The sequence below is a fragment of the Phaeobacter sp. CAU 1743 genome (assembly GCF_039839315.1).
GTDB lineage: Bacteria > Pseudomonadota > Alphaproteobacteria > Rhodobacterales > Rhodobacteraceae > Phycobacter > Phycobacter gallaeciensis_A.
This window is the reverse complement of sequence record NZ_JBDOQR010000029.1, coordinates 1-56,764: the sequence shown is the minus strand read 5'-3', so window position 1 is coordinate 56,764 and position 56,764 is coordinate 1. Positions and strand designations below refer to the sequence as shown.

Genomic DNA, 56,764 nt, shown 5'->3' with positions numbered 1-56,764 from the left:
GCAGCTCGGTGATGGTATCCGAGAGGTTGCGCATCCGCAGATAGGGCTGACGTTCCAGCGCGCCGCTGGCGGTTTTCGCCAGAGCGCCGGTTTCGGGCGCCGAGTGATGGCGGGTGCCGATCACGGCGCTGGCGCCCAACACCTCGGCCGAACGTAGAATCGCGCCAACGTTATGCGGGTCAGTCACCCGGTCCAGCAGCAGAACCCGCGGCACTTCGGCGCCGATGCAGTTTTCCGCAAGACTGCCCCAGTTGAGCGGTTTCACCTCCAGCGCCGCGCCCTGGTGCACCGAATTGGGATCCAGCGGCGCGTTGAACTTGCGCGGATCAACCACCTCGGGTTCGATCCCGGCAGCCGCGATGGCCTCTTCCAGCTTGTTCTGGGCATTCAGCGTCACGATCAGCCGCAGTTTCTCCCGGCGCGGGTTCATCAGCGCATCGCGCACCGCGTGCAGGCCAAACAACCAGACGGTTTCGCTCGCGCCTGCCTTCTTGGCCTGTTCCTTTTCGATGACCCACTGGGGTTTCTTGGTGGGTTTCTTCGACATTGCTCTCTCCGATAAAAGGAATTTCAGGCCAGCGCAGAAAACTTGGTATTTTCCTGTTGACGCCCGTTGGTGCCGCTAGTAATCACGCCTCCACGTTAGGTGCAACACTCACCTGACAGTGGGCGACAGGCCGCAAGGTGTGGCAGGGGACTGTAACTCCCTCGCGGAGACGCACGCCTGGTTCGATTCCAGGGTCGCCCACCACCTTCCTCCTTGAAATGATTGAGATTTTCATCGGGAACGATGGTGGCAACCGCCCGTGTGGGGTCCAGGCCTCCCAATACAGTACTCCCCACCGCTTCAGCTCTGGCAGCCGGTTTTGCCCCGTTTCCAGCCTCACTTTATCCTCTCCCTTACCGCACACCGACCATCTGTTTCGGGGCGAATTCCCTCAAGTCCGCACTCTAGTGCCAGCTGAAAAAAGACCCGGCGCGGGACTGGGTCAATCTTCGGAAATCACTGATATCCGGCAGCGGGGACCGCGCCCCCGCGGCATCACTCTGCCGGGGTCTTGACCGCCTGCATCACCCAGGCCTCCAGCGCATCAAGATCGGCCTCAGCCGCCTCTGCCATACCGCCGGAGAAATCCTTGAAAGCCTCCACGTTCATCCGGTTGACGCCAGAAACGACCGGGATACCCATGGCGAGCGCCTCGCCGATGACCGGGCGCATGCCGCGGCCGTCGGCTTCGTGCTTGCCGAACTTGTTGACCAGCAGCACCTGCGGTGCGGGCGTCTGAGCAAGGCTCTCGGTGACCTGCCCTACCGCCTGCTCCAGCGCGCCGGGGTTCAAGCGGCAGCCGCGGGCCTCTGGCCCCAGAGACTGGGAAATGCGGATCACCTCATCCCCCGGCAGCACCCGTACATCCATGTCGCACAGCTTGTCGTCATAGCATTCGGTGTTGGTCTGAACGATTCCCGCCAGACGCAGCCCGCGCGCCTGCAAACGCTCGGCCAGCGCAGTCAGCAGCCGGTCAGTGGCGCCGCGTTCAGTGGTCATGACATAGGCCAGGCTCATCGGGAGACCTCACTTGGTTGTGGTTCTGTTCAGCGAAACAGATCCTAGCGCGGTTTCAGGGAGCGGACCAGAGGGGCATTTGCCGCGCCACCAGAAGGGCAGCGCGGCAGAAGAGGTGGCTTAGAGACCCAGCGCGTGGCGCCGTTCCTCGGCAAAGCCCTGCACGATGCGATCCGCGATCAGCGCCAGAATCGCCATCGCCGCGCCAGCAGAGATGCCCAGCCCCACATCCGCCTGCCCCAGCGCGAGGTAGATCGACTGGCCAAGACCGGTGGTGCCGATCAGCGCTGCGATCACCAGCATGGCAAAGGCATAAAGGATGGTCTGATTGAGCCCCAAAAGGATGGTCGGCGCCGCGTAGGGCGCGCGAACGTCACGCATCATCTGCCAGCGGGTCGCGCCCGAAGCGGTCGCGGCTTCGATCATATCCGCCGGTGTCTCGGTCAGCCCGTGGCGCGTGTAGCGGATCATCGGCACGATGGCATAGGCCATGATGGCGAGGAAGGCGGAGAACTCACCGATCTGGAACACCATCAGCACCGGGATCAGGAAGACAAACAGCGGGATCGTCTGCAGCATATCGCAGATCGGGCGCACCACGCGCCAGACCATGGGCGAGACTGCCGAAGCAAGGCCGATGGCACCGCCAAGCACCGCGCAGGCAAAGACCGAGGCCCCTGAAAGGTAAAGCGACAGAAGCGCCCGCTCCCACAGCCCCGACAGCAGGATCGTTGTCAGCAGCACGACAGACAGCGCCGCCAGACGCGCGCCGCCCGCGACAAAGGACAGCGCCCCCACCCCGACCAGCACAAAGGGCCAGGGCAGCTGCGAAATCCCCGTCTCCAGCATGCCCGCCGCGATCAGGATCACCACGCCCAGCGTCAGGTTCCCGCGATAGGCACAGTACAATCCCGCCACGGCCCCGGCAGCAAAGAGCGCAAGGCTCATCCCCGTGGTCCAGACAAAGCCCCAGGTGAAGGGCAGCACCGCCTGATCAAGCCCGATCCTGAGCGGCAGCAGCACGTAGAACATCACGCCGTTCTTGACGCTGGTCAGCAGCTCGGCATTGGCGCTGGTAAAGGCCGACAGGCCCGCGTCGACTCGAACCGCGGTGCTGTCGAACAGCGCATAGTCGCCCGGATGCTGCAGCTGGCCGTAAAAGGCCAGACTGGCAATCGCGCCCAGCGCAAGGATCGCCAGCGATACGCGCCCGTCATAGCTGCGGCGCTGCTCATTGGCGAGCGTGCCGCTCATCCGGTCGATCAGGATGGCGAAGATCACGATCACAAAGCCCGCCATCAGGCTGGCGCCGAACTGCGCCTTGCGCATGGTCAGCAGCACTTCCCAGCCAATATCGTCAAAACCGCCAATGACGGCAGCGATGATCACCATCGACAGGGCCGCCATCAGGCATTGATTGACGCCCACCATGATCTGCGTCGCCGCGGCGGGGATCTCGACTTGGAACAGCTGTTGCATGCGGGTGCCGCCTGCCATGACAGCGGCTTCCTTGATCTCCGGTTCGATCCGCTCCAGCCCCAGCATCACGTTGCGAGCCATCGGCGGTGCCGCATAGATGGCCGAGGCGATCAGCCCTACCACCGGGCCAAAGCCGAAAAGCACCAAGAGGGGCGTCAGATAGGCAAAAGTCGGCACCGTCTGCATCACATCGAGCAGTGCCTGCACCGGCGCCCGCACCCGGGGATATTCATTGGCCAGCACACCAATGGCACCGCCAACCAGCAGCGCCAGCGGCACCGAGACCGAAACCAGCGCCAGCGTGTTCATGCTTTCGGGCCAGTAGCCCGAGGCCAGCACCGCGCCGAGGCCCACGGCCGCCATCAGCGCCATCGCCAGCCCACCAAGGCGCCAGCCCAGCGCCACCGTGGCCGCGATCAGCAATGGCCAGGGCGTTTCGCTCAGGATCCAGCCTGCGGCCTCCATCGGATAGGCCATCAGCGCAGAGAACATCCGCGCCGCCGGTTTGATCAGGGCAAGGAAGCTCTCCATTATGCTGCCGACCCAATCGGTCGCGGGCAGCACCCAGCCTTTGGGAAAAGAGACAAGCCAGGGTGCGACGCCTTCCAGCGCCAGACACAGAATGCCCACCGCCAGCGCGATCAGCGCCGCGCGGCTGCCTTTGCTGAGCGTCATCATGCCGCCGGATCCACCTGCAGGGCCGCCGCCAGATCTGCCGGGTTCACAACACCCAGAAGCGCGCCGTTTTCGTCACGCACCGGCACGGGTTCATAAAGTTCCATACAGCGCGCCAGCGCCGCATCCAGCGTCATGTCGCGGCGCAAGCCCGGATCGTCGGGACCATGGGACAGATCCCCGCCGGTCTGCATGACCGAGGCCACATGAGCGTGCTGCCCCTTCGCGACGTCCTTGGAGAATTCGCGCACGTAATCATCCACCGGGTTCAGCACGATGTCCGAAGGCGTGCCGATCTGCACGATCTTGCCATCGCGCATGATGGCGATGCGGTCGGCCAGCTTCAGCGCCTCATTGATGTCATGGGTGATAAAGACGATGGTGGTTTTCAGCTTGGCCTGAATGTCGAGGAATTCATCCTGCAGCTGGCGGCGGATCAGCGGATCCAGCGCCGAAAACGGCTCATCCAGGAACCAGACGGAGCAATCCGCCACGAGGGAGCGCGCGATGCCGACCCGCTGGCGCTGCCCGCCGGACAGTTCACGCGGGAAATTCTTTTCGCGCCCGCCAAGGCCGACCAGTTCGATCACCTGCTGCGCCTTGGCCAGACGCTCCTTCTTGCGCATCCCCTGCACCCGCAGCGGATAGGCGACGTTTTCGGCCACGCTCATATGCGGGAACAGGCCGAAGTGCTGGAACACCATGCCCAGCTTGTTGCGGCGCAACTCGATCAGCCGTTTCGGGCTGGCGGTGCGGATGTTTTCGCCGTCGATCAGGATGTCGCCACCAGTTCCCGGCAACAGCTGCGAGATACAGCGGATCAGCGTCGATTTCCCCGAGCCGCTGAGCCCCATGATGACGAACAACTCGCCCTCTTTCACCTCGAATGTGGCGTCCTGCACCGCAGGCGTCAGCCCCTTGGCGCGCAGCGCCGCGGCAGCCTCTTCGGCAGATTGGGTTTCAGACAGCGCCTGTTTCAGGGCGCTGTCCGCATGGGCGCCGAACACCTGCCAGACATTCTGGCAGGTGATGGCTGGTGTCGACGTGTCACTCACGGCGCTTTGGCTCACTTCAGCGCGGCGTCCACGACCGGACGCCACTTGTCCTCATTGGCCGCCATCCAGTCGGCAACCACTTCCTCGACGCTGCCACCATCAACGTCGATGGCGCCCATCATCGGCTGCTGGTCTTCAACGGCCAAAGTGTAGGACGACAGGATTTCATGCGCTGCGGGCCAGGTTTCGGCCAGACCGGACCAACCCGCCTTGAAGATGCGCGAGGGGGCAAAATCGCAATCGTTGACCGCGTTGGGGTTCGGGCCCCATGCCGGATCGGTAAAGCAGGCCTCTTCGCCCTCGGGCAGGTCGACGAATTTCACGTCATAGGCGGACATCGCCCAATGGGGTTGCCAGAAGGTGATCAGCAGCGGCGTCTTGCGCTCGGTCGCGGCGCGCAACTCGACGATCAGCGCGGCCTCGGAACCCGCGGGAACCGCCTTGAAGGGCAGGTCAAGACCGGCCATGCGGTCGGCGCCGGGGGTGCCCCAGTCGGCCGGATAATCCACCAGACGGCCCTGCGGCAGGGTTTCGGCGGTGGCGAACTGCGGCGCGCAGGCCTTCAGCGCCTCCCATGCGGGCAGACCCGGGCACAGCTCAGCCACGTGGGCGGGGTAAGCAATGCCTTCCTTGGCGTCGAGTTCCAGATCACCCAGTTCCTCGACGGTGCCTTCGGCGACCTTCTTGGCGTATTCGTCCGATACGTTGGAGGACCAGATTTCCAGCGTCGCGTGGATGTCACCATCCGCGATCGCCTGGAACTGGTTCATCATGCCGGCCGAGACATATTCGACCTTGTAGCCCGCAGCCTTCAGCATCTCACCAGCGATATGAGTGGTGACGTGCTGGCCAGTCCATTCGTTGACGGCCAGTTTGATCGGCGTGTCCACCGCACCCAGATCAGCCGCTGCCGCGGCACCGGAAAGCATGGCAGAAGCGCCCAGCGCCAGTGCAAAAGAAGTTGATTTCATGGATGTCATCCCCGTTCTGTGGGCGCAACAGGCGGACCCGAAGCCCCGCGCCCTTATGTGATTTTGGTCGTCTGGTGTCGCGGGCTGCGCGGCCCATCGGGCCGCCATCTGCCGTTTCGCCACCGCCGGTCCAAGCCGTTCATCTCAGCGTATTGATGATCCAGTGTGACCGGCTACAGGACAAGGTTTTGCCTTTAATACGACCATTTGTCGAGCATTCACGGCGCTGCTGACGCATTTTCTTGATTTTCTATTTAAATTTTTGGATGGAAATTCAATTTTGAGACCGGATAACCCGTACCTCCGCCTGGCGATGCACGCCTCAGAAAGAATCAGGGGCGGCACAGATGATCGGTCGCCCCTTTCTAGTTTCAGGTTGTTACAGCACCCGCGCAAGCCGCAGCATCGCTGCAGTCACCGCGCTCAGCTGTTCTGGCGTGCTGATAAAGGGCGGCATCGTATAGATGTTATGTCCAAAGGGACGCAGGAATACGCCGGTGTCCGGCGCCAGCGCATGGGCTTCATCGGCGGACACCGGATGATCCATCTCGATCACGCCGATCGCCCCCAGAACCCGCACATCCCGCACCCCTGGCAGGTCGCGCGCCGGGGCCAGCTCTGCCTGCATCTGCGCCGCGATATCTGCAATGCGCCCCCGCCAATCCTGCCCGGTCAGCACATCGATCGCAGCGCAGGCAGCAGCGCAGGCCAGTGGATTGGCCATATAGGTCGGTCCATGCATGAAGATACCGGGATTGCCGCCACCGATGCCTTCCGCCACCCGGTCATTGGACAACGTCACCGCAAAGGAAATATGCCCCCCGGTCAGCCCCTTGCCGAGGCACAGGATATCCGGCTCAACCGAACAAAAATCGGTGGCGAACATCTGTCCGGTGCGGGCAAAGCCAGTGGCGATCTCATCAAAGATCAGCAGGACGCCGAATTCATCGCAGAGCGCCCGCGCTTGATTGAGGTACTCGGGGTGGTAGAAGTACATGCCGCCCGTGCCCTGCACCACCGGCTCCAGGATAAACCCGGCGATGCGGTCCTGCCCGGCCTCCAGCACCCGGCGCAATTCGCCGAGGCCGTTTTGCTCGGGGTCCTCGCACCACTCCTGCCCCATCGCCACCGGCGGGCGGGAGACGAAATGCTGAACGCTGAGCGCGCCCTGAAACAGGTGATGCATGCCGGTGTCGGGATCGCAGACGCTCATCGCCTTCCAGGTATCCCCGTGATAGCCCGAGCGCACGGTGGCAAATTCGCTGCGCCCCGGTTGCCCCATGGCGTGCTGGTATTGCACCGCCATCTTCATCGCCACCTCGACCGAGACCGAGCCACTGTCGCAGTAGAAGATTCGCTGCAGGCTGTCCGGCGTGATTTCCAGCAGCCGCCGTCCCAGCTCCACCGCCGACTCATGGGTCAACCCGCCGAACATCACATGCGGCAGGGTGTCGATCTGTGCCTTCATGGCCGCCGTGATCACCGGATGCCGGTGCCCGTGCATCATGCACCACCACGAGGACATGGCGTCGATCAGACGGGTACCGTCCTCCAAAGTGATATGGACGCCTTCCGCTTCCTTTACCAGAAAGGTCCGGCCGGGTTTGGTGACATTGGTATAGGGGTGCCAGAGGTGTTTCTTGTCAAACTCCAGCGGGGTCATCGGCGGGGTCATCGGGATGTCCTTCCTTCAGGTCAGCGCCATGCGGATGGTGGCAAGGTCGACATGCGCGGCGCAGGCCTCTGCGAGCGTCACCGGGGTCAGCGGATCCAGATGCGGCAGCCGTCCCAGATGCGGCACCTGCCCGAACTGGCAGATGGTGTCCTCCACCTCGGGTTCGGGATCGCCACTGAACAGCACGCCGACGACAGGGCATCCCAGATCCTTGAGCGCCATCAGCGAGAGCAGCGAATGGTTGATCGTGCCGAGCCGTGTCGCCGCGCAAAGCACCACAGGCGCACGCCAATGGGCAAAGAGATCGAGAAACAGCTCACGTCGGTTCAGCGGCACCATGACGCCGCCGGCGCCCTCGACGACCAGGGTGCCCGCGCCTTCGGGCAAGGCCAACTCCGCCAGCGAGATCTCGCCCCCCTCAGCCTCGGCCGACAGATGCGGCGAAACAGGCAGCTGCAGCCGGTATGCTTCGGGCAGAACCTGGCGCCCGGTCATGCGCGCCACGAACGCGCTGTCGGTTTCCTCCTCAAGGCCGGACTGGACTGGCTTCCAGTAACTAGCGCCCAGCGCCTGCACCAGTGCAGCGGAAATCACCGTCTTGCCGATGCCGGTGTCGGTCCCCGTGACCACCAATGTGCGGCTCATGGGCGCCGCTCCAGCACCTGTGCCAGATCGGTGAACATTTCCGTCACCACCGATTTTGAGGTGTTGAGCGTAATGGACACCCGCAGCCGCGAGGTGCCCGCAGGCACCGTCGGCGGGCGAATGCCGCGAATGTCATAGCCAAGCGCCTGCAGATCCGAGGCCAGCTGCATCGTGCGCCCGTCCCCGCCTGTGATCACTGGTAGGATCTGACAGGCAAAGCCGGTCAGACCGCACAGGCGCGCAGCCTCGGCGTGGGCATGATCAATCACCTCCCAGGCACGGTCGATGCGCGACGCATCCTGCTGCAGCAAGGCCAGCGATGCCCGCACCAGCGCGGCATTGAGCGGTGATGGCGCGGTGGCAAATATGAAAATGCGGCCCTTGTTGATCAGCATGTCGATCAGCACCTTCGGCGCGCAGATCAGCGCGCCCGAGGCGCCCAGCGCCTTGCCGCAGGTGTGCAGGCTGATGACGTTGGGCCGATGCGCGATGTCATGCGCCAGCCCGCGGCCCTGCGGTCCGAACAGGCCGGTGGCATGAGCCTCGTCCACCACCAGAACTCCGCCAGACGCGTCGGCCAGCGCCATCAGCTCGGTCAGTGGCGCCAGATCGCCATCCATGGAATAGACCGCCTCGACCGCGATCCAGACCTGCCCAATGCCGCCCGCCGCACGCCAGTCAGAGATCACCCGCGCCGCATCAGCCAAATCGTTATGGGCAAAGTTTTGCGTTTCGGCCCGGCCCAGCCGCATCCCTTCTCGGACGCTGGCGTGAATCAGATCGTCATATAGCACCAGATCGCCGCGCTGTGGCAGGGTCGCGAAGATCGCCACATTGGCGTTGAAACCGCCGCCCATGAACAACGCCGCCTCACTTCCGAAAAAGGCCGCGGCCTCTTCCTCAAGCTGATGATGTTCGCTGTCATTGCCGCGCAGCAGGCGGGAACCGCCGGCACCAACGGGCACACCCCGCTGCAACGCCGCCATCGCGGCGGCGCGCATTTCATCGCTGGCCGCAAGCCCCAGATAATCGTTCGATGAAAAATCATGCCCCGCCCGCGGGATCAGGCGGCGATAGCGGTCCTGATCCGCAAGAGATGTGAGCAGCGCCTGTTGACGCGGAAACAGAGCCGCGGCGGGATCGGCGGTGGGGTCGGCTGCCGCGATATTCATTCGCCCGCCTCGCCAATCCGCCCTTCGCAATGGGCAGCCATGGCCACCAGACCCAGCCGGTCGAACAACTGCTGATCCTTGTCTTCCTCGGGGTTGTCCGCTGTCAGCAACGTTTCCCCGACAAAGATCGAATTGGCCCCAGCAAAGAAACACATCGCCTGCAGCTCATCGCTCATGTCGGTGCGGCCTGCCGACAGGCGCACATGGCTGTTCGGCATCAGGATCCGCGCCAGCGCGATGGTGCGCACGAATTCGATGGGGTCGAGTTTCCGGACGTCTGCCAGTGGCGTGTCGGCAATCGGGATCAGCATGTTCACCGGCACCGAATCCGGGTGTTCATCCAGCGTTGCCAGCGCCAGCAGCATGTCGATCCGGTCCATCTGCTCTTCGCCCATGCCGACGATGCCGCCCGCGCAGACCTTGATCCCCGCCTCGCGCACCCGATTCAGGGTCTCGATCCGGTCGGCGAATGTGCGGGTTGTGATGATCTCGGAATAGTAACGTTCAGAGGTGTCGATATTGTGGTTGTAGTAATCCAGCCCCGCATCGCGCAGGCGGAACACCTGATCCTCCTCCAGCATGCCCAGGGTCATGCAGGTCTCCATCCCCAGCTCCCGGACCCCGTGGATCATCGCCTCCAGCGCCGCCATGTCACGCTCTTTCGGGCTGCGCCAGGCTGCCCCCATGCAATAGCGTGTGGCGCCTGCATCGCGGGCCTTTTTCGCCTCGGCGATCACCCGCTCCACCTCGATGAGCTTGCTGGCAGAGAGTTTTGCACCATTGCGCGCGGACTGGCTGCAATAGGCGCAATCCTCGGGGCAGCCGCCCGTCTTGATGCTCAGCAGCTTGGATTTCTGCACTTGATTGGGGTCAAAGGCCTGCCGGTGCACGGACTGCGCCTGAAACAGCAAATCCATGAAGGGCTGATTATAGATTTTCTCAGCCTCAGCACGTGTCCAGTCGGTTCTGATCGGCGCAGCATCGAGCATTCGGGGTCTCCCAATTTGCATTATAGATTTTTGCTCAGGAGAAACCTCCCGGACCTAGGTTTTTATAGATAATTTTGAAACACGAACGCAAGCACCGTGTGCGTGCCGCTCAAAGTTTAATTTTTTCATTTTATTTACGCCACTTACCAGCCACCTCCCACAACACCCCCCGATCGCAGAAACCCTCTTGACGGCGCGGGGGCGCCTCCCCTAGGTGTGAAAGCACGCAGGGGAGTCCCGCCACGGGGACTGAGAGGCTGACAGGACGGGAACACTCCCGGCCGGTGACGCGACCCTTAGAACCTGACCCAGTTGACACTGGCGTAGGAAGCTAGGATGCGCGTCGTTGCGGCCCCGTACAGGTCCAATTCCGCGCTGCCCGAACCGATCGGTAGGTACGACCGTTCCGCGTTTCCCCGTCCAAACCTCATCTGGTGTCTTTTCCGAGTTTTGGCTTCGAGGAGCACCGCATGACCCATCAGAATTCCACGATCGCGCCCAGCGTGACCACCGGCCCGCTGCCCGCATCGCGCAAGATCTACGTCTCCGGCGACATCCACCCTGAGATCCGCGTGCCAATGCGCGAAATCGCAACCCACCCCACCGCAGGCGAGGCGCCGCTGCCGGTCTACGACAGCTCCGGCCCCTATACCGATCCCGATCACACCACCGACATCCGCCAAGGCCTGCCCGCCCTGCGCCGGGACTGGATCCTGACGCGCGCCGATGTGGAGGAATACCAGGGCCGCGATGTAAAGCCCGAGGACAACGGATTTGTCGAAGGCGACCGGCTGACACCGGAATTCCCTCAGCGCCCGGCCCCGCTGCGCGCCACGGGCGACAGGGCGGTGACGCAGCTGGCTTATGCCCGCGCCGGGATCATCACGCCCGAGATGGAATATATCGCCATCCGCGAGAACCAGTTGCGCGAGACCTCGCCCTGTCATCGCGATGGCAATGATTTCGGCGCCATTATTCCCGATTACGTAACGCCCGAGTTCGTCCGTCAGGAGGTCGCCGAAGGTCGTGCGATCATCCCCGCCAACATCAACCACCCGGAACTGGAGCCGATGATCATCGGCCGCAATTTCAAGGTGAAGATCAACGCCAATATGGGCACCTCGGCGGTGACCTCCTCGATGGAGGAGGAAGTGGACAAGCTGGTCTGGGCGATCCGCTGGGGCGCCGATACGGTGATGGATTTGTCGACCGGGCGCAACATCCACAACACCCGCGAATGGATCATCCGCAACTCCCCCGTGCCCATCGGCACCGTACCGATCTATCAGGCGCTGGAAAAGGTGAACGGCATTGCCGAGGACCTGACCTGGGAGGTGTTCCGAGACACGCTGATCGAACAGGCCGAACAGGGCGTCGATTACTTCACCATCCACGCAGGCGTGCGTCTGCACATGGTGCCGATGACCGTCAACCGCGTGACCGGGATCGTGTCGCGCGGCGGCTCGATCATGGCGAAATGGTGCCTGCATCATCACAAAGAAAGCTTCCTTTATGAGCATTTTGAGGAGATCTGCGACATCTGCCGCCGGTATGACGTCTCCTTCTCCCTGGGCGACGGGCTGCGCCCCGGATCGATTGCCGATGCCAATGACGAGGCGCAATTTGCCGAGCTGGAAACCCTGGGCGAGCTGACCAAAATCGCCTGGGCCAAGGATTGCCAGGTGATGATCGAGGGGCCGGGCCATGTGGCCATGCACAAGATCAAGGAGAACATGGACAAGCAGCTGGAGTGCTGCCACGAGGCACCGTTTTATACGCTCGGCCCGCTCACCACAGATATCGCACCGGGCTATGACCACATCACCTCTGGCATTGGCGCCGCGATGATCGGCTGGTTCGGCTGCGCCATGCTCTGCTATGTGACACCCAAGGAACACCTGGGCCTGCCGGACCGCGATGATGTGAAAACCGGCGTGATCACTTACAAGATCGCCGCCCATGCCGCCGATCTGGCAAAGGGCCTTCCCGGCGCCCAGCGGCGCGATGATGCGCTGTCCCGCGCCCGGTTCGAATTCCGCTGGGAGGATCAGTTCAACCTCTCGCTCGACCCGGAAACCGCGCGCGATTTCCACGATGCGACCCTGCCGAAACAGGCGCATAAGGTGGCGCATTTCTGCTCCATGTGCGGGCCGAAGTTCTGCTCCATGCGGATCAGCCACGACATCCGTGCCGAGGCGCAGAAGGAAGGCATGGAGGCGATGGCCGCCAAATTCCGCGAAGGCGGCGACCTATACGTGCCCGTAAAAGACACTGAGGACGCGGGGGCATGATCACCATCGCAGGCGCGGGCCTTGCCGGGCTCGCCGCCGCGCATGAGCTGGCCCGGCGCGGGGCCGAGGTGACGCTTTATGAACGCAGCGCCCACATCGGTGACAAAAGCGCCTCCCGCTATGCCGGCGGCATGTTGGCGCCCTGGTGCGAGGGCGAAAGCGCCGAGGAGGAAGTGATCACCCTCGGCAGCCGCGCTCTCGACTGGTGGGCCCAGATCACCCCGGTGGTCCGGCGCGGCACGCTGGTGCTGGCCCCCGCCCGCGACCGGGCCGAGCTGACCCGTTTTGCCCGGCGCACCCGCGCCCATGTGGCGGTCGATGAGAGGCAGATCGCCGCGTTGGAGCCGGAGCTGGCAGGCCGGTTCCGCGCCGGGCTGCATTTCACGGAAGAGGGCCATCTGGACCCGCGCCGCGCGATCCGGGATCTGGCAGCCCGGGTGCAAGAGATGGGCGTGACCCTGCACTGCGGCACACCGGCGCCGTCGCGGGTGACGCTGGATTGCACCGGGATGGCTGCGCCCCTACCGGGCCTGCGCCCGGTGCGCGGCGAGATGGCGATCCTGCACGCGCCCGGGGTGGAGATCAGCCGCACCCTGCGGCTTTTGCACCCGCGCAGCCCCATCTACCTGGTGCCGCGTGCCGATCACCATTTCATGCTGGGCGCCACCATGATCGAAAGCAGCGCCAGCGGCCCACCCACCCTGCGCGCCCTCAGCGAGCTGATGAATGCGGCCTATGCGCTGCACCCCGGCTTGGCCGAAGCGGCGGTGGTGGAGATCGGCGCAGGACTGCGCCCAGCCTTTGCCGACAACCTGCCGGATCTGATCTGGCAGGACGGCAGCCTGTACCTCAACGGCCTGTACCGACACGGCTTTCTTCTGGCGCCCGCCATGGCCGCGCGCGCCGCAGACATTCTGATTCCGGAGACTAGTGATGCAGATCATCGTGAACGCAGATCCGCGTGACATCCGCGCCACCACCCTCGCTGCCGCGCTGGAGGAGCTGGGCTTTACCAGTCCGGCGATTGCTACCGCGCTCAACGGGCAATTTATCTCGCGCGCCAAACGCGATGACACCAGGCTAACGGCGGGCGACCGGCTGGAAGTCCTCGCCCCGATGCAGGGGGGCTGAGCGATGCGGCTATATGATGTCGACCTATCCTCGCGGCTCTTGCTGGGCACCGCGCAATACCCCTCGCCGCAGGTCCTGACCGACGCAGTGCAGGCCAGTGGCAGCGAGGTTCTGACCGTCTCCCTGCGCCGTGAAACCGCGGCGGGATCGGGCGCAGGGTTCTGGGACATGCTGCGCCAGACCGGCGCGCGCATTCTGCCCAACACCGCGGGCTGCCACACCGTGCAGGACGCCGTTACAACTGCGCAGATGGCGCGGGAAATCTTCGACACCCCCTGGATCAAACTGGAGGTGATCGGCCATGGCGATACGCTGCAACCGGATATCTTTGCCCTGGTCGAGGCCGCGCGGATCCTGTCCGAGGATGGCTTTCAGGTCTTCCCCTACACAACCGAGGATCTGGTTGTCGCCGAACGGCTTGTCGAGGCGGGCTGTGAGGTGCTGATGCCCTGGGGGGCGCCGATCGGTTCTGGTCAGGGGCTGCGCAATCCAGACGGGCTGCGTGCCATGAGGGCGCATTTCCGGGAGGTGCCGCTGATCGTTGATGCCGGGATCGGGCGGCCATCGGATGCGGCGGAAGCCATGGAACTGGGCATGGATGCGGTCCTCTTGAACACCGCGGTTGCCAAGGCGGGCGACCCTGTGGCTATGGCCCGCGCAATGGATCTGGCCATTCGGGCCGGGCGGGCTGGGTTCCAAGCGCAGCCAATGGAGCCGCGTGACATGGCGGTGCCTTCGACGCCGGTCCTTGGTCTTGCAGAGTTGATGTGATGGAACGTTTTTACCTGATTGTCGGCCACGTCGGCCGACTAGAGCTACTGGTGCCCCACGGGGTGAAACTGGTGCAGCTACGCATAAAGGACCAGCCGGATGCAGAAGTGCGCCGCCAGATCGCCCGCGCCCGCGACATCTGCGCCGTGCATGGCGCGCAGCTGGTGGTCAACGATTACTGGCAGGCGGCGCTGGATCTCAACTGCTCCTTTGTGCACCTCGGACAAGAGGACATGGAGACGGCCGATTTTGCCGCCCTGCGCCGCGCGGGCGTGCACTATGGGCTTTCAACCCATGACGAGGCAGAGCTGGATCGCGCCCTATCCCATGATCCGGCCTATGTGGCGCTGGGGCCGGTCTACCCGACCCTCTTGAAACAGATGAAATGGGATCCGCAGGGATTGGAGCGAGTGACCCGCTGGAAGTGCCTTGCCGGTAATACTCCGCTGGTGGCCATCGGAGGGCTGACGCCCGAGCGTCTGCCGGGTGTCTTTGCTGCGGGGGCCGACAGCGCCGCCGTGGTCACCGATATCCAACAGGCCCCCGACCCCGAAGCCCGCACCTGGGAATGGATCAGGGCCTGCGCATCATGAGCCAGACCGCAAGATATGCCCGCCAGATCGCCCTGCCCGAGGTCGGCGCCGAGGGACAGGCGCGGCTTTCGGCGGCGCATGTGCTGGTGGTGGGCGCCGGGGGGCTTGGCTGCCCGGTGCTGAGCTATCTGGCCGGGGCTGGTGTGGGCGAAATCACCCTGATGGACCCCGATGTGGTGGAGGAAAGCAACCTGCACCGCCAACCGCTGTTCGATATGCGGGATCTCGGTACGCCAAAGGTAGAGGCAGCCCGCCACCACCTACTACGGGCGCATCCGGATCTGCGTCTGCATGCAGATCCGCGCGCACTCGACCCGCTCAACGCGCCTGCCGCCGTGGCACAGGCCGATCTGGTGGTAGATGCCGCCGACAGTGTCGCCGCCTCCTATATCCTGTCCGATTGCTGCAAGGCGCAGAGTACGCCGCTGATTTCCGCCTCGGCGCTGGGACAATCCGGCTATGTCGGTGGTTTTTGCGGCGACGCGCCATCCCTGCGGGCGGTCTTTCCCGATCCCCCGGCCAGCGGCGCCACCTGCGCCAGCGCCGGGATCATGGGGCCGGTGGTGGGCAGCATTGGCGCACTTCAGGCGCAGATGACGTTGAAGGCGCTCTTGGGACATGCGCCCTCACCACTGGGGCAGTTGATCACGCTAGACATGGCGACGCTGACCCCCGGCGGCTTCCGCTTTGACGAAGCGGAAGAGCCGGAAATCGCCCTGCCCTTCATCGCCGCAGCCAACATCCAGCCAGAGGATCAAGTGGTCGAGCTGCGCGATCCGTCCGAGGCATCAGCGCCGGTGACACCGCAGGCCTTGCGCCTGCTGCCACAGGATATTCTGAGTGCCGAACTGCCAGACGACTGCCGGATCGTCCTGTGCTGTCACAGCGGGTTGCGGGCCTGGAGCGCCGCCCGCTGCCTGCAACAGCGCGGCTACAAAAATCTAGCGCTGCTGGCAGCGGGTGCCACGTGATCGAGCCGGGCACTCCCCGCATTCTGGTGATTGCAGGCACGGATTCCAGTGGCGGCGCGGGCCTCACCCGGGACACGGCAATGGCGCAACGGCTGGGCTGCAGCGTGGCGCCGGTGGTCACAGCCGTCACCGCCCAGACCAGCACCGCACTCACGTCGCTCTGGCCCGTACCGCCCGAAGATATCGCAGCGCAAATCACCGCTGCGCTGCGTGAGGCACCTGTTCAGGCGATCAAGATCGGCATGCTGGGCACACCCGAAGCTGCCCGCGCGGTCGCCGAGTTACTACCGCCAGAGATGCCGGTGGTTCTGGACCCGGTACTGAAGACGTCATCCGGAGGGACGCTCGGCGACCTGATCAGCCTAGCACCGTTGCTCCGACGGGTGACACTGCTGACCCCAAACCTGCAGGAAAGCGCATCCCTGTCCGGGCAGCCCGTGAGCGCGGCGCTGCCTGATCTGCAACTACAAGCGAAGATCCTGATGGGCTGGAATGGAAAAACGGATCCAACCGGATCCTCAATGCAGGTCGCCCATACTTCGGGGCCAAACGCAGTTCTAATCAAGGGTGGCCACGCGAAGGGAGCAATCAGCACCGACCATCTGTTTCAGCCTGGGCAGCACAATGCATATCACGCCCCGCGCCTGCCCCACGGCCACCGGGGCACCGGCTGCGCGCTGGCTACGGCCATCTCCTGCCAGCTGGCCCAGGGGCACGCCCTTGAGGAAGCCTGCGCACGGGCCAAGACAGCGCTGACCGAATGGCTGGTTCAGCAGCAAATCGATTAAGACCAGGGGCAGTGGCGACCCGATCCGGCGCTAGCCGGCACGTACTTCTTCGGCCTCCGGCATGCGGGCCATCTGCAAAGTAGCCAGCGTCTGGAGAAGGACAGCCTTGCGGATCGGTTTCTGCAGGAAATGATCCATTCCCGCCTCCAGACATTCTGTGCGGTGGCTGTCAAAGGCATTGGCAGTCAGCGCTACGATCACCGGTTGCGGGCCGTCCAGAGCGCGGATTTCCCTTGTCGCCTCGACCCCGTCCAGTTCGGGCATGGACATGTCCATCAGCACGAAATCCGGCATTTGCTCCCGGCAGAGATCAACAGCTTTGCGGCCATTTTCGGCCTCGACGCACTCAACAGGAAGCCCGGCGAAATATTTCTGGATCAGCAGCCGGTTGGTCCGGTTGTCCTCAGCCAGCACGATCCGGGCGCCGGTCAGAACCTCGGTTGCCACCGCAGGAGCAGTTTCCGTTTTCTGCTGAGCCGCTGGGGTTTGTTCCGGCTCCAGTTGGACTTCGAGCCGGAAACAGGAGCCCTGCCCGGCGGCTTGTTTCGGCTGCAGCGAAATGGTGCCGCCCATCCGCTCGGCCAGGATGCTGGAGATGGTCAGGCCAAGGCCGGTGCCCCCAAAGGCACGGGTGGTGGCCGCGTCCGCCTGCGCAAAACGGTCAAAGATATGCTCGGCCTGGCTTTCGGAAATGCCGATCCCGGTATCCTCGACCTCAACCACGAGCCGGTAAGGCGCCTCCGGATCACTGGTGACACGCACGACAACCCCGCCCTGCGCCGTGAACTTGACCGCGTTGCCCACAAGATTGACCAGGATCTGGCGCAAGCGGCCATCGTCACCGCGCATGCGCTGCGGCAGGGTTTCGTCGATCTCCACCTCAACCGTCAGCCCCTTGCCGTTGGCTTTGGGCCGCAAAAGGTTCACTGCCTGCACGATACAGCTGCGCAGATCGAAATCCGTCGGGGTTATGTCCAGCTTGCCGACTTCAAGGCGCGAGAGATCAAGAATGTCGTTGATGATTTTCAGCAGAGCATTGGAGGAATCGCGGATGGTTTCCACATAAAGCTGCTCTTCATCTGGCAGTTCCGCCTCGGCCAGAAGATCCGCCATGCCAAGGATGCCATTCATCGGCGTGCGGATTTCATGGCTCATATTGGCGAGGAATTCCGATTTCGCCCGGTCCGCCTGTTCGGCGTTGAGCTTGGCCTCGTGTAGCTCGCTGTTGCGCTGGGTCAGAGCCCGGTTGGCACGGATCAGCTCTTCGCGCAGGTGCACATCGCCAGAGACATCCCAGTCGACCCCGATCATGCGCAGTCGCCCGGAGGCATCGGAGAAGGCGCAGCCCAGCGCCCGGATATGCTTTTGCTCGCCGTTCTCCAGCAAGATGCGGTATTCAGAGAGGTAATTCTTGCCATCGTGCGTAGCGCGCCAGAAGGTTTCCACGGCTTGCTGGCAATCGTCCGGATGCAGGCACTTCTTCCACTCGGAGAAATTGATTTTCCCGTTCAGCGCCTCGATCCCATAAAGGTCGGACATGCGCCGATCCCAGATCAGTTCACCGGTCTCCGCGTCCAGCTCCCAGATGCCGATCTTGGAGGTCTCAACGGCAATCTCCAGACGCCGGGAAAGAGTTTCCAGATCCCGTTCGCGGCGTTTGAGTTTCTCGATCGCGTGGCTGCGGGCATCGGCCATGCGGGTGGCAAGCGCGGTGGGCACAAGGACCAGCAGCCCGCCTGCGAGCAGCAAAAGCCGCAAGGTCCAGAGGTTGTCCGGCATCACCTCCCATCGGCACTGATGACTGCTGACAAAATACCCCAGAAGCGCAAGGGACCGTCCTGCGAGGTGAAAATAGGGAAGCGCGCCACGAAGGCCTCGCCGCCCTGTACCAATTTGACCGGTCCGGCCAGAACGATTTTGCCAGTATCGCGGGCCTGCTCAGCGGCCGCGCGCTGCGCTTTGTGCTGGTTGTAATCAAGGCCCAGCGCCGCCTCGTTGCCCTTCAGCGGGTGAATGAGGGAGATCACCAGATCGGGCGCGGCGGCAAGATGGGTGATCTGCCCGTCTCGCCCGATCATCTGCGCACTCAGATCGGAAAACCGCTGCTGTGTCATGTCCGGCTCGGTCGACATCACTGCAACCAGGCCCTGCACCAACTGAATATCGGCATTGAGCGCGCCCTCAAGCCGGGATCGGATCAACCCGACCTCGCTTTGCACATCCGCGCGCAGACGCTGGCTGTAGATGGTGGAGTTCTGCTGCTCGGCAAATATCGAGGCGCCGACTAGTACCACAATGGTCACAAGCACCGACAGGTAAGAGCGATTGGACACTCCCCTGGCCACACGGCGCAAATCTGCACGTGTATTGGAACTCACGACCATCAAAAGCCTCTTAAAATTGCAATGGGTGCCGCAAAACAACCGGCAATTCCCCTTATGGCCTTAAGTGGTTCAATAGCTCTTAACGGTAGAAATATAAACATCCCCGTTGCACCTTCACCCTACCCAACGGACGTCCGCTCTCCTTTTGGCGGTACGCCATCTGGCCGCCGCAACAACACAGCCGCCCCTTGGGAGCAAGGACAATATGGCTGAACACGCGCTCCCATGCCGATAAAACCTGTGCAAAGTGACCCAAGGGAAACACCGACAAAAAATACAGTCCGCGGTCGCGTACCGGAAGGAACGGTATTCCCGCAGTTGAATCAAATCCTTACCCGAGCGTTATTCATCCCCTTGCGAAAAACAACATATATGATTTTGAAAATTTGTACTTCCCCGCCTAACATATTCAAGAACCTGCAGGAGGAAGCGGGTTCGGAACTGTCGCAAGACAGGTTTAGGGAGGAAAAAAATCATGTCAAAAATCGTAACGCGCCGCGGCGCGCTGACAGGTCTTGCCGGTCTGGGCGCAGCGGGACTGGCCGCACCCCATATCGCAACGGCGGCGAGTCACACAAAAACCTGGAAGGTGCAGACATCCTGGCCGGGCGGTGCAGGTCTGCAGATCTTCAAGGACTGGTGCGGTAGCATCGTCGAAAAGACCGGCGGTGAGCTGGCCTTTCAACCCTTTGGCGCCAATGACGTCGTCGGGGACTTTCAGCTCTATGACGCGGTGAAGAATGGGGTTCTGGACGCGGTGAACCCCTTTACCATCTATGCCCAGGGCATCATCCCGGCGGCGGTGTTCCTGTCGTCCTTCCCGCTGGGGTTGCGCAACCCGCATGAATATGACGTGTTCTACTATGGGCTTGGCGGCCTTGATATGGCGCGCGAACTCTACAAGGCGCAGGGCATGCATTTCGTCGGCCCGATCCACCACGGCCCGAATATCATCCACTCCAAGGTGCCGATCCGCTCGATCGACGATTTCCGCGGCCGCAAGATGCGCCTGCCCGGCGGCATGGTCGCCGAGATCTTTACCGAGATCGGCGCCGAAACCACGGTTCTGCCAGGCTCGGAGATCTTCCCGGCGCTGGAGAAGGGTACCATCGATGTGGCCGACTATGTGGGTCCGGCGGTGAACTACTCGCTCGGCTTCAGCCAGGTCACCGATTACATCGTCATGGGTCCTCCGGGCTTCATGTCGCTCTACCAGCCGGTAGACATCATGGACCTGACCGTGGGCATGGAGAGCTGGAACGCGCTGTCGCCGCAGATGCAGCAGTTCGTCGAAATGGAGACCCACGTCTATTCCGACATGCACCACGCCGCGATCCAGGCCGCCGACCAGGAAGCCTGGAAAAAGTTCGAGGCCGACGGAACCGAGGTCACCCGCCTCAGCCAGGACGATGTGGAGCTGATGACCGAGGTCGCCGTCCCGGTCTGGTACAAATACGCCAACCGCGACAAATCCAGCGCCCGCATCTTCAAGACCATCCTCGACTACATGCAGTCCGGCTCGCTTGGATATGTGGACCCGGCCCTGACCGAAGGCATGTCGCTGGATCTGTAATCAGACCCTAGGCGACGCTGACCAATGCGGACCCGCACATCGCGTGCGGGTCCGTTGCTCTGACCTCAAACAATCAAAAATAACGGGGGACCCCATGCCCAGCCTCGATGTCACCTTGCCCCATTGGGCCTATTGGGTGGGACTGATCGTCTTTCCGCTGGTGGCCATGGTCCTGGCCAGGCGGCCACGGACCGGCCCCAGCAAATATACCAACGCGCTTGGCTATTTCATTCTCGTGACCGGCGGCATGCTGGGTCTGCACCGCTTCTATCTGCGCAGCCTGATGGGCCTGGCCTTCATCCCGGTCTTCATTCTGATCCTGATCTCAAACTCCAACGGCCAGGAAGCCCGCAGCGTGCTGTCGGATGCCTCCAACGTGGTTCGTCAGGCGGAACGGACGCTGGAGCGCGAAACCGGCCGGATCGAAGCCGCCGAGGCGGACCTGCCCAAGATGCGCGCGGATCTGGCCGAGGCCGAGGAAGGCACCTTTGCCAAACGCCGCGCCGAAAAGAACATCGCCCGCGCCGAACAGCGGCTGAGTGACGGGCGCGAAAGGATCGCGCAGGCAACCGAGGATCTGAAAACCGCCACCCCCGCGCTGGAAGTGGCAGGCGACAATCTGGCCTTCTGGAACAAGGTGGGCGCCTATGCGCTTTATGTGCTGCTGGCGGCGATGCTGGTCGATGCAGTGCTGATGCCGGGTCTGGTGCGCCGCGCCAATCAGAACCTGCCCGAGGAAGAACCCGAAAGCGAAGCGGAAAGGGCCCTGCGGGAGCTGGAAGAATCTGAGCGGGTCGAGGATTCCAGCCATGTGTCGACGGGCTGGACCGGCTGGATCGACCGGACATCCCTGATGGCGGGTGAATTCGTCAGCTATTGGGCGGTAATCGCGGTCTTCGTCTATTACTTCGAAGTGATCAGCCGCTATGTCTTCGGCTCGCCCACCAACTGGGCACACGAGGCGATGTATCTGATGTTCGGCATGCAGTACCTGATTGCCGGCTCTTATGCGATGCTGACCGAGGCGCATGTACGCGTCGACATCTTCTATGCGCCACTCAGCCGTCCGAAACGGGCCTGGGCGGATCTGTTTACCTCGATCTTCTTCTTCATCTTCGCCTTCACCCTGCTCTTCACCGGCTACAAGTTCGCGCTGGACGCAAACGCGGTGGCGACCGGCAACGGGGTCATCTCGGAATGGGCGCGCGGCAATATCGGATTTGGTGAAATGCTGGGCAGCATGAGCCTGGCGCAATGGACCGATCCGAATATCCGCTGGGGCGAAATCAGCTTCAATGAATGGGAAATCCCGCTGTGGCCGATGAAATGGGTCATGGTGATCGGCGGCCTGCTGTTGGTTCTGCAGGGTATTTCCAAGCTTGCGCAGGACGTGCGCGCAATCGTGAAGGGGGCCTAAGACATGGGTCTGGAAATCGGAATTGAGTGGCTGACACTCATCATGTTCGGCTCGCTGCTGGCGCTTTTGCTGGCGGGGCTACCGCTGGCCTTTGTCACCGGCGGTCTGGCCTGCGTGTTCCTCTATGTGCTTGGCGATGAGAGGGCACTGAATATCGTGCCCAGCCGGATCTTCCCGCTGATGACCAATTATCAGCTCTCGGCGATCCCACTCTTTATCTTCATGGCCTCGATGCTGGAACGGGCCGGGATCATCAACGACATGTTCGATGTGATCTACAAGGTGCTGGGCGGCGTCAAAGGCGGCCTTGCCGCCGCGACCATCATCGCCTCAACCGTTCTGGCGGCCATGGTGGGCGTCATCGGCGCCGCGGTGGTGACCATGGGCATCATCGCCCTGCCCGCGATGCTGAAACGCGGCTATGATCCGAAGATCGCGATGGGGTCGATCATGGCGGGCGGCACGCTCGGCATCCTGATCCCACCGTCGATCCTGGCGATCATCTATGCCGTGGTGGCCGAGCAATCGGTGGGTGAACTGTTCATCGGCGCGGTGTTTCCGGGGCTGATGCTGTCGGGCACCTATGTGCTCTATGTTATCCTGCGCTCTACGATCAATCCCAAGCTTGGCCCGCCGATCCCGGTGGAAGAACGCGTCAGCTTTGCAGAGAAGATGCGCCTGATGGGCAATATGTCGGCGCCGATCGCTCTGATCGTCATCGTTCTGGGGGTGATCTTTACCGGTGTTGCTACCCCGGTTGAGGCGGCCGGCATCGGCACCTTCGGTGCCTTCATAGTCGCCGCCATCCACCGCAAGCTGGACTGGCAGACCGTGCGCGAAGCCTCGATCGGCACGCTCAAGGCCAGCGCCATGGTGATCTGGATCATGTTCGGCGCCACCATCTTTGTCGGGCTCTACGTGCTCGAAGGCGGCCAGCAATTCGTGCAATCGGCGCTGGAGGCCACCGGCTTTGGTCCCTGGGGCATCCTGATCATCATGATGATCGTGCTGGTGGTCCTCGGCATGTTCCTTGACTGGGTAGGCATCCTGCTGCTCTGCGTGCCGATCTTTGTGCCGATCATCAAGGCGATGGGACCTGAACCCTTTGGCCTCACTTCCGAGGCGGATCTGGTGCTGTGGTTCGGGGTGCTCTACCTCGTCAACATGCAGATGAGCTTCCTGTCACCGCCCTTTGGCTATGCGCTGTTCTACCTGCGCGGCGTGGCTCCGGCAGAAATCCCGATGACGGACATCTTCAAATCGGCGCTGCCCTTCCTCGGCCTGCAGATCCTTGGCCTGATCCTCTGCATGGTGTTCCCCGAGATCATCACCTGGCTGCCGCGCCTCGTATACGGCTAAGCAAGACTGCCGCCGAACCGGCCAAACATCCAAGCATGAGCCGCTCCGCCCCGGGGCGGCTCATTTTTTTGTGACTTTTTGCAGTTGCGGCCCATTGTCCCTGCCATCACCGCGCCCAGACCCGCATCGCAGACAGCATTGTTCATCAAAATCAGCCGGTTGAATATGTTTTCCGCCGGAATTCACGCCACTGTAACACCCGCAAGGGACAGGGCCGCAGCTCCGGTTTTGCCAAAGGAGTTTCAAATTTCGCTTGCCATGCCCATCTGCTAGGGTATCGGGACAATCAAGAAGCAATAATACAGCAGGCGCATGACCGACACGACCGACCTACACAGCACCCCCCGGGGTGCAACTCCTGCACGCGACTGGGTGAAAACCCTTGCCGGCTACCGGGATCCCAACCAGCTGCGCAGCGCCTTTGAACTGGGTGCAACCGTCATTCCCTTCGTGATTCTCTGGGCGCTGGCCTGGTGGAGCCTGTCGGTCAGCTACTGGCTGGCCTTCGGCATTTCCCTTTTCAACGCCGCCTTCCTGCTGCGGCTCTTCGCCATTCAGCACGACTGCGGCCATGGCGCCTTCTTCCCCAACCGGACCTTCAGCGACTGGATCGGGCGCGTCATGGGGGTTGTCACACTGACGCCCTATGATGTCTGGCGCCGCACCCATTCGGTGCACCACAGCGCCACCGGCAACCTCGACAAACGCGGCATGGGCGACGTCCACACGCTGACCGTCGCCGAATACCGCGCGCTTGGTCCGTTTCAGCGCCTTGTCTACCGGCTTTATCGCAATCCACTTGTGCTTTTTGGCCTTGGCCCCAGCTATCTGTTCCTGCTGCAAAACCGGGTGCCGTTGGGACTGATGGACAGTGCGAAATACTGGGTCAGCGCCATGCTCACCAATCTGGCCATTGCGGCGGCGCTGCTGACGATCTGGTATTTCGGCGGCTGGCAACCGTTGCTGCTGATCTTCCTGCCGACCACCCTGCTGGCGGCCACCATCGGCGTCTGGCTGTTCTACGTGCAGCACCAGTTCGAACATACCAACTGGGACAGCAACGAAGACTGGCAGCTGCATGACTCCGCCCTGCACGGCAGTTCCTACTACCAGCTGCCCGCCGTGCTGCAGTGGTTCAGCGCCAATATCGGCATCCACCACGTGCATCACCTTTACAGCCGCATACCGTTCTACCGGCTGACCGAAGTGCTGCGCGACCATCAAGAACTGGCCGAAAGCAACCGCATGACCATCCGCGAAAGCCTGGCCAATGCGCGGCTGCACCTCTGGGACGAAGACAGCCGCCGCCTGTTGTCCTTTGCCCAGGCCCGCCCGCTGCTGGCGACGGCCTGATCCGGGTCAAAGCCACCCTGTAACCGCGTCTTTCATGAGCAAAGACGCGGTTCACTCAGCTTAATACTCCGAAAACTCTCGCTATTTTTCCGGATCGCCGGAAACTCTCTGTTTGCAACGCGCATGCCAGGGTTTTCCGATCTGTGGACGTGGGGTCTGATCAACATGCATCAATTGCTCGAAAAAGAAGAGGCTGCGCTGCGGCGCAGGGCATTGTTCCGGCTGCTGCGCCGGTTCGATTTCGACGCGCCGGAATTCAAGGGAGAGGCGATCTCTGATCCGGTGCCTGCCAGCGTCAGCGCGGCAGAGTATCAGGCAGCCTCCCCGCCCTGTTCATATCCGCGCAAAGGCACAGTCCCCGGCGAAGGGGCCGCAGCAACAGCTGTTGCAGGTCCTGCCTCATGGCGCCCTAGCGCCCCGGCGCCCGGTCGCGAAACAGGGTCACCACCAGCAGGCCCGTAAGGATCATCACCACGCCGGTCAGACCGCCCGGCGTTACCGCCTCTCCCACCACTATGGTGGCGAGGAACCATGCGGTGACCGGCTCGGCCAGCGCCAGGGTAACGGCGGTGGATGCGGTGACACGGGTCAGCCCCCAAGTATAAAGCGCATAGGACAGCGCCGTGGCCCCAACGCCAAGGAATACCAACCCGGTCCAGGCGGAGGGCCCCGCCAGCCAATCGAGCGGCACCATGAACAGAACCGGCGCAGTTACCAGCGCCGCAACGGTAAAGGTCGAAGCCGCGATCACGGTCGAAGGCAGCGTGCCGCCCATGCGACTGGTGGCCAGCGAATAGGCCGCATAACAGCCGCCCGAGAGCAGCGCCAGGATAACCCCCGACAGTGCGCCGCCCTCGCCTGCGCCCGCATAGCCCAGAAGACCGACACCCAGAACCGACACCCCCTGCCCCATGAGCCGCAGAGGACCGGACCTGCGCCCCTGCGCAAACCGCTCCCACAGCGTGGCCCAGATCGGCGCACTGCCGATGGCGACCGCGGTACCGATCCCGACCCCGGCCAGCGCGACCGCGTAGAAGAACAACAGGTTGTAGCTGCCGATCGCCACACCGGCGAACAGCACCCCCGGCAGCGGCAGATGCCGCAGGGCCAGTCGGTTCTTGGGTTGCATCAGTGCCAGCAGGCACAGGGCACCGGCGCCGAACAGCAGGCGCAGCGCCCCCACAGCAAGCGGATCACGGCCCGCAGGCAACAGGGCCTGCACTGTCCCGGTGGCCCCCCAGAGCATCGCTGCCAGGATCACCGCCCCCAGCCCCATCCATCTGAAAGACCCCATGTCCGCCCCTGCGTGCTGCCTCTGCACGATCTATCGCCGCAAAGCCCGCAACTTGCAACGCAGAGCCGCCCGCGCAGGATCCCCGGCACAAAGAAAGGGCGCAGGTCAGCGACCCACGCCCTTTCGTACCCCATCGGTTCTGGGATTGGGGTGTTATCCGCCGTGTTTGGCAATCAACGCTTTGGCCTGTTCAATCAGGGCTTCTCCGTCGATACCCTTGCTGCCGACCTCATCAATCCAGCGAGCGATCACAGGCTGTGCCTTTTCCTTCCAGCGGGCTACTTCGGCCTCGTCGAGAACGACGATCTCGTTGCCCTTGTCCTCGGCGATTTCGCGGCCCGGCGCATCGCGCTCCAGCATGACCTTGGCAGCAAAGGCCGAAAGTTTCTGGCCCGATTCCGCGTCGAGAATAGCCTTCAGATCATCCGGCAGGGCGTTGTACTTGTCGCGGTTCATCACCAGCACGATGGTCGCGGTATAAAGCGCCTCCTTGCCACTGAACTCGGTGTGGTGTTCCACTAGATCGGTCAGCTTGACCGCCGGAGTGACCTCCCAGGGGATCACGGTGCCGCTGATCACGCCCTTGGAGAGCGCCTCGGGAATGGCGGGGAGCGGCAGGCCAACTGGGGTGGCGCCCAGTTCCTTCAGCATATCGGTGATGATCCGGGTCGGACCGCGCAGGGTCTGACCTTCCATGTCTTCCAGCTTGCTCACACCGCTTTCGGTGTGGATTACGCCGGGGCCATGCACCCAGGCGCCCAGCACCTTGACGTCTTTGTACTCGCCTTCCTGCAGGTCGGTTTCAACCAGTTCCATGAAGGCCTTCGAGGTGGCCACTGGATCGGTCATCATGAAGGGCAGCTCGAACACTTCGGTCTTGGGGAAGCGGCCGGGCGTATAGCCCACCACGGTCATCACCATATCAGCGACCCCATCAGCCGCCTGATCCATCAGACCTGGCGGTGTGCCGCCCAGCGACATGGCATCGAAATGCTCAATCTTGATCCGCCCGCCAGAGGCTTCCTCCACCTGCGCGCCCCAGGGTTTCAGGATCATCTTTGGCACGGTGGCGGGGGGCGGCAGGAACTGGTGCAGCCGCAGCGTCACCTCCTGCGCCTGTGCCATCAGTGGTGACAATGCGGTGGCCGCGGCAAAAAACGCGGCGCCCAGCAGGGTATGTTTCATCATGTTTCCTCCCAGATGATGATGAAGACCGGGGCGGCATTAGATCACCGCCCCTTTGTTATACGTGTGTGGCTGTCAGTTCAGCGTGACCGGCAGGTTCCGGGGGCCGCGGAAGCCGAAGCCGTAGAAATTGACTGGCTCGCTGTCCGACAGGGTCATGTTGGGGAAGCGGTCGAACAGCATCGGCAGCATGATATTGGCCAACATGCGCCGGGCAATATGTGTGCCCTGACAGAAATGCGGTCCGTTGCCAAAGGCCTGATGCGGCTTGCGCTCGCGGAAGATGTTGAAGCTTTCGCCATCCTCGAAAACCTCTTCGTCGCGGCAGGCCGAGGCCTGAATGGTCATCACCGTATCGCCCTTGGGGATAAGGTGTCCGCGGATCTCGGTGTCCTCCAGCACAAGGCGCGAGCTGGCCTGAATCGGTGCAACCCAGCGCACCCCCTCCTCAAAGGCCTGGCCCCATAGCGCCTTGTCCTTTGCCTCGGCCAGTTGTTCAGGATTGGTGAAAAGGCCGTAGAGGATGGTCAGCAGCGCATCGCGCGGTTCATTGATGCCGCCGCCGATGGCGATCTTGATATTGGAAAAGATCTGGCTTTCGGGGATCGGATCCTCGGCATTCACCATCACAGACAGGGCGCTGGGGTTGGGATCGGCCTTGTGGCGCGGGATCGCAGCACGGAACAGCGCATCCATTTCATCGTTCGCCGCATCGCACTGGGCAAACAGCTCATCGGTGAAGCCGAAGTTGCCGGCCCCGTCGATCAGGATCTGGCTCCAGCGCTGCATGTCATCGTCGCTGGCTTCGGGGATACCCAACAGGTGTTTCAGGCAACGTGCCGCAAAGGGGCCCGCCAGCGCCGGGAACAGGTCCACGGTTTCGCCGCGTGGCAGCCCCGCGACGAAATCCTCGGCAATCTTGGAATAGATACCCTCCCAGCAACCCTTGATATTGCGCCCGGTAAAGGTCGGCGCCATCGCCTCGCGCTCCCGCGCGTGTTCGGCGCCATCCTTGCGCATCAGCGTATGCGCTCTGAAGGCCCGCTGCATCGGCGTCTTGGGATCGTTGGAGCTGAAGATGCCTGGGTTGTCTTTGACGTATTTGGTGTCCTCGGCGCGGGTCAGCATGGTGCGCCCCAGCGATTTCACCCGCACTACGGGCGCTTCCCGGCGCAGGCGCTGGTAAATCGGATAAGGATCCAGGGTCAGGTCCCGGATCGTAATCGTCTCCTCCTGCGGTGCCTGTTGCAGCATCGAAACCGTCATCTTCTCCTCCCCGAGTGCGACGTGATCCGAACGAGCCTAAAAGCTCCGGCCAAAATGAGGCAATCCGATTTTGTTGATTTTAAACATGCAAATTTTCAATACAAGAGGTGTACAAACGGGTTAGACTGCGAAAATGAAATCCAATTCCGATCCACTCAGCATTGATTTCGCTGCTTTGCGCACCCTGCGGCTGGTGCATGGCTACCGGTCGTTTTCCCGGGCGGCCGAGACACTAAACATCAACCAGTCGACCGTTAGCTATACCATCGACCGGCTGCGCCGCGCCTTTGGCGATCCGCTGTTCGTGCGCCAGGGCGGGCGCATGGTCTCGACCGAGCGCTGCGAGGAAATCGTCGCCACCTCCAGCCGGATGCTGGACGAGGTGCTGCAGCTGGCCGAACCGCGCGCCTTTGACCCTGGCCAAGCAGAGGCCGAGATCACCATCTCCTGTAACTACTACGAACGCGCCACCATCCTGCCGCAACTGATGCGCAACCTGCGCCGCAGCGCGCCGGGGCTGCGCATTTCAATCCTGACCTCAACCGTGGAAGGCAAGCAACATCTGGACCGCGGCGAAAGCGATCTTCTGATCGGGCCGGTACGGATCGTGGGCAGCAATTATTTCCGCCGCACGTTGCTGAGCGAACATGCGGTCATGGTGATGGCCCGCGATGCCCCGCCGGACCGCATGCCGCGCTCCGAAGCGGAATTTCTGGCCGTGCCGCAAGTGGTTGTGAACTATGGTGATTCCTGGCGGTCCCGATTTCTGATGGAAATCGCGGCGGCGGGGAAATCGCTCAATCAGGTGATGTCGATTCCCAGCCCCGCCACCCTGCCGGAGTTGCTGGAAGGCACCGATATGATCGCCACGCTGCCATCGCGGCTGGCCGAACATTTCAAGGATAGGGTTCAGGCCGCGCCCTGCCCCTTTCCCGGGCAGTTCGAAATCGACCTGACCTGGACATCGCGCACCCATCATTCAGCGATGCACGTCTGGCTGCGCGACCAGATCGCCCGCGTCTGTTGACCCGCGCGACCTAGGGTCATCAGCGCATCCACAGACCTTCGGATTTGATGCGGTTGCGGATCGCCTGTTCACGCCGTGGCAGGTTCGCCTGATCAAACAGCGCACGCACCTTTTCGCCCCGCCCCTGATAGATCATCCGCTTCATCGGCTCGTAGGTTTTCAGCACCTTCTTGATCCAGTTCGGGGCCGATGCATCTTGCAATACCTTGATGACGTGATCGCTTTCGCGCGCATAGAGCAGCGGAAACAGCCGATAATGGCAGCTGGTCTGCCCATCAATATACCCCGCAGGCAGCGCATCGCGCCCACCGCCAAAGGAATGGATCACCAAAGGCAGCGCGATCTGATCCAGCCAGGGGTCCAGCGACTGGCCGACCAGTTCAACCGGCAGATCATCCCGGATCGAGGTGGCATAACCCGCAAAACGGGCGCCAAACCGGCGCGGGCACGCGCCGTAGAAGAACCCGGCGTTGAAGTAGAGATAACGCCGCCAATATTCCTCGGGCTGTGACAGATCGAGACTGCTTTCGAAATCGAGCCCGAAACGGTCATAAAGCGCCCGCCAGATCCCGGTATAGCCCGGACCATAGAGCGTCGGTTTCGGCCAGGTCCCTTCGCAGCGCAACGAGGCCCAGGGGCGGCTGAAATCAAACGGCACCTCGGAGAGTTCACCCGTGATCAGCGTATCGCTGTCGAAAAACACGAATGGCTCACCCTCGGGCAGTGCCTGCAGGGCTTCGATTTTGTTGCCATAGGGGTAGCTTTCCCCGAACAGCTGGCTGTCAAAGGGTAGGATCTCAGCGCCCAGACGCTCCAACACCGACTGCACCTGCTGGCTGCGCAGCGACGGATCCTTTTTCCACAGCGGCCCGGGCCGGGGCGTGGCCACGAACAGACGGCCTGTGAACCCGGGCGACGCATGGCGCAGCGAGGCCGCAAACAGGATCGCCTCGTATTGCAGCCTGCCGTTCTGAGCGACGATCACGATGTTGAAGGGCGGCTGCTCTGCCATCTCGGTCCTCTTTGCCAGCCTGCTCAAGATGGCTGTGCGGGGTGCATTTCTTCAGTATAATCCCATGCAGACAGGGTCAAAACTATTCTGCCCCGCCGGGTGTGCTGGCTCTGGACGCTGTTGCAAAGGGGGCCTCTTCACAATGCTCCCCCATGCTGAAGGCCCGTTTTGTTGAAGGCCGTCATGTTGAAGGAGAGAGTATGATGTTTACCCCCCTGCCCCGAAATCTGCTGGTTCCGCTGGCCTGTGTCCTGACACTGGCGACGCCCGCCTTGGCAGATCCGCCTTTTACCACCGCGGCAGAGGTAAAGCCGATCCTGGCGGCCACCCGCGCGAACTGGGTCTCGGTCCGGGATTTCAACGGGCAGGATCTGGTCTATGTCACCCACCTGTGGTCCTGGCGCTGCGGGCTGGCGCGGATCCGCCTGTCGATCAACGATGACGGCCCGGAAATCTGGCCCCTGCCGCCCTGCCATCTGGATCAGTCCGCCCCGAACGCCATCCAGGAGGAAGACGGCCTGCCCTACCGCGCCTTTGCCCCCGGCAGTGTCGATACGATCACAATCGAGCTCACCTATGATGATATGACGGTCGAAACCCAGACTGTGAACCGGCAGGGTCAGCCCATCAGCCCATGAGGCGGCGGAACACCGGATCAGGTTGACAGCAGGGTGACGCCGGGCATCTGCGCAATCTGTTCCAGATCTTCCTCATAGAGGTCAGACAGGGTGTCCATCAGATCCTCGGTCCAGCCCGGCAGATCGATTTCCTCTTCGATCGCCTCGTCGATGGCATATTTGCCAAGGAAGGCGGCGATCACCCGCTGTTTATGCGCCTCGGTCATGTCCCGGTGTTCATGCAGATAGGCGCGCAGCCGTTTCATGCCTTCGGTGGACATGATCGAGGACAGCAGATCCATACCTCCCGAAATCCGCTCCTCCGAAGCAAAGCCCATCATATGGCGCAGGATCTGCGCCCAGATCAGCGGCATATCCTCGTAACACCAGACGGTTATCGGCACATCCGGCACCGCGGTGCGCAGCCGCAGCAGCAGGTTCGACCAGCGCAGGGACGCCGGATCGCTGCTTTGCAGAACCTGATCGACACGCTGCGGACTGGCATCCGCCAAAAGGGTCGGCAACAGGCTGCCGGGATCGCGCAGCCCGATATGGATTTCCAGCTGATCTTCCGGGAACAGCCGCGCAAGCGCCCCCATACGCATTTCCGCTTCAGGGTAGAAGTTATGCCCCTCCAGCGCCTGCCGCTGCGAGCCGAAGAAATGCGGGTTGGACAGGATCACCCGGTCTGCATGTTCCTGCTCCAGGATCGAATCCCAAAGGACCTCGCCGGAGTCCGGCGCCGGAGTTCCAGTCAGAAGCGCCCCCATGCAATCCTTCAGCAGGTAGCGGTACTTGCCGGGACCGGGAATAGCGACACCGCGTTTCGCCGCCGCTTCCTTGTTGTTCAAAAGTGTCTTCAGCAACCGGTCTTCTTCGGTGCCATGTGCACCCACGTGGAGGATGACCTGCATAAAATCGGGGCCTTGCTTGTGCGATGATTTAACGGGTTAAAGGCTTACTCCGCCAGCGTTCAAAGGTCAAACGAGGCGACTTTGTCCCCTGCAGGCACGCGCTGCGCCATGCGCCCAGTGGTCTGCGCAAACCAGATGCAGGAATTGCGCATTGCTTGCGTTTTCCATCTTGCAGGCTGCGCCCAATATCGCTAATTCCCCGGCAGCGCCCCTATAGCTCAGCTGGTAGAGCAACTGATTTGTAATCAGTAGGTCCGCGGTTCGAGTCCGTGTGGGGGCACCATTAGTCCAACTAACTCATTGGTATCGCCTCAGCTTTAAGCCACTGCTAGGGGCCGTAAACCATGTCAGAGACCATTTCGCCGCGTTCACCTTCGTGAATTATGGCGTCTTCTATTCCAGCAGCCCCACCCCCAAAGTCCTGAAGAAGCATTATTCTTTCCCTCGGATCGCACACTCTCTGAGAACAAGGGCCGCTCGGGTGGCGGAAGCTCGGGCCAGGAGGGCTGCGGATCGGCTTGACGACTACCGGTTTCATCTCCGCTCCAAAGACACGGACCTTCTCGGAAAACACATACTGAGACTGCAGGAAGGCGAGCGTGTCGTAGGAAACTCACCGCCGCTGGAGGTTTCTTCAGCGTCTGTGAAACTATCCGAAGCGGTGGGGATCTATCAGCGCCTCAAGGGACAAAGCCGTCCTGACACTTTCCACCGGGCTGCTGAGAGCAGCCCTACGGCGACGTCACCCTCGGCACAACACAATCCCCATAACGTACACAGTATTTCCTTAAAAAAGATAATTATCTCCAAAATAGCGCTAGAATAGAGTCCCCTTGCCTACTTGAAACATCAGTATCCAAGGAAAAAGACCATGACCCAACCAATCCGCATTCACGGCTTCCCCCTGTCCGGCCATTCGCACCGCGTAGAGCTGTTCGCAAACCTTGCCGGAATTGAGCACGAGATGATCACCGTCGATCTCGCTGCAGGTGCCCATAAGGCAGAGCCGTTCCTGTCCCTGAACCCCGCCGGTCAGGTGCCGGTGATCGAAGACGGCGACACCGTGATCGCTGACTCCAACGCCATCCTCGTTTACTTGGCGCGCAAATATGCACCGGCCTACCTGCCCTCTGATCCGGTTCTGGAAGCCGAAGTACAAAAGTTCCTTACCCTCGCCGCCGGAGAGATTGCCTTTGGCCCGGCAGCAGCGCGGCTGATCAACGTCTTCAACGCACCGTTTGACGCAGAATTCTGTGCGGCAACGGCCGCAACCGCCTTTGGCAAGATCGAAGCGCATATGGAAGGCCGTGAATTCCTGGTGGGCACCGAGCCGACCATCGCCGACATCGCCATCTACTCCTACAGCGCGCATGCGCCCGAAGGTGGAATCTCGCTGGAAGCCTACCCGAACCTGCGTCGCCTGCTGGCCAATGTCGAAGGTCTGAAAGGCTTCAAAGCCATGCCCGTGACCAAGGTCGGCCTCGCAGCCTAACCCCCGGGCACGGCCCAAATCACAACAACAGATACCCCGGAGGGTCCGATGTCTTCTTCTGTCTCAAACGTATCTTCGCCCTTCCACGAAGGCGAACAGGAAATGCAGCGCCGCACAGGTAAACGCGCCGCCATGGAAGTCTTCGGCCGCCGGGTTATCCGCCCATTCATGCCAGATCAGCACCGGGAGTTTTACGCTCAGCTGCCCTTTATCGCGGCAGGTGCCGTTGATGCAGAGGGCTGGCCCTGGGCCACCCTGCTGACCGGTGCCCCGGGCTTCATCCACTCCCCCGACGCCGAGCATCTGACAATCAGCCTGTCCGCTGCTGAGGGCGACCCCGTTCATTCGGAATTGCGCACCGGGGCCCGGCTGGGCCTTTTGGGGATCGAACTGCACAGTCGCCGCCGCAACCGGGTCAATGGCCGCATCGCCTCCCTGTCCGAAAAGGCGCTCACCCTGAAGGTGGACCAGTCCTTCGGCAATTGCCCGCAGTATATCCAGCTTCGCCAGCTCGAAGCGGCAGACATCCGAGACGTCCGGCGTCAGTCAGAGCCGATCAAAGATCTGCAAGGACGCGTCCGGTCGCTGATCGAAGCCGCCGATACTTTCTTTGTCTCCAGCCATATCCCGGCAGGCGACACTCCTGAAAGAGAAGGGGTAGACGTCTCCCACCGCGGCGGTCGGCCCGGTTTCATCCACGTCGAAGGCAATACGCTGACCATTCCCGAATTTCCGGGGAACAACTACTACAACACGCTGGGAAATTTCCTGCTGAACCCGCGCGCTGGGCTGCTGATCCCGGATTTTGCGACCGGGACCCAGTTGCAGCTGACAGGAACCGTAGAGCTTCTGGAAGCGGATGATCCCGTCATCTCCTCCTTCCAGGGGGCGCAGCGCGGCTGGCAATTCACCTTCCATCAGGGCCTCTGGACCGAGAATGCGCTGCCCTTCCGTGCAGGCCAAGGGGCCTTTTCCCCCAACACGCTGTTGACCGACACCTGGACCGATGCAGATGCGCGCGAAAAGGCCGAAGAGCACCGCAACGCTTGGCGCGCCTTCAGGGTGTCCCGCATCGAGGACGAAAGCGCGGAGATCCGGTCCTTCTACCTTGAACCGGCGGATGGCCTGCCGCTTCTGCCTTTCGAGGCTGGGCAGTTCCTGACCCTGCGGGTGCCGCTTCCCGGAGAGGACACCCCATTGCTGCGCACCTACACGGTCTCTTCTGCGCCCGGGGAACCCTTCTACCGGATCTCGGTGAAGAAAGAGGAACAGGGCCGCGTCTCCCGCCACCTGCACGAAAAAATCCAGACCGGCCACCAGCTGGAGGCAAAGGCGCCGCGCGGCGGTTTCACGCTGGATGCCTCTGCCACACGCCCCGCAGTCCTGATCGCAGGCGGTGTCGGGATCACGCCGATGGTTGCGATGGTGCGCCATGCCCTGCGCGAAGGTCTGCGCACCCGGCATCGCCGCCAGATCACGGTGCTGCATTCCGCCCGCAACACCAAGGTCCAGGCCTTCGCAGGAGAGTTGAATGAACTGGCGCAGGCTTCTGGGGGACAGATCCGCTACCTGCCGCTGGTGTCGGAAAAGCCCGCCAAGGGCGCTGCGAAAGGTCCGGTCTGGAAAACCGGCGTCATCGACGATGATATCCTGCGCCAGGCGCTGTGGCTCGACGATTTTGATTTCCACCTTTGTGGACCCGAAGGGTTCATGCAGGCGATTTATGACAGCCTTTTGACCTTGGGCGTCCCAGACAACCGCATCTTTGCCGAGGCGTTTGGCCCGTCATCGCTCGTCCGCAAGAAAGCCACCGCACCTCAGCCTGTGGAACCTGCCGCGGAGCAAGCGGTCGTGCGCTTTACGAAATCCGGGTTTGAAATGCCATGGCAACCAGAAGACGGGTCCTTGCTGGAAATGGCCGAAGCCCATGGGCTGACGCCGGAATTCAGCTGCCGTTCGGGTACTTGCGGCATGTGCAGCACCCGACTGAAAAGTGGCACCACCACCTATACAACGGACCCGTCTATCACCCCGCCGCCGGGTGAAACACTGCTCTGTTGCTCGGTTCCGGCCAGCGGCTCTGATACAGTCGAGCTCGACCTCTGATCTGAACATCCCTGAGAAGCCAGGTCGGCCAAGCCGACCTGCTTTGCGCCGCGACAAGCCAGGCCCTCCGAGGCCCCGCACTCGGATCACAAAATCGTCAGGGCGAACTTTACCGTTTGTTAGACGCGCATGGTGAATATGCCGAACGGAAGCAATTTGCCTCAAAAAAGGGAAAATATAAGTTGGTTGCAGAACAGACACCCAATTCTTCTCAGGACAAAAATCCTCAAGCTGCTGAAATTGCAGAACTACTCGTAGAACGCGCAAAATCTGAATCCCTTGCCGATGGCGGCATTCAGACCTCGCAGGTCCTGTCCCAGGCCCTTGCGCTTGATCCCCGGAACCACGAGGCGCAGATTTTCCAGGAACGGCTGCATCAGATGTTCGTGCCGCGCTGGCATTTCCCGATGCTGGCGGATACGGCCCGCAACAGCGCCTATGCCAAGGCGATCGCAGCGAAGGTAAAACCGGGCGATGTGGTGCTGGACATCGGCTGCGGCGCCGGTCTGACGGCGATGCTGGCCGCGCGCGCTGGGGCGAAACACGTCTACACCTGCGAACAGCAGCCGCTGATCGCCGAGGCCGCAACTCGCGTCATCGCTGACAATGGTCTCTCTGACCGCATCACCGTGATCCCGAAATGGTCGCATGAGATCGTCATTGGTGAGGACATGCCAGAAGCGGCAGATGTGGTGATTTCGGAAATCGTCGACACGGTCCTTCTGGGCGAAGGCGCGCTGGCAACACTGACCCATGCCATGGGCGCTCTGGCCAAGCCCGAGGCGCGCGCCATCCCCGAACGCGGTACCCTGGTGGCGCAAGCCGTGGAAAGCGATCAGTTGCTTGATCTGTGGCGCCCGCAACGGGCGGAAGGCTTTGATCTCAGTGCCTTTCACGCCTTTGCCCGCGTTGCGCAGATCACCCCGAACGATTTCGCGGCCTGCAACCTGCGCCCGCTGGGGCCGACGACGGAGCTGTTCCACTTCGATTTCACCCGGCCCAGCCTCAAACCGGCCCGCACCACGGCGGATCTGACCTGCACGGTGGCAGGCACCCTGCAGGCCGTGCTTGTCAGCTTCGAGATGGAGCTGGCTCCGGGAATTCAGGTGGACAACGGACTGGCCTCTGATGGCCATTGGGGCCGAACGGCCTATCTGCTGGATCAGCCCGCCAAGGCCTGGCCGGGGCTGCAGTTTGCCGTGACCGCCCAGCACGATTCCGCACAGCTGAGCCTGTCGGTCCATGAGGACGAGCTGCGCACAAAAGTAGCCGATCAGGCTGCCGTCTGGATGCACCCGGCCTGGAACCTGCGCCCCGCACCGCAGGCGGATGCCGCTCTTGCCGCCGATGCCGCCCCGATCTGGGGGCAGACCCCTCCCACAGGTATCGAGCATCAGGGCCCCTCTTTCCACTAGGCCCGCTTCTCACGAAGAATGCCCCCATGCAGCGCCGCGGCCCCCGCCCCGGCGCTGCATTCACTTGGACCGCATGTGTTACGGAGCCAATGCCAGAGGCTCCATCCCCTTCTCAGGACGGCCTGCCCGGCAAAGGCCAGGAATAATTTCCCACGACCTGCGCGGGTTGCAGGTAGCCTGTCCCGATTTCACCGGTTTGCGTTGTGTGGGCGCCCGTGCTGCCCTACACCTGTGGCAAGTCACGATTTCAGGGAGAGAGACATATGACCGATGCCCCCAGCTACGGCTTTGATACATTGCAAATTCATGCCGGTGCACGACCAGATCCGGCCACTGGCGCCCGCCAGACCCCGATTTACCAGACCACCTCTTACGTCTTTCGCGACGCGGACCATGCGGCCGCTTTGTTCAACCTGCAGGAAGTCGGCTATATCTATTCGCGCCTGACCAATCCCACGGTCGCGGTGCTGCAAGAACGTCTGGCCACGCTTGAAGGCGGCGTCGGCGCGGTTTGCTGCTCTTCCGGCCATGCGGCGCAAATCCTGGCCCTGTTCCCGCTGATGGCGCCGGGCTGCAACGTGGTTGCCTCAACCCGGCTTTATGGTGGAACCGTCACACAGTTCAGCCAGACCATCAAACGCTTTGGCTGGTCGGCGACCTTTGTCGACACCGACGATCTGGACGCCGTGCGTGATGCCATTGATGAGAACACCCGCGCGGTGTTCTGCGAATCCATCGCCAACCCGGGCGGCTATGTCACCGACATCCGCGCCCTGGCCGATGTGGCCGACGCCGCGGGGGTGCCGCTGATCGTCGACAACACCACCGCCACGCCATACCTGTGCAACCCGATTTCCCAGGGTGCCGCGCTGGTGGTGCATTCCACCACCAAATACCTCACCGGCAATGGCACCGTCACCGGCGGCGCGGTGATCGATTCCGGCAATTTCGACTGGTCCGCCTCGGACAAGTTCCCGTCCCTGTCGGCACCGGAACCGGCCTATCACGGGCTGAAGTTCCACGAGACCTTTGGCTCGCTGGCCTTCACCTTCCACGGCATCGCCATCGGGCTGCGCGATCTGGGCATGACGATGAACCCGCAGGCGGCGCATTACACGCTGATGGGCATCGAAACCCTGTCCCTGCGCATGCAGCGCCATTGTGACAATGCCATCAAGGTTGCCAGCTGGCTGGAGCAGGATGATCGCGTTGATTACGTGACCTATGCCGGCCTGCCCTCTTCGCCCTATTACGAACGGGCGTTGGCCTGCTACCCCAAGGGCACCAGCGGCTTGTTCACCTTCGCGGTGAAAGGCGGCTATGAGGCCTGCATCAAGCTGGTCGATGCGCTGGATATCTTCAGCCATGTGGCCAATCTCGGCGACACCCGCTCGCTGATCATCCACTCGGCCTCGACCACCCACCGCCAGCTGACACCCGAGCAGCAGGAAGCGGCCGGTGCAGGCCCCAACGTAGTGCGCATTTCCATCGGCATCGAAGATCCCGATGACCTGATCGCTGATCTGGATCAGGCCCTGACCAAAGCCTGCGGTTGATCCCGCGCCGCAGTTTGCAAACACAACAAAGGCCGGGAAAATCGCCCGGCCTTTTCATATCTGGCACGTACTTTGTCCGCTACCAGTGTCATTCCAAACCCGGCACCCGCAGGTCAAAGACCACCGATACGCTGTGTTCAAAACCAAGGCTTCCCGCCTCGACCGGCATCGACGATGAGCGGGCCATTTCCATCATCTTCATCGGACGCGGACCGCCACTGCCGCCATGTTCGGTAATCGAGCGTACCGGCCCCAGCTCCATCTCAGCCGCTTCGGCCAGTTGCCGCGCCTTGCGGATGGCATCGCGCACCGCATCGCCACGGATCTGGTCAATGACCGCAGCAGAATCCGCAACGCCAAAGCTCAAACCTCTGAAATTATTGGCTCCGGCGGCCAGTACCCGGTCCAGAACCGGACCCAGATTGTCCAGCTCCCGCACCCGGACCGCCAGCGTATTGGAGGCAACAAAACCGGTGATTTCGCGCTGTTCCCGGCCATCGGACACACGCCGGGAACTCCAGACCGGATCAATCGAGATAGACTGGGTCTGCATGTCCTCTGCGACAATGCCAGCTTCTCGCAGCCCCGCGATCACCGCCGTCATGTCATCTGACACCTGGCGCATGGCGACAGCGGCCTCTTCCGCCTCGGCGGTGACGCCAAGGGTGATGGTTGCCCGGTCCGGTGCAACCTCGGTCCGGGCCTCTCCGGTGACCACGATCTGGCGCGGGGCCGCAGCCTCGGCCAGCACCGCCCCGGTGGAGCAGGTCCAGATCATCAATGATGCAAGTATCGCCTTTGTCTTCATCTCAGCGTCTCCTGTGTTGTGCCCCAAGATGGGAGCGTTTCCTTGCCACAGACAAGGGCTCTTCCCGTCTTTTCCTTTTCCTCGGCGAACTCGTGCTTTAAGGTCTGCCCGCAAGGCCAGACGGGCACTTAGCGGTCCGGGCACAAGGAATTTGGATGGTTTGACCGCACTATGAAACCGGGGTTTGCTCTCTCTCTGTCTTCGGAAGGCATTGCCTTTCTGCGCCGCGCCGCCGGCGGTTGGCGCAATATTGGCAAGGTGCCGCTGAGCCACCCGGATCTGCCTCGGGCGTTGGCCGATTTGCGCACAGCCGGGGAGGCGCTGGCGGAGGGCGGCTCCACCTGTTGCAAGGTGGTGATTCCGAACGATCAGATCCGTTATCTGACCGTTGAAACCGGTACTGCCGACGCTCCCACCCGGCGTGAGATGGCGAAAAAGGCGCTGGAAGGCGCCACGCCCTACGCGGTGGCGGATCTGTCCTTTGATATCTCCGAAGACGGGCCGCTGACCCATGTGGCAGCCGTCGCCCGCGAAACCCTGGAAGAGGCCGAAGGCTTCGCGCTGGAACACGGGTTCATCCCGGCCAGTTTCGTGGCCGTACCCGGCGACATGGAATTTCTCGGGGAGCCGTTCTTTGGCGCCTCCACCGCGATCGGAGATGCCCCGATCGAGCCGGATGGCATCGCTGTCGTCGACATCGGGCCGGTCATTCCGCGTGCGCCCAAAGCCGCCGAAGAGATCGCGCCGCAGGCCAAGAAGATTGGCGAGCCTGCCGGAAAAGAAACCGAAGCCGCCGCCGAGGCAGATCCAGTCCCTGCCGACGAAGCAGCGCCTGCAGCAGGGGCGCCGGATGAATCTCAGGAACCGGCCCCGGAGACTGTTGAGGAAAATCCAGCCGCAAAACCGGGTATCCCTGAACAAGGCGCCGACAAAGACGCTGTTTCCGTTGCTGATACGCAGGCGGAAACGCCCGATGATGGCAAGACCGAGGCCCAGCCTCTACGCCCCGAGGACAAGACTGCCGGGGATAAGTCCCCGCGGATCGAAATCTCTGCGAAGGCTGGCGCCGAGGGCGCAGCAGAGGAAGACCCCGGCGAAGATCAGGGACCGGCCATGGGTTTCAGCACCCGGCGCCGGAAGGCCGACAGCGGCGCTGCGGCCCCTGCCCTCGCTGGCGCCACCCGCGCAGCACCGACGCCGGTGGCCGATCACAAGATCACCGCTCAGAAAGGGGGTCAGGGACCGCAGAAAACCGGTACCCCCAATGGGCCTGCCGCTCCGGTCTCTAAGAAACAGCCCGACTCTGCCAGCGCGGCGCCTGCAACCCCGATCACGCCACCGCCAGGCCAGCCGCAAAGCGGCAAAGGCGAGAGCGCAGTTCCGGGTTTGCTGGCCCGCCTGTTGGGAAAGAAAGCCGGATCCGGAAAACCGGCACCAAGCCGCACCCCGACAAAACCGCGCAACATGGGACTGGTCCTGACGGTCCTCTTGGTGGTTTTCATGGTGACCGTCGCCGCGCTCGCCTTTGTGTCCCCGGGCGGATTGTTTGGCCGGTTCTCGGATCAGCCCGCTGCCGAGGATACCCCCCTGCGGGGCAGCACGCCGGAACCGGCAGCGGAACCAGAGGCACCGCAGCCAGGCGATGCAACTCCGGCAGAAACCACAGTGCCAGAGATCCCGGACGAAGCACCTTCTGTGCCGCTGGCCTCCGCGGAGCCTGCTGAAACCATACCGGCAGATGTATTGACGGCAGACACCGAAGACCGGCCCATTGCGCCGCAGGTTAGCGCCCTGCCGGACCAGCCGGACCCGGGTGTGACCTTCCTTCCCGACACCGAGGACACCCCCGGTACTGCAGACGCGCAGAATCAAGCCGATATCGAGACCGCACGGCTTGACCCCGAAGCCATCGCCGATGGTGTGCTGGATGACACCGCGACCGAAACAGCACCTGAAGCTCTCAGCGCCGAAGACCGCGCCTTGGAGCAGGCCGCGCAATATGCCGCCACCGGCATCTGGCAGGCGGTGCCCGAAATCGCGCAGGTCCCGGCGGTGGTGGATCTGGACGATATCTATGTGGCCTCGATCGACGATACCGACCTGTCGCAGGACGCCGTCGCGCTGCCACCGCAACCGGATGCGAGCACCGATGACGCCCCGGATGTCGTCAGCTCTCCCGCTGCCGCAGGCAGCGCCATCGCGCTGGACCGGCGCGGGCTCGTCGAAGCCACGCCCGAAGGCACCGTGAACCCCGACGGCGTGATGGTTTTCCTGGGCCGCCCGCCGGTCGTGCCACCGCCTACACCGGAACGTATCGACCCCGCCGTGGCCGAGGCGGCAGCAGCCGCAGAGGCCGAAGCGGCCCGGCTTGAAGCCCTGTCGCAACTGCGCCCGCGTGCCCGGCCCGCCGACCTCACCGAACAGGTGGAACGGGCACAGCTGGGCGGGCGCAGCCGCGCCGAGCTGGCCAGCCTGCGCCCGCGCATCCGCCCGGCCTCGCTGAAGACCGAAGAACAGGAAAGCCAACCCGCCACGGCACTGGCTGTTGCCACCTCTGTCACCCCGCGGGCGCGGCCGACGAATTTCTCCAACATTGTTGACCGGGCGCAGCGCAGCACCTCAGCAGTGGCCACCGCCGCAGCCGTGCCTGCCACCGTTACCCCGCGCCTGCCCAGCTCGGCCTCGGTGTCGCGGCAGGCTACCATCACCAATGCGATCAACCTGCGCCGCCTGAACCTGATCGGCGTCTATGGCACCTCTGCCGACCGTCGCGCACTGGTGCGCCTGCCGAGTGGCCGCTATCGCAAGGTCCAAGTCGGCGACCGTTTGGATGGTGGCCGTGTCGTCGCCATCGGCGATGCCCGGCTGCAATACCAGAAAAGCGGCCGCAACCACACGCTGGAAATGCCCGAGTAATACTGGCCTGCAGCCGGTTCTTTTCGCCGTTCCTCCCTGCCTCCCCACAAACTCCTCACGAAGGCATGCAAGAGCCAGTGTTGCGCTAACCACCTGGCATCATGTCCTCTACCGCACATTCACATGCGCTACCGACATGAAAAAACCGGCCCCCAAACAGGAGCCGGTCCAATCACTCTTTACACAATCAGACCAGACCGCGAGACCGCCAAAGGCAGCCCCGGATCCGCGCCAGATTACTCGGCGGCCTGGATTTCGCCGTTGTTGATCTGCTCCTGCTCGATGGATTCGAACAGCGCCTTGAAGTTGCCCTCGCCAAAGCCATCGTCGCCCTTGCGCTGGATGAATTCGAAGAAGATCGGGCCGATCACGGTCTTGGAGAAGATCTGCAGCAGGATCTTGGTCTCACCGCCATCCACGACGCCTTCGCCGTCAATCAGGATACCGTGTTTTTTCATGCGCTCGATCGGCTCTTCGTGGCCCACGACGCGGTCATGGCTGAGGTCATAGTAGGTTTCCGGCGGGGCCGGCATGAAGTTGATGCCACGCTCGGAAATCTCGTCGGTGGAGTCGTAGATGTTCTCGGTACCCACGGCGATGTGCTGGATGCCTTCGCCCTTGTACTTTTTCAGGTAGGCGACGATCTGGCCGGTCTCGCCACGATCCTCGTTGATCGGGATACGGATACGGCCGCAAGGCGAGGTCAGCGCGCGGCTCAGAAGACCGGTGAATTTGCCTTCGATGTCGAAAAAGCGGATTTCCTTGAAGTTGAACAACTCGCCGTAGAACTTGAACCACTTGTCCATGTTGCCCTTGTAGACATTGTGGGTCAGGTGATCGAGGTAATAGAAGCCCACGCCGCGCGGCTTGGATTGTTTCAGCCACTCGAATTCCTCGTTGTAGGGCGAGGTCTCATAGTACTGGTCGATGAAGTAGATCAGCGAGCCGCCGATGCCCTTGATCGCGGGCACATCCATGGTCTTGTCATCGCCTTCATAAGGCTCGGCGCCCTTGGCAACAGCGTGATCAAATGCCTTTTGCGCATCCACAACGCGCCAGCCCATCGAAGGGGCGCAGGGGCCGTGCTCTTCGACGAACTTCTCGGCAAAGCTGCCCTTTTCGGCGTTCAGGATATAGGTGATATCGCCCTGCTGCCACAGTTCGATCCCCGGCTTGGTCTTGTGGCGGCCCACCAGCTCGTAGCCCATCTTGGTGAAAAGGTCGCGCAGCTCCTGCGGCTCCGGACTGGCGAACTCGACGAATTCAAAACCATCGGTGCCTGCGGGGTTCTCTTCGCTGATAACGGATTTCGGGGCATTGTGCGGGAACGGACCCATGGGTGCTCCTCCTGATTGCGCGTTTCATTTCTGCTATAAAGATAGCGCGTTCGATACGCAGTGTTTGCGCATTCATTGGCCTCCTGCTAGGATTGCATGCGCACTTACCGCATACTTTCCAGCCTTTTCGGGAATACCACGCATATGCTCGATTCTACCGACACCCGCCTTCTGGCCGCGTTGCAGAAGAACGCCCACCTCACGGCACAGGAGCTGGGGGAGCTTTTGAACCTGTCACCCAGTCAGGCCGGACGGCGGCGGCAAAGGCTGGAGGCCGAAGGGTATATCCAGGGTTACGCGGCGCGGCTGGATGCGGCGAAACTGGGGCTGGCGGTGCAAGGATTTGTACAGGTGCATCTGGGCAGCCACGGCCCGGAACAATCGGCCAGCTTTGCCCGGCTGGTCAGCACCCGAGCCGAAATCACTTCAGCCTGGACCATGACCGGCGAGGCCGACTACCTGCTGAGGGTCTATTGCCGCGACCTTGAGGCGCTGAACACGCTGATCCACGATGTTCTGCTGACACACCCAGCCGTTGCGCGGGTGCAAAGCCAGATCGTAATGGCGCAGTTAAAACGCGATGCGCCCCTGCCGACTTAACGATACGGGAAGATTCTCACGCTAAAGATGCATTGCGCATGCCTAAAGCTGGGAACACCTAATGTCATTTGTCGACCGCCGTATTGAAACCCGCCCGTCCAGCGGAGAAGCCCCGTTCAAATTGAACGAAGTGTTTTTCTCTCGCACCGATAAGCGCGGAGTTATTGAGGCCGGAAACTATATTTTCCGGCGGGTTGCCGATTACGATTGGCCTGAACTGATCGGCGCACCGCACAAGGTGATCCGCCACCCGGATATGCCACGTGGCGTGTTCAAGCTGTTCTGGGACACCATTAAGGCCGACAAAACCATCGGCGCTTATGTCAAGAACCTGGCCAAGGACGGCCTGTACTATTGGGTCTTCGCCGTCGTGGTGCCCCACAAGGATGGCTATCTCTCAGCCCGGATCAAGCCGACCAGCCCGGTCTTTGAGGAGGTGCAGACCATCTACGAGACGATGCGCGTGGCGGAAGAGCAGGAAGGCCTCTCCCCCGACGAAAGCGCCGAAATCATGATGGAATGGGTGCGCAGCAAAGGGTTTGAAGACTACGATCAATTCGCAGCCCATGCTCTGTGCGAGGAATTCAAGGCCCGCGATGCGGCCCTCGGGAACCCGATGGACGAAACGCTGCTGGCGCTTGCCCGAATGCTCGACAACGCCCAGGTCCTGGTTGATCAGACCGAAGGTCTGGTCAAGGATTTCGACGCTATGCACACGATCCCCCACAATCTGCGGGTCATCGCATCGCGTATCGAACCCGCCGGCGGTCCAGTCACCGTCCTGTCCCAGAACTACGGTTCCATGTCGCGAGAGATGTCCGATTGGTTCGCCGCCCATGTGATGGGCGAAAACAGCACCTTTGCCACCATCAAATCCACCGTCAACACCAGCCTGATGGTGCAATGCATCACCCGCATGCTGCAGGAGTGCGACCAACAGCTGAGCATGGAACGCCGCGCCCTGGGCGAGATCGATATGGCGCATGAACGCGCCGTTCTGAAGCAGATCGTGAATGACCAGCTGGACCGCAAACGCGTCGGCCAGGAAGACGTCAACCGCGAAGCAGACAGAATCATGCACGCCTGCCAGGTCATGCACCGCCAGTTCCTTGGCCTCAGCTCGACCCGGGTGCTGTGTAAGATCGAAAGCGCGCGCCTCCCTGAGTCGGGCGAAACCTTGTCGGACATCATCGACCAACTTGGCGTCTTCCAGCGCCGGATTTCCGAGCGGCTGGAGCGGATCGAGAAACTGTCCGGCGACATCCGCATCCACGAGAAATAACACCATGCCCGGGCCTGTCGCGGAACAGGCGCAATAGGCCCGGCCTACATCCCCAAGTCGCCCTAACCCGTTGCCAAGGCGGCTGTCGCTTGCCATACCTTCGGCATGGACGCGTTTCTCTACCAAGCCTCGATTTACCTCGCCGCCGCCGTCATCGCGGTCCCCATCGCAGCGCGCTTGGGGCTCGGTTCGGTGCTGGGATATCTTGCAGCTGGCATCCTGATCGGACCAGTCTTCGGCTTTGTCGGCTCTGAAACCCAGGACCTGCAGCATTTTGCCGAATTTGGCGTCGTGATGATGCTGTTCCTGATCGGCCTGGAGCTTGAGCCGCGGGCACTCTGGGCCATGCGGCACAAGCTATTGGGTCTTGGCGGTTTGCAAGTCCTGTTCAGTACCCTGGCCCTGATGGGCGCTGCCATGGCCGCCGGGGAGCCGTGGCAGGTGAGCCTTGCAATCGGCCTCGCGCTATCGCTTTCCTCAACCGCGATCGTGCTGCAGACCCTGTCGGAAAAGGGCCTGATGCAGACCGGCGGCGGACGGGCCAGCTTCTCGGTGCTGCTGACGCAGGACATCGCCGTCATTCCGATCCTTGCTTTCCTGCCGCTGCTGGCGACCACCGGTGGCCCGCAAATCGGCTCCGACGGGTCGATCCAGCGCGCCGCCGAGGCCGGTCACAACGGTGGGCATGGCTCGCTGTCTCTGGTTGAAGGCATGCCCGGCTGGGCCGTGACCCTGATCACCATTGCCGCTGTTGCCTTTATCATCCTGGCCGGGATCTATCTGACCCGCCCGCTGTTCCGCTTTATTCATGCCTCCAACCTGCGGGAAATGTATACCGCGCTGGCGCTGCTGATCGTGGTCGGAATCTCCTTCCTGATGACGCTGGTCGGCCTGTCCCCGGCGCTTGGTGCCTTTCTGGCCGGTGTGGTTCTGGCCAACTCCGAGTTCCGGCACGAGCTGGAAAGCGACCTCAACCCTTTCAAGGGGCTGCTTCTGGGGTTGTTCTTCATCACCGTCGGCGCCGGGATCAACTACCGCCTGTTTCTCGCCAGCCCCGGCGATCTGATCGGCCTCGCGTTGCTGGTGATCGTCGCCAAGGGGCTGGTGCTCTATTTCGTCGGCCGCGCCTTCGGCCTGCGCCGCCGGGCACATTGGCTGTTCACGCTGGGGCTGGCGCAGGCAGGTGAATTCGGCTTCGTGCTGCTTGCCTTTTCCCGGCAGCTCAACGTTATCCCGCCCGCCCTGTCGGAAAAACTGTTACTGATCATCGCCCTGTCGATGCTGATCACGCCGCTGCTGTTCATTGCCTATGACCTGTTGTCCAAACGGTTGGGCGAGGCGCGGGTGGAGCATGCCCCGGATGAAATCGACGAGGAAGGCCCCGTGATCATTGCCGGCATCGGCCGATTTGGCCAAATCGTCAACCGGCTGGTCCGCGCCAGCGGCTTCAAGACGGTGCTGCTCGACAACGACATGGAAGCCGTTCAACTGATGCGCCGTTTCGGCGTCAAAAGCTTTCTTGGCGATCCGACCCGGCCCGAGCTGCTGAAGGCCGCCGGCATTGCAAAGGCCAAGATCCTTGTGGTCGCGCTGGATGATCCGGAGAACACCGTGAAACTGGTGGACTATGTGCGGCGCAACTACCCCGATATCCACATCATCGCCCGGGCCTATGACCGGCATCATGTTTTCGACCTGTATCAGGCCGGTGCCAATGACATCGTGCGGGAAATGTTCGATAGCTCCCTGCGTGCCGGGCGTTACGTGCTGGAGCGGATCGGCCTCAGCGAATATGAGGCCGCGCAGGCCGAACAGACCTTCTATGCCCATGACCGCCTGACCATCCGCGAACTGGCCAAGCACTGGGTGCCCGGCACTCCGGCCAGTGAAAACAAGGCCTATATCGCCCGCGCGCGAGCTGGAAAAGGATCTGGAGACGGCCCTTTTGGAACTGGCCGAGCAGAAGGACCAAAAGTCCTCCTGATCGCGGCCAGATCGCCCGGCTGAGGGCCCATTAGCCGTCGGTAACGCCCGCCTCTGCAAAGGTTGCCATACCGCTGTGGCAGGCGATGGCGCCTTTCAGGATCTGAATCGCCAGAGCCGCACCAGAGCCTTCGCCAAGGCGCAGTCCCAAGGTAAGCAGCGGCTCCTTGCCCAGCTTTTCAAGCAACATCACATGCGCCGCCTCTGCGCCCTTATGGCCCGCCACCGCGTGATCGAGCGCGCCCTCATGCGTTTTCAGCAGGCAGGCCGCTGCGGAACAGCAGATATAGCCATCCAGGATCACCGGAATGCGCAGCATCCGGGCCGCCGCGATGGCACCGGCCATGGCGGCAATCTCACGCCCGCCAAGACATGCCAGCGCATCCAGACCATCCTTGATCTGGGGACCATGCAGGGCGACGCCCTCGGCCACCACCCGGCTCTTGTTGGCCAGCCCGGCATCATCGACGCCGGTGCCACGCCCGGTCCATTCGGCTGCAGCGCCGCCGAACAACGCGCAGGACAGGGCCGCCGCAGCGGTGGTGTTGCCGATGCCCATTTCGCCCACCACCAGCAGATCCGCCGTGGGGTCCACCGCCTCCCAACCCGCCTGCAAGGCGCTGAGCAGCTCAGCCTCGCTCATCGCGGGGGCCTTGGTGAAATCCTGCGTTGGCCGGTCAAGGTCCAGCGCATGCACATCCATGCGCGCTCCGGCGAATTCGGCGAGCTGATTGATCGCCGCCCCGCCATGTTCGAAATTCAGGACCATCTGGGCGGTCACCTCGGCCGGAAAAGCAGACACACCCTGCCCCGTAACGCCGTGATTACCGGCAAAGACGATCACCTGCGGCGCGGTAATGGCTGGTCGGTCGCTGCCGCGCCAGCCCGCATACCAGATCGCAAGGTCCTCCAGCCGCCCCAGTGCCCCGGGTGGTTTGGTCAGCTGCCCATTGCGCGCCTCGGCGCCCTGCGTTGCGGAGGCATCTGCTGCCGGTGCCGCACCAAGCTGGGCACGAAAGTCATCAAGAGAAGATATCTGGGGCAGCATGGATCAGCCTCGTTGCATAGGGTTACGGTACGCGGGTAAAGCGATTGGGCACCTGTTTAACCGCTCGCCCCCCCGCTGCAAGTCCCGCAAGAGGCCCGCAAATGCGAAAAACCGACATCCGCGCAGCCGACATTCCCCTGGCGCTGGTTCTGCTGACCCGACTACCCCTGCCGCACCTGTCGGCAGAGGCGTTCAAACGGCAATCGGCAGCAGTCTGGGCTTTTCCGCTGGCGGGCGTCACCGTCGCCTTGCCCGCCGCGATTGCGGCCAGCCTGGCCCTCACGCTTGGCCTGCCGCCTTTGGTTGCCGCCGGGCTGGCGCTGGCAGTGCAGATCCTGCTCACCGGCGCCATGCACGAGGATGGCCTAGCCGACACCGCCGATGGGCTGTGGGGCGGGTTCGAGCAGGCGCGTCGGCTGGAGATCATGAAGGACAGCCAGATCGGCACCTATGGGGTGCTGGCGCTGATCCTTGGGCTGGGGCTGCGCTGGGTGGCGCTGGCCGCCCTTTTGGAGACCGCAGGCCCCTGGCCGCTGCTGGCGCTGGCCATGCTCAGCCGGGCTGCCATGCCGGTTCTGATGTACGCCTTGCCCCATGCGCGCGCCGATGGCCTGTCTCGCAGCGTCGGACGCCCCCGCGCCCTGCCCGTTGTGCTGGGCGGGGTTCTGGCACTGGGTCTGGCGCTGCCATTCATCGCCTTGTCGCAGCTCTTGGCCGTGGCCGTGATCATGGCGCTGGTCACGGCAGGTCTTGGCGCGCTGTCGCGGGCCAAGATCGGCGGTCAGACCGGCGATATTCTGGGCGCGACCCAGCAACTGTGCGAGCTTACCGGCCTGCTGGTTTTGCTGACGCTCTGAGGGGTCACTCGACGCCGGTGGTCAGGATCTTCAGCTGTTCGCCGCAATGCTTGCAATGGACCGCATCGATATCGTGCCGCGTCAGGCCACATGTCGGACAGGTATAGCGCACCTTCTGCGGCTGAAAGATCGCCTGCGCCAGACGCACGAACAGCGCCACCCCCACCACCATGACAAAAACCGAAAACATCTTGCCCGCCGGAGAGGCCATGGTGATATCGCCAAACCCGGTGGTGGTCAGCGTCGCAACGGTGAAATAGAGCGCATCCACATAGGGCGACTGGGTCTGAGTCTCATCGATAAAGAAGATCAGCACCGCCATGGCGGTGGCAAAGATGAACACGAAGAGGTTGACCCCGGCCAGAAGCGCATCCTCGTTACGGCGGAAGAATTCGCTGTCGCGGCGCAGGTCGCGGAGCAGATGGTAGGAATGGATGAGCCGCAGCGCCCGCAGGATCCGCAAAAAAGCCAGGCTGCCGGAGAACAACGGATCCAGCAGCAGGGTCACGATCACCGTCACATCGGCCAGCGTATAGATCTGCCACAGGAAGGCCTTGCGGTTACGGGCGATCCACAGCCGCGCCGCCAGATCCAGCCCGATGATAACGCCGAGCAGCTGGCTGATCGCGATCAACACTGGGCCATGATCGACATGCGCCGTGGCAATGAAGAACAGGATCGACAGCGCATCAAAGATAATGATGCCATAGCGGAACCGCACCGCACCGGGCGAGGCGCCCTCGTAAAGGGTGTTGATGCGTTTCTTCAGGTTCTGCATGCCCGCTGTGCCCCTGCTCTGCCCCAATCCTGGCTCAACAAAACATCCGGAAAAACAAAGGGCCGCGCAACCCGGCGCGGCCCTTTGTTTTTGCATGTGTCTTTCGGTGTCCGGCTGTTTCCGGCAGCCTCAGGCCGCAGCAGCGCGTGAGGTCAGAACCTCATCCACCTGTTTAGCAGCCGAGATTTCGTCACCATCGGCAACGGCAGCCACTTCGCGGGTCAGACGCTCCAGCGCCGCCTCGTACAGCTGACGCTCGGAATAGCTTTGCTCGCGCTGATCGTCGGTGCGGTGCAGGTCGCGGACCACTTCGGCGATGGCGATCAGATCGCCGGAGTTGATCTTCTGTTCGTATTCCTGCGCGCGGCGGGACCACATGGCCCGCTTGACCTTGGCCTTGCCCTTGAGGGTCTTCATGGCCTGGTTGATCACATCGGGAGAGCTGAGCGAGCGCATGCCCACTTCGACCGCCTTGTTGGTCGGCACCCGCAGGGTCATCTTGTCCTTTTCAAAGGTGATTACGAAAAGCTCCAGCGCAAAGCCGGCCACTTCCTGCTCCTCGATCGAGATGATCTGGCCGACACCATGCGCCGGGTAAACCACATACTCATTGGGGCGGAATTCGAGCTTCTTCGATTTTGTCATACAGGTCTTTCCTCGCAATAAGCCGGATGCATGTTCCGGCACGACAACGACAAAGAGTGGTCACCGGCTCACTTACAGTGATCCGCGCGCCACGCGATAGTCGCAGAAAATCTGCCCGTAATGCATGAATGGGCATTCAAACAGTCGGGCAACATCTCGTGTTCTGTTCATCTCGGAGACAGATCATACCACAAAATCGGGGTATTCGGAAGGCACCCTTACAACGCCGGGCAAACACCTGCGTGTTATAGGCGATTCGGACCTAATCTATGCGTTTCACATGCTGCCACACCCAAATGAGGCAAAAACCCGCGAATCGCGTGAAAACCAGAGGATCAACTGGCAGAGCTCAGCTGCTCAGCCGCCCTCGCCAGGAGCTTCGGAGAAGTATTTCTCCATCTTGCCCTCTTCGCCGTCGCGGTCTTCTGCGCCGGGCATCGGGTCTTTCTTGGAGACGATCACCGGCCACATTTCGGAGTACTTGCGGTTGAACTCGACCCATTTGTCCATGTCCGGCTCGGTATCCGGACGGATCGCGTCGGCCGGACATTCCGGTTCGCAGACACCGCAGTCAATGCATTCATCCGGGTGGATGACAAGCGTGTTCTCGCCTTCGTAGAAACAGTCTACAGGGCAGACCTCAACACAATCGGTGTATTTGCAGGCGATGCAGTTTTCCGTAACGACATAGGTCATAGTGCCAGGTCCCGTTTTCTGTTTGGCGTCTAGCTAATCCAGAGCGGCGCCATCTTCAAGATGTCAATGGATGTCGCCCCTGCGGGTAAGATCAAGCGCCCTGCGAGATTTCTTATCAGGGCGGCCCTTTCCCTCAAAGCGCGGATTGGCCGGAACGCTTTCCTGTTTTTCGGTCATGTCGAAATACAGGGTTTGTGCTTCAGGCGCCGGTCCGCGCCGTTCGCCGATGGCTTCGACACGGACAACCCGAATCTGCCGCCCCTGCGGAAAGGTCAGAACGTCACCCGGGGTGACGTTCTGAGCCGGTTTCGAGATCTTGTCGGCATTCAGGCGGACGTGACCGGCGCTGACCTGTTTCGCGGCCAGGCTGCGGGTTTTGAAAAACCGCGCATGCCACAGCCATTTATCGATACGGATCTTTGCCGCGCCCTCCTGCATGGCCGGATCAGTCGCCCTGTTTCAGCCCCATCAGCGCCGCGGCGAAGGGGTTGTCGGGATCGATCTTCTTTTCTTTCTTCGGCGGGCGGGCAGAATAGGTCTTGCCGCCCTGCTGCTGAGGACGTCCGCCTTTCTTGCCACCGGGTTTGCCGCCACCGGCGCCGCCTTTGGCACCGCGGGGTTTGCCCTTGCCGCCACCGGCATTGCCACGGGCGTCCTGGCCTTGCTGGCCACGGCGCTGACCGCGGTTGCCGCCCTGACGGGCACGACCGCCCCAGGTGAAAGTATAGAAGATCTCGACTTCAGGCGCCTCAACAGAGGCATCTGCCGCTTCACCCACCGGGGTTTCATTCTCGGCGACCTCAGGCACGGGTTCTTCCGCTGTAGCATCCGAACCGGTTTCCGCAACCGGCGCCACACCTTCGTCGGCGATGGCGGCGGCTTCAGGCACCACATCTGCGGCAGGCGCAGCGCCCTCACCCGCAGGCGCAGCAGCCGGGGTATTTTCCGCGTCCGCCGCGGCATCCATGACAGGCTGGCCTGCCGCGGGCGTGCCGGTTTCAGCGACAACTGCATCCGCCGGTTTGACCTTTTCGCGTTCGCCCTTTTCGGCGCGATAGCCAAGGCCCTGCATCAGGTCCGCGAATTGCTCCAGCGTCATACCGGTAATCGACAGCATGTCGGGCTTGGCTTCGAAACCGCCGCGGCTGTCTTCGGCGCGCAGCATGTCGGCCAGCCGTTCCAGCATATCGATGCGGATCATCCGCTCACCCGCTTCGCGGTAGCCGGACATTGTGTCATAGCCCTGCGGTGCGTCTTTCAGCGCGGGCACGGTCACCAGACCCGGAGGCGGTGCCTCGGGGAAGTCCTGCAGCCCGTTTGCCAGCGACCACAGCACCAGACGCAGACGCGTCGGCGCCGGCTTCAGCAGCAGCGGCATGAAGATGGTGAACTGACCGAACCGCACACCGTGCTTGCGCAGCGCGCCACGGGCGTCCTGGTCCAGATCCTTGACCTCCTGCGCGACGGTGTGGCGGGGCAGCAGGCCCAGCGCCTCGACCATGCGGAAGGCAAAACCACGGGCCAGCCCGTTCAGTTCCTCGTCCTTTTGCAGGTTCAGCAGCGGTTCAAACAGCGACTGAACCTTGCGGGAGATGAAATGCTGTAGGCGGCGTTCGACCTTTTGCGCAACCTCGGTCCCGGCTGCATCGTCTACAAAGACCTGCACGCCAGGGGTCAGCGGATCGGCACCGGCGACCAATTTGCCGATGGCGCTGTCGCCCCACATGAGGCCACCCTGTTCGGTAAAATCAATTTCGGTATCGGGCGCATTGTAGAACCGGTCTGCCCGCAGATGAAAATGCGGAGCGAGCGCCTGCAAAGACGCGGATTTCAACGCCTTCGCTTCAGCACCTTCTGCGCCCTTGTCAGGCGAGAACCGGAACCCTTCGAGCCGTCCGACGAATTCGCCTTCGACGGTCACTTCACCCTTGTCATTCACTTCGGCCAAAAGGGCCTCCTTCTGCTTGAGCCGGCGCAAGAGCACGGATGTGCGCCGGTCCACAAATTTTTCAGTCAGACGTTCGTGCAATGCGTCCGACAACCTGTCTTCTACAGCGCGAGTCTCATTCCGCCAATGGATTTCGTCACGCAGCCAGCCTTTCCTTTGTGCCACATAGGTCCATGTGCGGATAAATGCCAACCGTTTGGACAAGGCATCGATATTTCCGTCCGTCCGGTCGATCCGCTTGATCTGGCGGGCCAGCCAATCGTCGGGCACGACGCCGCCGCCGTGCAGGTGATTGAAGATCCCCCGCAACAGCGACGCATGTTCGGCATGGCTTATACCACGGAAATCGGGAATTCGGCAGACATCCCACAACAGCCGCACCGAAGGCGCATTGGTGGTCCGGGCCAGAATATCGGGATCCTGCGACAATGCTTTCAGCGCGCCAAGGTCATCGGCCTCGCGCGCCTTCATCAGGAATTCATCCTGCGGCGCCGCCTCAAGCGAGCGGATCAACGCCTCGACAGTACCGAATTGCAGCGCGGAGGAGCGCCAGTTCAGCTTTTTCAGCGGCGTGAAACGGTGCTCCATGATCGCCTGCGCCGTGCCTTCATCCAGCGGGCGGGCATCGCCGGTCACCCCGAAGGAACCGTGGCTCATGCCGCGCCCGGCGCGGCCTGCGATCTGGGCCAGCTCGTTTGCTGCCAGCGGCCGCATGCGGCGGCCATCGAATTTTGATGTCGAGGCAAAGGCGACATGGTCGATATCAAGGTTCAGCCCCATGCCGATGGCATCGGTGGCCACCAGATAGTCGACCTCACCATTCTGATAGAGCGCCACCTGCGCGTTACGGGTGCGCGGGCTGAGCGCCCCCATCACCACCGCCGCGCCGCCCTTCTGGCGACGGATCAGCTCGGCGATGGCATAAACGTTATCGACCGAGAAGCCGACAATAGCGGTGCGCGGCGGCATCCGGCTGATTTTCTTCGATCCGGCATAGACAAGATCGGACATCCGTTCCCGGCGCACGAATTCCACACCCGGCACCAGCGCTTGAATCGGCCCGCGCATGGTATCGGCGCCCAGAAACAGCGTCTCATGGGTGCCCCGCGCCCGCAGCAGCCGGTCGGTAAAGACATGGCCTCGTTCCGGATCGGCGCAAAGCTGGATTTCGTCGATGGCGAGGAAGTCACAGCCCATCCCCTCTGGCATCGCCTCAACGGTGCAAATCCAGTATTGCGCGCGTGGCGGCACGATCCGCTCTTCACCGGTCAGCAGCGCCACCACAGAAGGGCCGCGCGCCGCGACGATCTTGTCATAGACCTCGCGCGCAAGCAGCCGCAGCGGGAATCCCATGATCCCCGTCCGATACCCCAGCATCCTGTCGATTGCGTAATGGGTTTTGCCGGTGTTGGTCGGTCCCAGGACCGCCGTCACCCGTGATGCGTTTGCCATAGCACCGCCCCTGCCCCGGTCGGGGCCTAGAGTTCCTTGCCCTCGACCAAGGGCGCCAATCGGTCGAGCGCCTTGGTTACTTCCTGATGCGTCGGATGTATAGCCTTGGCGCGCAAATAGGCGGCATAGGCATTCTGGGGGTCGCGGAACTGTTCAAAGATGGTGCCCAGCGCGTAGATCGCGTCGTAATTATTGGGGTTCAGCGCCAGGGCATGCTCCAGATCCGCCACCGAGGGACCATAAAGGCCGATGACGAAATAGGCGCGCGCCCGCTCATACCAGCCACGCGCGAATCCCGGCGCGTGATCGGTCAGCGCGGTCAGATGCTCGATTGCCTCTTCTGTGTCGCCCCGCTCCAGCGCCCGGACGCCGCGCGTCAGCAGCAGATCCATCGCAGGCGAGCCGCTTTTGCGCCACAGCGCCTGCAGCTCACGATCGATGGCAGCGGCATCGGCGGGATCCGCCACCGACAGCTCTGCCAGTAGCGCCGCCTCATCCGGGGCACCGGTTCCGACCTGTGCCAGAACCGCCGAAGGCAGGGAAAACGTGACTGTCAGCGCCGTTGCCGCCACGATAGCTTTGAGGTTCGGAACATTTGCAACCATGATGACCCTCAGTGTAACCCCGTGCATCGCATTTTCCAGTGCCGTAGACGAAAGCTTCACATAAAAGTGCGATGCCCCTGCAAATGAGCGAGGAAGACCCGATGAGCGACACCCTGACACAAGCCGCCGCAGCCCTGAATGAAAAACTAGATGCCGCCGGCTTTGACGGCAGCGCCAAGTTCCAGATCGAAGACATGGGCCCGATCGTGCTGGACAGCGACGGTGCACGGATCAGCGACGAAGAAACCGATGTCACCATGTCCGCCGATGCCGAAACCTTTGAGGCGATCCTGTCCGGTGAACTTAACCCCACCAGCGCCTTCATGACCGGCAAGCTGAGCGTTGACGGCGACATGGGCACCGCGATGAAACTGGCCTCGGCCCTCGCCTGACCACACCGACCTGAATGATGGAGACCCGCCCTATGGATCTGACCCCTGCCCCGTATTTTCGCGATATCGCCGATGGTCCGGAAGGGGGAGAAGCCCATTGGGTGACCACCGAAGATGGCCTGCGCATCCGCGTGGGCCATTGGCTGCCCGATGGTCTGCCGCGCGAGGCGATCAAGGGCACGGTGCTGATCTTTCCCGGACGCACCGAATACATCGAAAAATACGGCCCTGCAGCCATCGACCTGGGTCGGCGCGGCTTTGCGACGCTGGCCGTGGACTGGCGCGGACAGGGGCTGGCCGACCGGATGCTGGACGACCGGCGTCTTGGCCATGTTCAGCATTTCCCCGACTTTCAGCAGGACGTCGCAGCAGTGGTGCAACTGGCGCAGCAGCTTGACCTGCCGAAGCCCTGGTTCCTGCTGGCTCACTCCATGGGCGGCGCCATCGGGCTGCGCGCTCTGATCGAAGGGTTGCCGGTCAAGGCCTGCGCCTTTACCGGGCCAATGTGGGGGATCCAGATCCCCGCCGCCATGCGCCCCGTCGCACGCATCTTAGAGTCTGATTCAAAACTTTTCGAGTGAATTCATTGTCTTGCGAGCATCCGCGTGACGCGGCGGATGTGTGCGATTGTGACCCAAGCTGCCGCGCTGGCGATGGATTTTTCCCAATCCTTCGAT

At 62.3% G+C, this 56,764-nt stretch carries 47 protein-coding genes, 2 tRNA genes, 3 pseudogenes and 1 riboswitch (1 of these 53 cut by a window edge); of the genes and pseudogenes, 26 read left to right on the top strand and 26 right to left on the bottom strand.

All coding sequences use genetic code 11. The features are described 5' to 3' along the window. Positions 1-547, bottom strand: partial view of a 23S rRNA (guanosine(2251)-2'-O)-methyltransferase RlmB gene (gene rlmB, locus AAFO90_RS12800; protein ID WP_065273016.1) — the 5' portion only. It extends 245 nt beyond the left edge of the window; 547 of the gene's 792 nt are visible here — the first part of the coding sequence; the start codon lies at positions 545-547; its stop codon lies off the left edge, out of view. A 120-nt stretch (positions 548-667) separates the two neighbouring features. On the opposite strand from rlmB, the gene AAFO90_RS12795 reads away from it, so the two are divergent. Then, positions 668-751 (top strand) — tRNA-Tyr (locus tag AAFO90_RS12795). 291 nt (positions 752-1,042) lie between these two features. On the opposite strand, the gene AAFO90_RS12790 is transcribed toward AAFO90_RS12795, so the two are convergent. The 8 genes from AAFO90_RS12790 to bioB form a co-directional block, all read right to left on the bottom strand. Beyond that, the gene (locus AAFO90_RS12790) at positions 1,043-1,564 is read right to left on the bottom strand and encodes a DUF2478 domain-containing protein (RefSeq protein WP_347509642.1); all 522 of its coding nucleotides are present in this window, start codon (positions 1,562-1,564) and stop codon (positions 1,043-1,045) included. A 120-nt stretch (positions 1,565-1,684) separates the two neighbouring features. Further along, the gene (locus AAFO90_RS12785) at positions 1,685-3,721 is read right to left on the bottom strand and encodes an ABC transporter permease subunit (RefSeq protein WP_347509641.1); all 2,037 of its coding nucleotides are present in this window, start codon (positions 3,719-3,721) and stop codon (positions 1,685-1,687) included. Beyond that, entirely contained in the window at positions 3,718-4,773 is a 1,056-nt protein-coding gene (locus AAFO90_RS12780; RefSeq protein WP_347509640.1) for an ATP-binding cassette domain-containing protein, read from the bottom strand. Before AAFO90_RS12780 ends, AAFO90_RS12785 begins: the two co-directional genes overlap by 4 nt. Positions 4,774-4,784: 11 nt before the next feature. Then, positions 4,785-5,744 carry an ABC transporter substrate-binding protein gene (locus tag AAFO90_RS12775; RefSeq protein WP_065273013.1) on the bottom strand — a complete coding sequence of 320 codons (960 nt, stop codon included), beginning with the start codon at positions 5,742-5,744 and terminating at the stop codon, positions 4,785-4,787. A gap of 379 nt (positions 5,745-6,123) precedes the next feature. Next, on the bottom strand, positions 6,124-7,419 hold the full coding sequence (bioA, locus tag AAFO90_RS12770) for an adenosylmethionine--8-amino-7-oxononanoate transaminase (RefSeq protein WP_347509639.1): 1,296 nt from the start codon (positions 7,417-7,419) through the stop codon (positions 6,124-6,126). Positions 7,420-7,434: 15 nt separating this feature from the next. Then, entirely contained in the window at positions 7,435-8,064 is a 630-nt protein-coding gene (gene bioD, locus AAFO90_RS12765) for a dethiobiotin synthase (RefSeq protein WP_347509638.1), read from the bottom strand. Further along, positions 8,061-9,236 (bottom strand): 8-amino-7-oxononanoate synthase, encoded by a 1,176-nt coding sequence (locus tag AAFO90_RS12760; protein WP_347509637.1) that lies wholly within the window; start codon positions 9,234-9,236, stop codon positions 8,061-8,063. The genes bioD and AAFO90_RS12760 overlap by 4 nt, the downstream gene beginning before the upstream one ends. Next, a complete protein-coding gene (bioB, locus tag AAFO90_RS12755; protein WP_065273009.1) occupies positions 9,233-10,225 on the bottom strand; it encodes a biotin synthase BioB in 993 nt (330 codons plus the stop codon). The genes AAFO90_RS12760 and bioB overlap by 4 nt, the downstream gene beginning before the upstream one ends. A 218-nt stretch (positions 10,226-10,443) precedes the next feature. Beyond that, positions 10,444-10,572: riboswitch (TPP riboswitch) on the top strand. A gap of 123 nt (positions 10,573-10,695) precedes the next feature. Here bioB and thiC point away from each other — a divergent pair. The 7 genes from thiC to AAFO90_RS12720 are packed head-to-tail and all read left to right on the top strand — an operon-like array spanning position 10,696 to position 16,770. Next, positions 10,696-12,516, top strand: a complete 1,821-nt coding sequence (gene thiC, locus AAFO90_RS12750) for a phosphomethylpyrimidine synthase ThiC (protein WP_347509636.1) — start codon at positions 10,696-10,698, stop codon at positions 12,514-12,516. After that, a complete protein-coding gene (locus AAFO90_RS12745; protein WP_347509635.1) occupies positions 12,513-13,481 on the top strand; it encodes an FAD-dependent oxidoreductase in 969 nt (322 codons plus the stop codon). Before thiC ends, AAFO90_RS12745 begins: the two co-directional genes overlap by 4 nt. Further along, positions 13,450-13,647: a sulfur carrier protein ThiS gene (gene thiS, locus AAFO90_RS12740; RefSeq protein WP_347509634.1), complete on the top strand. Its 198-nt coding sequence runs from the start codon at positions 13,450-13,452 to the stop codon at positions 13,645-13,647. The genes AAFO90_RS12745 and thiS overlap by 32 nt, the downstream gene beginning before the upstream one ends. A 3-nt stretch (positions 13,648-13,650) precedes the next feature. Beyond that, entirely contained in the window at positions 13,651-14,418 is a 768-nt protein-coding gene (locus AAFO90_RS12735) for a thiazole synthase (protein WP_347509633.1), read from the top strand. Further along, positions 14,418-15,011, top strand: a complete 594-nt coding sequence (locus tag AAFO90_RS12730) for a thiamine phosphate synthase (protein WP_347509632.1) — start codon at positions 14,418-14,420, stop codon at positions 15,009-15,011. The genes AAFO90_RS12735 and AAFO90_RS12730 overlap by 1 nt, the downstream gene beginning before the upstream one ends. Next, a complete protein-coding gene (locus AAFO90_RS12725) occupies positions 15,008-15,982 on the top strand; it encodes a HesA/MoeB/ThiF family protein (protein WP_347509631.1) in 975 nt (324 codons plus the stop codon). Before AAFO90_RS12730 ends, AAFO90_RS12725 begins: the two co-directional genes overlap by 4 nt. After that, the gene (locus tag AAFO90_RS12720) at positions 15,979-16,770 is read left to right on the top strand and encodes a hydroxymethylpyrimidine/phosphomethylpyrimidine kinase (protein WP_347509630.1); all 792 of its coding nucleotides are present in this window, start codon (positions 15,979-15,981) and stop codon (positions 16,768-16,770) included. Before AAFO90_RS12725 ends, AAFO90_RS12720 begins: the two co-directional genes overlap by 4 nt. A 30-nt stretch (positions 16,771-16,800) precedes the next feature. Here the strand turns inward: AAFO90_RS12720 and AAFO90_RS12715 are convergent, their stop codons facing one another. After that, on the bottom strand, positions 16,801-18,549 hold the full coding sequence (locus AAFO90_RS12715) for an ATP-binding protein (RefSeq protein ID WP_347509629.1): 1,749 nt from the start codon (positions 18,547-18,549) through the stop codon (positions 16,801-16,803). Continuing rightward, positions 18,549-19,103: a CHASE domain-containing protein gene (locus tag AAFO90_RS12710; protein WP_347509628.1), complete on the bottom strand. Its 555-nt coding sequence runs from the start codon at positions 19,101-19,103 to the stop codon at positions 18,549-18,551. The genes AAFO90_RS12715 and AAFO90_RS12710 overlap by 1 nt, the downstream gene beginning before the upstream one ends. Before the next feature lie 526 nt (positions 19,104-19,629). Here AAFO90_RS12710 and dctP point away from each other — a divergent pair. The 4 genes from dctP (at position 19,630) to AAFO90_RS12690 (ending at position 24,856) form a co-directional block, all read left to right on the top strand. Continuing rightward, positions 19,630-20,727 (top strand): TRAP transporter substrate-binding protein DctP, encoded by a 1,098-nt coding sequence (gene dctP / locus AAFO90_RS12705; RefSeq protein ID WP_065273001.1) that lies wholly within the window; start codon positions 19,630-19,632, stop codon positions 20,725-20,727. 94 nt (positions 20,728-20,821) lie between these two features. Then, entirely contained in the window at positions 20,822-22,144 is a 1,323-nt protein-coding gene (locus AAFO90_RS12700; protein WP_274830066.1) for a TRAP transporter small permease subunit, read from the top strand. 3 nt (positions 22,145-22,147) lie between these two features. After that, entirely contained in the window at positions 22,148-23,503 is a 1,356-nt protein-coding gene (locus AAFO90_RS12695; protein WP_065272999.1) for a TRAP transporter large permease subunit, read from the top strand. Between the two features lie 312 nt (positions 23,504-23,815). Continuing rightward, positions 23,816-24,856, top strand: a complete 1,041-nt coding sequence (locus AAFO90_RS12690) for a fatty acid desaturase (RefSeq protein ID WP_274837722.1) — start codon at positions 23,816-23,818, stop codon at positions 24,854-24,856. 409 nt (positions 24,857-25,265) lie between these two features. On the opposite strand, the gene AAFO90_RS12685 is transcribed toward AAFO90_RS12690, so the two are convergent. The 3 genes from AAFO90_RS12685 to AAFO90_RS12675 form a co-directional block, all read right to left on the bottom strand. Further along, positions 25,266-26,150 (bottom strand): DMT family transporter, encoded by an 885-nt coding sequence (locus AAFO90_RS12685; protein WP_347509627.1) that lies wholly within the window; start codon positions 26,148-26,150, stop codon positions 25,266-25,268. Between the two features lie 153 nt (positions 26,151-26,303). Continuing rightward, positions 26,304-27,338, bottom strand: coding sequence for a TRAP transporter substrate-binding protein (locus AAFO90_RS12680; protein ID WP_274831194.1), 1,035 nt, complete (start codon positions 27,336-27,338; stop codon positions 26,304-26,306). Between the two features lie 72 nt (positions 27,339-27,410). Next, the gene (locus tag AAFO90_RS12675) at positions 27,411-28,601 is read right to left on the bottom strand and encodes a cytochrome P450 (protein ID WP_347509626.1); all 1,191 of its coding nucleotides are present in this window, start codon (positions 28,599-28,601) and stop codon (positions 27,411-27,413) included. 133 nt (positions 28,602-28,734) lie between these two features. Between AAFO90_RS12675 and AAFO90_RS12670 the strand changes: the two genes are divergently transcribed. Next, positions 28,735-29,628 carry a LysR family transcriptional regulator gene (locus AAFO90_RS12670; protein ID WP_347509625.1) on the top strand — a complete coding sequence of 298 codons (894 nt, stop codon included), beginning with the start codon at positions 28,735-28,737 and terminating at the stop codon, positions 29,626-29,628. 19 nt (positions 29,629-29,647) lie between these two features. Here AAFO90_RS12670 and AAFO90_RS12665 read toward each other — a convergent pair whose 3' ends face one another. Continuing rightward, complete coding sequence (locus AAFO90_RS12665) at positions 29,648-30,640, bottom strand: hypothetical protein (protein WP_347509624.1); 993 nt, start codon at positions 30,638-30,640, stop codon at positions 29,648-29,650. Between the two features lie 200 nt (positions 30,641-30,840). Here AAFO90_RS12665 and AAFO90_RS12660 point away from each other — a divergent pair, with 200 nt between their 5' ends. Beyond that, on the top strand, positions 30,841-31,278 hold the full coding sequence (locus AAFO90_RS12660; RefSeq protein WP_347509623.1) for a hypothetical protein: 438 nt from the start codon (positions 30,841-30,843) through the stop codon (positions 31,276-31,278). 17 nt (positions 31,279-31,295) lie between these two features. Here AAFO90_RS12660 and AAFO90_RS12655 read toward each other — a convergent pair whose 3' ends face one another. Next, positions 31,296-32,171, bottom strand: a complete 876-nt coding sequence (locus AAFO90_RS12655; RefSeq protein WP_347509622.1) for a hypothetical protein — start codon at positions 32,169-32,171, stop codon at positions 31,296-31,298. 207 nt (positions 32,172-32,378) lie between these two features. Between AAFO90_RS12655 and AAFO90_RS12650 the strand changes: the two genes are divergently transcribed. From AAFO90_RS12650 to AAFO90_RS12630, 5 genes are all read left to right on the top strand, one after another. Beyond that, positions 32,379-32,454: transfer RNA gene (locus AAFO90_RS12650), tRNA-Thr, on the top strand. A 588-nt stretch (positions 32,455-33,042) separates the two neighbouring features. Continuing rightward, positions 33,043-33,663, top strand: a complete 621-nt coding sequence (locus AAFO90_RS12645) for a glutathione S-transferase (protein WP_274830219.1) — start codon at positions 33,043-33,045, stop codon at positions 33,661-33,663. A 48-nt stretch (positions 33,664-33,711) separates the two neighbouring features. Continuing rightward, on the top strand, positions 33,712-35,769 hold the full coding sequence (locus tag AAFO90_RS12640; RefSeq protein WP_347509621.1) for a pyridoxamine 5'-phosphate oxidase family protein: 2,058 nt from the start codon (positions 33,712-33,714) through the stop codon (positions 35,767-35,769). 182 nt (positions 35,770-35,951) lie between these two features. Then, positions 35,952-37,184, top strand: coding sequence for a 50S ribosomal protein L11 methyltransferase (locus tag AAFO90_RS12635; protein ID WP_347509620.1), 1,233 nt, complete (start codon positions 35,952-35,954; stop codon positions 37,182-37,184). A 263-nt stretch (positions 37,185-37,447) separates the two neighbouring features. Continuing rightward, positions 37,448-38,740, top strand: coding sequence for an O-acetylhomoserine aminocarboxypropyltransferase/cysteine synthase family protein (locus AAFO90_RS12630; protein WP_274830073.1), 1,293 nt, complete (start codon positions 37,448-37,450; stop codon positions 38,738-38,740). A gap of 88 nt (positions 38,741-38,828) precedes the next feature. Here AAFO90_RS12630 and AAFO90_RS12625 read toward each other — a convergent pair whose 3' ends face one another. After that, the gene (locus AAFO90_RS12625; protein ID WP_347509619.1) at positions 38,829-39,548 is read right to left on the bottom strand and encodes an SIMPL domain-containing protein; all 720 of its coding nucleotides are present in this window, start codon (positions 39,546-39,548) and stop codon (positions 38,829-38,831) included. Between the two features lie 171 nt (positions 39,549-39,719). Here AAFO90_RS12625 and AAFO90_RS12620 point away from each other — a divergent pair, with 171 nt between their 5' ends. Further along, positions 39,720-42,464 (top strand): hypothetical protein, encoded by a 2,745-nt coding sequence (locus AAFO90_RS12620; protein WP_347509618.1) that lies wholly within the window; start codon positions 39,720-39,722, stop codon positions 42,462-42,464. Between the two features lie 236 nt (positions 42,465-42,700). Here the strand turns inward: AAFO90_RS12620 and hppD are convergent, their stop codons facing one another. After that, positions 42,701-43,801: a 4-hydroxyphenylpyruvate dioxygenase gene (gene hppD, locus AAFO90_RS12615; RefSeq protein ID WP_274830076.1), complete on the bottom strand. Its 1,101-nt coding sequence runs from the start codon at positions 43,799-43,801 to the stop codon at positions 42,701-42,703. Between the two features lie 144 nt (positions 43,802-43,945). Between hppD and AAFO90_RS12610 the strand changes: the two genes are divergently transcribed. From AAFO90_RS12610 to AAFO90_RS12600, 3 genes and pseudogenes are all read left to right on the top strand, one after another. Continuing rightward, positions 43,946-44,401, top strand: coding sequence for an Lrp/AsnC family transcriptional regulator (locus AAFO90_RS12610; protein ID WP_065272987.1), 456 nt, complete (start codon positions 43,946-43,948; stop codon positions 44,399-44,401). A gap of 61 nt (positions 44,402-44,462) precedes the next feature. Continuing rightward, positions 44,463-45,683, top strand: a complete 1,221-nt coding sequence (locus tag AAFO90_RS12605; protein WP_347509617.1) for a PAS domain-containing protein — start codon at positions 44,463-44,465, stop codon at positions 45,681-45,683. Between the two features lie 105 nt (positions 45,684-45,788). Further along, positions 45,789-47,667, top strand: a pseudogene (locus AAFO90_RS12600) (monovalent cation:proton antiporter-2 (CPA2) family protein). Positions 47,668-47,697: 30 nt separating this feature from the next. On the opposite strand, the gene cobT reads toward AAFO90_RS12600, so the two are convergent. Next, positions 47,698-48,714, bottom strand: coding sequence for a nicotinate-nucleotide--dimethylbenzimidazole phosphoribosyltransferase (gene cobT, locus AAFO90_RS12595; RefSeq protein ID WP_347509615.1), 1,017 nt, complete (start codon positions 48,712-48,714; stop codon positions 47,698-47,700). A gap of 101 nt (positions 48,715-48,815) precedes the next feature. Between cobT and cobS the strand changes: the two genes are divergently transcribed. Continuing rightward, positions 48,816-49,571 (top strand): adenosylcobinamide-GDP ribazoletransferase, encoded by a 756-nt coding sequence (cobS, locus tag AAFO90_RS12590; RefSeq protein WP_347509614.1) that lies wholly within the window; start codon positions 48,816-48,818, stop codon positions 49,569-49,571. A gap of 4 nt (positions 49,572-49,575) precedes the next feature. Here cobS and AAFO90_RS12585 read toward each other — a convergent pair whose 3' ends face one another. The 6 genes from AAFO90_RS12585 to AAFO90_RS12560 form a co-directional block, all read right to left on the bottom strand. Beyond that, the gene (locus tag AAFO90_RS12585; protein ID WP_274832971.1) at positions 49,576-50,349 is read right to left on the bottom strand and encodes an ion channel; all 774 of its coding nucleotides are present in this window, start codon (positions 50,347-50,349) and stop codon (positions 49,576-49,578) included. A 129-nt stretch (positions 50,350-50,478) separates the two neighbouring features. After that, the gene (locus AAFO90_RS12580) at positions 50,479-50,994 is read right to left on the bottom strand and encodes a CarD family transcriptional regulator (protein WP_065272981.1); all 516 of its coding nucleotides are present in this window, start codon (positions 50,992-50,994) and stop codon (positions 50,479-50,481) included. A gap of 357 nt (positions 50,995-51,351) precedes the next feature. Continuing rightward, entirely contained in the window at positions 51,352-51,690 is a 339-nt protein-coding gene (gene fdxA / locus AAFO90_RS12575) for a ferredoxin FdxA (RefSeq protein ID WP_065272980.1), read from the bottom strand. A 63-nt stretch (positions 51,691-51,753) separates the two neighbouring features. After that, complete coding sequence (locus AAFO90_RS12570; protein WP_065272979.1) at positions 51,754-52,128, bottom strand: RNA-binding S4 domain-containing protein; 375 nt, start codon at positions 52,126-52,128, stop codon at positions 51,754-51,756. A 7-nt stretch (positions 52,129-52,135) separates the two neighbouring features. After that, positions 52,136-55,090, bottom strand: a complete 2,955-nt coding sequence (locus tag AAFO90_RS12565) for a helicase-related protein (RefSeq protein WP_274832970.1) — start codon at positions 55,088-55,090, stop codon at positions 52,136-52,138. Between the two features lie 26 nt (positions 55,091-55,116). After that, the gene (locus tag AAFO90_RS12560; protein ID WP_347509613.1) at positions 55,117-55,695 is read right to left on the bottom strand and encodes a tetratricopeptide repeat protein; all 579 of its coding nucleotides are present in this window, start codon (positions 55,693-55,695) and stop codon (positions 55,117-55,119) included. A 101-nt stretch (positions 55,696-55,796) separates the two neighbouring features. Here AAFO90_RS12560 and AAFO90_RS12555 point away from each other — a divergent pair, with 101 nt between their 5' ends. Both AAFO90_RS12555 and AAFO90_RS12550 read left to right on the top strand, forming a co-directional pair. Continuing rightward, the gene (locus AAFO90_RS12555) at positions 55,797-56,087 is read left to right on the top strand and encodes an SCP2 sterol-binding domain-containing protein (RefSeq protein ID WP_347509612.1); all 291 of its coding nucleotides are present in this window, start codon (positions 55,797-55,799) and stop codon (positions 56,085-56,087) included. Between the two features lie 17 nt (positions 56,088-56,104). Then, positions 56,105-56,641 (top strand): annotated as a pseudogene (locus tag AAFO90_RS12550) (alpha/beta hydrolase); the annotation flags it as partial. Between the two features lie 29 nt (positions 56,642-56,670). Here the strand turns inward: AAFO90_RS12550 and AAFO90_RS12545 are convergent. Then, positions 56,671-56,764 (bottom strand): annotated as a pseudogene (locus tag AAFO90_RS12545) (IS5/IS1182 family transposase); the annotation flags it as partial.

What these genes read in the sequence shown, in the direction of transcription:
- AAFO90_RS12655 (WP_347509622.1), bottom strand. Translation starts at nt 32,171, where the DNA reads ATGCAGGTCATCCTCCACGTGGGTGCACATGGCACCGAAGAAGACCGG.
- AAFO90_RS12665 (WP_347509624.1), bottom strand. Translation starts at nt 30,640, where the DNA reads ATGGCAGAGCAGCCGCCCTTCAACATCGTGATCGTCGCTCAGAACGGC.
- AAFO90_RS12560 (WP_347509613.1), bottom strand. Translation starts at nt 55,695, where the DNA reads ATGGTTGCAAATGTTCCGAACCTCAAAGCTATCGTGGCGGCAACGGCG.
- AAFO90_RS12735 (WP_347509633.1), top strand. Translation starts at nt 13,651, where the DNA reads ATGCGGCTATATGATGTCGACCTATCCTCGCGGCTCTTGCTGGGCACC.
- AAFO90_RS12725 (WP_347509631.1), top strand. Translation starts at nt 15,008, where the DNA reads ATGAGCCAGACCGCAAGATATGCCCGCCAGATCGCCCTGCCCGAGGTC.
- AAFO90_RS12760 (WP_347509637.1), bottom strand. Translation starts at nt 9,236, where the DNA reads ATGAATATCGCGGCAGCCGACCCCACCGCCGATCCCGCCGCGGCTCTG.
- AAFO90_RS12645 (WP_274830219.1), top strand. Translation starts at nt 33,043, where the DNA reads ATGACCCAACCAATCCGCATTCACGGCTTCCCCCTGTCCGGCCATTCG.
- AAFO90_RS12605 (WP_347509617.1), top strand. Translation starts at nt 44,463, where the DNA reads ATGTCATTTGTCGACCGCCGTATTGAAACCCGCCCGTCCAGCGGAGAA.
- AAFO90_RS12660 (WP_347509623.1), top strand. Translation starts at nt 30,841, where the DNA reads ATGATGTTTACCCCCCTGCCCCGAAATCTGCTGGTTCCGCTGGCCTGT.
- AAFO90_RS12680 (WP_274831194.1), bottom strand. Translation starts at nt 27,338, where the DNA reads ATGATGAAACATACCCTGCTGGGCGCCGCGTTTTTTGCCGCGGCCACC.
- AAFO90_RS12640 (WP_347509621.1), top strand. Translation starts at nt 33,712, where the DNA reads ATGTCTTCTTCTGTCTCAAACGTATCTTCGCCCTTCCACGAAGGCGAA.
- AAFO90_RS12715 (WP_347509629.1), bottom strand. Translation starts at nt 18,549, where the DNA reads ATGCCGGACAACCTCTGGACCTTGCGGCTTTTGCTGCTCGCAGGCGGG.
- AAFO90_RS12620 (WP_347509618.1), top strand. Translation starts at nt 39,720, where the DNA reads ATGAAACCGGGGTTTGCTCTCTCTCTGTCTTCGGAAGGCATTGCCTTT.
- thiS (WP_347509634.1), top strand. Translation starts at nt 13,450, where the DNA reads ATGCAGATCATCGTGAACGCAGATCCGCGTGACATCCGCGCCACCACC.
- AAFO90_RS12700 (WP_274830066.1), top strand. Translation starts at nt 20,822, where the DNA reads ATGCCCAGCCTCGATGTCACCTTGCCCCATTGGGCCTATTGGGTGGGA.
- AAFO90_RS12555 (WP_347509612.1), top strand. Translation starts at nt 55,797, where the DNA reads ATGAGCGACACCCTGACACAAGCCGCCGCAGCCCTGAATGAAAAACTA.
- AAFO90_RS12630 (WP_274830073.1), top strand. Translation starts at nt 37,448, where the DNA reads ATGACCGATGCCCCCAGCTACGGCTTTGATACATTGCAAATTCATGCC.
- AAFO90_RS12690 (WP_274837722.1), top strand. Translation starts at nt 23,816, where the DNA reads ATGACCGACACGACCGACCTACACAGCACCCCCCGGGGTGCAACTCCT.
- AAFO90_RS12585 (WP_274832971.1), bottom strand. Translation starts at nt 50,349, where the DNA reads ATGCAGAACCTGAAGAAACGCATCAACACCCTTTACGAGGGCGCCTCG.
- bioA (WP_347509639.1), bottom strand. Translation starts at nt 7,419, where the DNA reads ATGACCCCGCCGATGACCCCGCTGGAGTTTGACAAGAAACACCTCTGG.
- AAFO90_RS12685 (WP_347509627.1), bottom strand. Translation starts at nt 26,150, where the DNA reads ATGGGGTCTTTCAGATGGATGGGGCTGGGGGCGGTGATCCTGGCAGCG.
- bioB (WP_065273009.1), bottom strand. Translation starts at nt 10,225, where the DNA reads ATGCTCGATGCTGCGCCGATCAGAACCGACTGGACACGTGCTGAGGCT.
- bioD (WP_347509638.1), bottom strand. Translation starts at nt 8,064, where the DNA reads ATGAGCCGCACATTGGTGGTCACGGGGACCGACACCGGCATCGGCAAG.
- dctP (WP_065273001.1), top strand. Translation starts at nt 19,630, where the DNA reads ATGTCAAAAATCGTAACGCGCCGCGGCGCGCTGACAGGTCTTGCCGGT.
- fdxA (WP_065272980.1), bottom strand. Translation starts at nt 51,690, where the DNA reads ATGACCTATGTCGTTACGGAAAACTGCATCGCCTGCAAATACACCGAT.
- AAFO90_RS12625 (WP_347509619.1), bottom strand. Translation starts at nt 39,548, where the DNA reads ATGAAGACAAAGGCGATACTTGCATCATTGATGATCTGGACCTGCTCC.
- AAFO90_RS12745 (WP_347509635.1), top strand. Translation starts at nt 12,513, where the DNA reads ATGATCACCATCGCAGGCGCGGGCCTTGCCGGGCTCGCCGCCGCGCAT.
- cobT (WP_347509615.1), bottom strand. Translation starts at nt 48,714, where the DNA reads ATGCTGCCCCAGATATCTTCTCTTGATGACTTTCGTGCCCAGCTTGGT.
- AAFO90_RS12670 (WP_347509625.1), top strand. Translation starts at nt 28,735, where the DNA reads ATGAAATCCAATTCCGATCCACTCAGCATTGATTTCGCTGCTTTGCGC.
- AAFO90_RS12565 (WP_274832970.1), bottom strand. Translation starts at nt 55,090, where the DNA reads ATGGCAAACGCATCACGGGTGACGGCGGTCCTGGGACCGACCAACACC.
- AAFO90_RS12580 (WP_065272981.1), bottom strand. Translation starts at nt 50,994, where the DNA reads ATGACAAAATCGAAGAAGCTCGAATTCCGCCCCAATGAGTATGTGGTT.
- AAFO90_RS12610 (WP_065272987.1), top strand. Translation starts at nt 43,946, where the DNA reads ATGCTCGATTCTACCGACACCCGCCTTCTGGCCGCGTTGCAGAAGAAC.
- AAFO90_RS12730 (WP_347509632.1), top strand. Translation starts at nt 14,418, where the DNA reads ATGGAACGTTTTTACCTGATTGTCGGCCACGTCGGCCGACTAGAGCTA.
- AAFO90_RS12675 (WP_347509626.1), bottom strand. Translation starts at nt 28,601, where the DNA reads ATGACGGTTTCGATGCTGCAACAGGCACCGCAGGAGGAGACGATTACG.
- AAFO90_RS12775 (WP_065273013.1), bottom strand. Translation starts at nt 5,744, where the DNA reads ATGAAATCAACTTCTTTTGCACTGGCGCTGGGCGCTTCTGCCATGCTT.
- hppD (WP_274830076.1), bottom strand. Translation starts at nt 43,801, where the DNA reads ATGGGTCCGTTCCCGCACAATGCCCCGAAATCCGTTATCAGCGAAGAG.
- AAFO90_RS12790 (WP_347509642.1), bottom strand. Translation starts at nt 1,564, where the DNA reads ATGAGCCTGGCCTATGTCATGACCACTGAACGCGGCGCCACTGACCGG.
- thiC (WP_347509636.1), top strand. Translation starts at nt 10,696, where the DNA reads ATGACCCATCAGAATTCCACGATCGCGCCCAGCGTGACCACCGGCCCG.
- AAFO90_RS12570 (WP_065272979.1), bottom strand. Translation starts at nt 52,128, where the DNA reads ATGCAGGAGGGCGCGGCAAAGATCCGTATCGATAAATGGCTGTGGCAT.
- AAFO90_RS12785 (WP_347509641.1), bottom strand. Translation starts at nt 3,721, where the DNA reads ATGATGACGCTCAGCAAAGGCAGCCGCGCGGCGCTGATCGCGCTGGCG.
- cobS (WP_347509614.1), top strand. Translation starts at nt 48,816, where the DNA reads ATGCGAAAAACCGACATCCGCGCAGCCGACATTCCCCTGGCGCTGGTT.
- AAFO90_RS12695 (WP_065272999.1), top strand. Translation starts at nt 22,148, where the DNA reads ATGGGTCTGGAAATCGGAATTGAGTGGCTGACACTCATCATGTTCGGC.